The organism is Streptomyces sp. NPDC029041 (assembly GCF_040637515.1).
Taxonomy (GTDB): domain Bacteria; phylum Actinomycetota; class Actinomycetes; order Streptomycetales; family Streptomycetaceae; genus Streptomyces.
Genome location: NZ_JBEZWO010000001.1, coordinates 412,390 through 469,575, shown reverse-complemented (window position 1 = coordinate 469,575; position 57,186 = coordinate 412,390). Strand labels below are relative to the sequence as shown.

Annotated in this window: 49 protein-coding genes, 1 pseudogene and 1 riboswitch (1 of these 51 only partly in view); of the genes and pseudogenes, 33 read left to right on the top strand and 17 right to left on the bottom strand. The window is 71.3% G+C overall.

Going from position 1 to position 57,186, the window contains the following annotated elements:
• Both AB0F04_RS02000 and AB0F04_RS01995 read left to right on the top strand, forming a co-directional pair.
• Positions 1–789, top strand: partial view of an acetyl-CoA C-acetyltransferase gene (locus AB0F04_RS02000; RefSeq protein WP_362036705.1) — the 3' portion only. 426 nt of this gene lie to the left of the window's left edge; 789 of the gene's 1,215 nt are visible here — the last part of the coding sequence; the start codon falls outside the window, past its left edge; its stop codon occupies positions 787–789.
• 34 nt (positions 790–823) lie between these two features.
• The gene (locus AB0F04_RS01995; RefSeq protein ID WP_362036702.1) at positions 824–3,010 is read left to right on the top strand and encodes a 3-hydroxyacyl-CoA dehydrogenase NAD-binding domain-containing protein; all 2,187 of its coding nucleotides are present in this window, start codon (positions 824–826) and stop codon (positions 3,008–3,010) included.
• On the opposite strand, the gene AB0F04_RS01990 is transcribed toward AB0F04_RS01995, so the two are convergent.
• A complete protein-coding gene (locus AB0F04_RS01990; protein WP_362036700.1) occupies positions 2,996–3,718 on the bottom strand; it encodes a MerR family transcriptional regulator in 723 nt (240 codons plus the stop codon). The two genes, AB0F04_RS01995 and AB0F04_RS01990, sit on opposite strands and share 15 nt — an antisense overlap.
• Before the next feature lie 218 nt (positions 3,719–3,936).
• Between AB0F04_RS01990 and AB0F04_RS01985 the strand changes: the two genes are divergently transcribed.
• The gene (locus AB0F04_RS01985) at positions 3,937–5,403 is read left to right on the top strand and encodes an amino acid permease (protein ID WP_362036699.1); all 1,467 of its coding nucleotides are present in this window, start codon (positions 3,937–3,939) and stop codon (positions 5,401–5,403) included.
• Between the two features lie 26 nt (positions 5,404–5,429).
• Here the strand turns inward: AB0F04_RS01985 and AB0F04_RS01980 are convergent, their stop codons facing one another.
• On the bottom strand, positions 5,430–6,317 hold the full coding sequence (locus tag AB0F04_RS01980; protein ID WP_362036697.1) for an arginase family protein: 888 nt from the start codon (positions 6,315–6,317) through the stop codon (positions 5,430–5,432).
• A 287-nt stretch (positions 6,318–6,604) separates the two neighbouring features.
• Positions 6,605–8,098: a M1 family metallopeptidase gene (locus tag AB0F04_RS01975; protein WP_362036695.1), complete on the bottom strand. Its 1,494-nt coding sequence runs from the start codon at positions 8,096–8,098 to the stop codon at positions 6,605–6,607.
• Between the two features lie 211 nt (positions 8,099–8,309).
• Here AB0F04_RS01975 and AB0F04_RS01970 point away from each other — a divergent pair, with 211 nt between their 5' ends.
• From AB0F04_RS01970 to AB0F04_RS01960, 3 genes are all read left to right on the top strand, one after another.
• Positions 8,310–10,274 carry a Xaa-Pro dipeptidyl-peptidase gene (locus tag AB0F04_RS01970; RefSeq protein ID WP_362036693.1) on the top strand — a complete coding sequence of 655 codons (1,965 nt, stop codon included), beginning with the start codon at positions 8,310–8,312 and terminating at the stop codon, positions 10,272–10,274.
• Positions 10,271–11,545 (top strand): M14 family metallocarboxypeptidase, encoded by a 1,275-nt coding sequence (locus AB0F04_RS01965; protein ID WP_362036691.1) that lies wholly within the window; start codon positions 10,271–10,273, stop codon positions 11,543–11,545. Before AB0F04_RS01970 ends, AB0F04_RS01965 begins: the two co-directional genes overlap by 4 nt.
• A gap of 85 nt (positions 11,546–11,630) precedes the next feature.
• A complete protein-coding gene (locus AB0F04_RS01960; RefSeq protein WP_362036689.1) occupies positions 11,631–13,355 on the top strand; it encodes a BCCT family transporter in 1,725 nt (574 codons plus the stop codon).
• Between the two features lie 102 nt (positions 13,356–13,457).
• Here AB0F04_RS01960 and AB0F04_RS01955 read toward each other — a convergent pair whose 3' ends face one another.
• Positions 13,458–14,408, bottom strand: a complete 951-nt coding sequence (locus tag AB0F04_RS01955; protein WP_362036686.1) for an FAD-dependent oxidoreductase — start codon at positions 14,406–14,408, stop codon at positions 13,458–13,460.
• Between the two features lie 67 nt (positions 14,409–14,475).
• Between AB0F04_RS01955 and AB0F04_RS01950 the strand changes: the two genes are divergently transcribed.
• Positions 14,476–15,498 (top strand): oxidoreductase, encoded by a 1,023-nt coding sequence (locus tag AB0F04_RS01950; RefSeq protein ID WP_362036684.1) that lies wholly within the window; start codon positions 14,476–14,478, stop codon positions 15,496–15,498.
• A gap of 28 nt (positions 15,499–15,526) precedes the next feature.
• Complete coding sequence (locus AB0F04_RS01945) at positions 15,527–17,167, top strand: ABC-F family ATP-binding cassette domain-containing protein (protein WP_362036682.1); 1,641 nt, start codon at positions 15,527–15,529, stop codon at positions 17,165–17,167.
• Here AB0F04_RS01945 and AB0F04_RS01940 read toward each other — a convergent pair.
• The 7 genes from AB0F04_RS01940 to AB0F04_RS01910 all read right to left on the bottom strand — a co-directional run bounded on the left by AB0F04_RS01940 (position 17,164) and on the right by AB0F04_RS01910 (position 24,485).
• Complete coding sequence (locus AB0F04_RS01940) at positions 17,164–17,712, bottom strand: putative glycolipid-binding domain-containing protein (protein ID WP_362036680.1); 549 nt, start codon at positions 17,710–17,712, stop codon at positions 17,164–17,166. The genes AB0F04_RS01945 and AB0F04_RS01940 overlap by 4 nt on opposite strands.
• Positions 17,713–17,825: 113 nt before the next feature.
• Positions 17,826–20,225: a Tex family protein gene (locus AB0F04_RS01935; RefSeq protein WP_362036678.1), complete on the bottom strand. Its 2,400-nt coding sequence runs from the start codon at positions 20,223–20,225 to the stop codon at positions 17,826–17,828.
• Positions 20,226–20,324: 99 nt separating this feature from the next.
• Entirely contained in the window at positions 20,325–20,450 is a 126-nt protein-coding gene (locus AB0F04_RS01930) for an LPFR motif small protein (RefSeq protein WP_267889763.1), read from the bottom strand.
• Between the two features lie 74 nt (positions 20,451–20,524).
• Positions 20,525–21,394: a hypothetical protein gene (locus tag AB0F04_RS01925; protein WP_362036676.1), complete on the bottom strand. Its 870-nt coding sequence runs from the start codon at positions 21,392–21,394 to the stop codon at positions 20,525–20,527.
• A 192-nt stretch (positions 21,395–21,586) separates the two neighbouring features.
• Positions 21,587–22,501, bottom strand: a complete 915-nt coding sequence (locus AB0F04_RS01920) for an alpha/beta fold hydrolase (RefSeq protein ID WP_362036674.1) — start codon at positions 22,499–22,501, stop codon at positions 21,587–21,589.
• Positions 22,502–23,053: 552 nt separating this feature from the next.
• Positions 23,054–23,722 (bottom strand): lysophospholipid acyltransferase family protein, encoded by a 669-nt coding sequence (locus AB0F04_RS01915; RefSeq protein ID WP_362036672.1) that lies wholly within the window; start codon positions 23,720–23,722, stop codon positions 23,054–23,056.
• Between the two features lie 151 nt (positions 23,723–23,873).
• Entirely contained in the window at positions 23,874–24,485 is a 612-nt protein-coding gene (locus AB0F04_RS01910; RefSeq protein WP_362036671.1) for a TetR/AcrR family transcriptional regulator, read from the bottom strand.
• A 154-nt stretch (positions 24,486–24,639) separates the two neighbouring features.
• On the opposite strand from AB0F04_RS01910, the pseudogene AB0F04_RS01905 reads away from it, so the two are divergent.
• Positions 24,640–24,786 (top strand): annotated as a pseudogene (locus AB0F04_RS01905) (DJ-1/PfpI family protein); the annotation flags it as partial.
• On the opposite strand, the gene AB0F04_RS01900 reads toward AB0F04_RS01905, so the two are convergent.
• A complete protein-coding gene (locus AB0F04_RS01900; RefSeq protein WP_362036668.1) occupies positions 24,773–25,528 on the bottom strand; it encodes an enoyl-CoA hydratase-related protein in 756 nt (251 codons plus the stop codon). The pseudogene AB0F04_RS01905 and the gene AB0F04_RS01900 sit on opposite strands and share 14 nt — an antisense overlap.
• A 218-nt stretch (positions 25,529–25,746) precedes the next feature.
• Between AB0F04_RS01900 and AB0F04_RS01895 the strand changes: the two genes are divergently transcribed.
• Positions 25,747–26,253, top strand: a complete 507-nt coding sequence (locus tag AB0F04_RS01895; protein WP_362037315.1) for an ATP-binding protein — start codon at positions 25,747–25,749, stop codon at positions 26,251–26,253.
• Positions 26,254–26,274: 21 nt separating this feature from the next.
• On the opposite strand, the gene idi is transcribed toward AB0F04_RS01895, so the two are convergent.
• From idi to galE, 3 genes are all read right to left on the bottom strand, one after another.
• The gene (gene idi, locus AB0F04_RS01890; protein WP_362036666.1) at positions 26,275–26,868 is read right to left on the bottom strand and encodes an isopentenyl-diphosphate Delta-isomerase; all 594 of its coding nucleotides are present in this window, start codon (positions 26,866–26,868) and stop codon (positions 26,275–26,277) included.
• 318 nt (positions 26,869–27,186) lie between these two features.
• On the bottom strand, positions 27,187–28,125 hold the full coding sequence (locus AB0F04_RS01885) for a cation diffusion facilitator family transporter (RefSeq protein ID WP_362036664.1): 939 nt from the start codon (positions 28,123–28,125) through the stop codon (positions 27,187–27,189).
• Positions 28,126–28,271: 146 nt separating this feature from the next.
• The gene (galE, locus tag AB0F04_RS01880) at positions 28,272–29,243 is read right to left on the bottom strand and encodes a UDP-glucose 4-epimerase GalE (RefSeq protein ID WP_362036662.1); all 972 of its coding nucleotides are present in this window, start codon (positions 29,241–29,243) and stop codon (positions 28,272–28,274) included.
• A 276-nt stretch (positions 29,244–29,519) separates the two neighbouring features.
• Here galE and AB0F04_RS01875 point away from each other — a divergent pair, with 276 nt between their 5' ends.
• The 20 genes from AB0F04_RS01875 to AB0F04_RS01780 all read left to right on the top strand — a co-directional run bounded on the left by AB0F04_RS01875 (position 29,520) and on the right by AB0F04_RS01780 (position 50,714).
• Complete coding sequence (locus tag AB0F04_RS01875; protein WP_362036660.1) at positions 29,520–31,334, top strand: DUF5941 domain-containing protein; 1,815 nt, start codon at positions 29,520–29,522, stop codon at positions 31,332–31,334.
• Positions 31,331–32,083, top strand: a complete 753-nt coding sequence (locus AB0F04_RS01870) for a phosphocholine cytidylyltransferase family protein (protein ID WP_358322042.1) — start codon at positions 31,331–31,333, stop codon at positions 32,081–32,083. The genes AB0F04_RS01875 and AB0F04_RS01870 overlap by 4 nt, the downstream gene beginning before the upstream one ends.
• On the top strand, positions 32,071–33,132 hold the full coding sequence (locus AB0F04_RS01865) for an iron-containing alcohol dehydrogenase family protein (RefSeq protein WP_362036658.1): 1,062 nt from the start codon (positions 32,071–32,073) through the stop codon (positions 33,130–33,132). Before AB0F04_RS01870 ends, AB0F04_RS01865 begins: the two co-directional genes overlap by 13 nt.
• A complete protein-coding gene (locus tag AB0F04_RS01860) occupies positions 33,110–33,889 on the top strand; it encodes a CDP-alcohol phosphatidyltransferase family protein (protein WP_362036656.1) in 780 nt (259 codons plus the stop codon). Before AB0F04_RS01865 ends, AB0F04_RS01860 begins: the two co-directional genes overlap by 23 nt.
• A 5-nt stretch (positions 33,890–33,894) precedes the next feature.
• Entirely contained in the window at positions 33,895–34,767 is an 873-nt protein-coding gene (locus AB0F04_RS01855) for a glycosyltransferase (protein ID WP_362037313.1), read from the top strand.
• 106 nt (positions 34,768–34,873) lie between these two features.
• Entirely contained in the window at positions 34,874–35,803 is a 930-nt protein-coding gene (locus tag AB0F04_RS01850) for an ABC transporter permease (RefSeq protein ID WP_362036654.1), read from the top strand.
• Positions 35,796–36,575: an ABC transporter ATP-binding protein gene (locus AB0F04_RS01845; protein WP_362036653.1), complete on the top strand. Its 780-nt coding sequence runs from the start codon at positions 35,796–35,798 to the stop codon at positions 36,573–36,575. Before AB0F04_RS01850 ends, AB0F04_RS01845 begins: the two co-directional genes overlap by 8 nt.
• A 360-nt stretch (positions 36,576–36,935) precedes the next feature.
• Positions 36,936–37,838 (top strand): squalene synthase HpnC, encoded by a 903-nt coding sequence (hpnC, locus tag AB0F04_RS01840; protein ID WP_362036651.1) that lies wholly within the window; start codon positions 36,936–36,938, stop codon positions 37,836–37,838.
• Positions 37,835–38,785, top strand: coding sequence for a presqualene diphosphate synthase HpnD (gene hpnD, locus AB0F04_RS01835; protein ID WP_362036649.1), 951 nt, complete (start codon positions 37,835–37,837; stop codon positions 38,783–38,785). The genes hpnC and hpnD overlap by 4 nt, the downstream gene beginning before the upstream one ends.
• Entirely contained in the window at positions 38,782–38,916 is a 135-nt protein-coding gene (locus tag AB0F04_RS01830) for a DUF6380 family protein (protein WP_362036646.1), read from the top strand. Before hpnD ends, AB0F04_RS01830 begins: the two co-directional genes overlap by 4 nt.
• Positions 38,913–40,322, top strand: a complete 1,410-nt coding sequence (gene hpnE / locus AB0F04_RS01825) for a hydroxysqualene dehydroxylase HpnE (RefSeq protein WP_362036644.1) — start codon at positions 38,913–38,915, stop codon at positions 40,320–40,322. Before AB0F04_RS01830 ends, hpnE begins: the two co-directional genes overlap by 4 nt.
• Positions 40,322–41,455: a polyprenyl synthetase family protein gene (locus AB0F04_RS01820; protein ID WP_362036642.1), complete on the top strand. Its 1,134-nt coding sequence runs from the start codon at positions 40,322–40,324 to the stop codon at positions 41,453–41,455. The genes hpnE and AB0F04_RS01820 overlap by 1 nt, the downstream gene beginning before the upstream one ends.
• 122 nt (positions 41,456–41,577) lie before the next feature.
• Positions 41,578–43,722 (top strand): squalene--hopene cyclase, encoded by a 2,145-nt coding sequence (gene shc / locus AB0F04_RS01815; protein ID WP_362036640.1) that lies wholly within the window; start codon positions 41,578–41,580, stop codon positions 43,720–43,722.
• Positions 43,722–44,363 (top strand): 1-hydroxy-2-methyl-2-butenyl 4-diphosphate reductase, encoded by a 642-nt coding sequence (locus tag AB0F04_RS01810; protein ID WP_362036638.1) that lies wholly within the window; start codon positions 43,722–43,724, stop codon positions 44,361–44,363. The genes shc and AB0F04_RS01810 overlap by 1 nt, the downstream gene beginning before the upstream one ends.
• Positions 44,364–44,368: 5 nt before the next feature.
• Complete coding sequence (hpnH, locus tag AB0F04_RS01805) at positions 44,369–45,391, top strand: adenosyl-hopene transferase HpnH (RefSeq protein ID WP_362036636.1); 1,023 nt, start codon at positions 44,369–44,371, stop codon at positions 45,389–45,391.
• 4 nt (positions 45,392–45,395) lie between these two features.
• Entirely contained in the window at positions 45,396–46,553 is a 1,158-nt protein-coding gene (gene ispG, locus AB0F04_RS01800; protein ID WP_362036634.1) for a flavodoxin-dependent (E)-4-hydroxy-3-methylbut-2-enyl-diphosphate synthase, read from the top strand.
• 29 nt (positions 46,554–46,582) lie between these two features.
• The gene (gene dxs / locus AB0F04_RS01795) at positions 46,583–48,478 is read left to right on the top strand and encodes a 1-deoxy-D-xylulose-5-phosphate synthase (RefSeq protein ID WP_362036632.1); all 1,896 of its coding nucleotides are present in this window, start codon (positions 46,583–46,585) and stop codon (positions 48,476–48,478) included.
• The gene (locus AB0F04_RS01790) at positions 48,475–49,890 is read left to right on the top strand and encodes an aspartate aminotransferase family protein (protein ID WP_362036630.1); all 1,416 of its coding nucleotides are present in this window, start codon (positions 48,475–48,477) and stop codon (positions 49,888–49,890) included. Before dxs ends, AB0F04_RS01790 begins: the two co-directional genes overlap by 4 nt.
• A 60-nt stretch (positions 49,891–49,950) precedes the next feature.
• Positions 49,951–50,598 (top strand): XRE family transcriptional regulator, encoded by a 648-nt coding sequence (locus AB0F04_RS01785; protein WP_362036628.1) that lies wholly within the window; start codon positions 49,951–49,953, stop codon positions 50,596–50,598.
• Entirely contained in the window at positions 50,595–50,714 is a 120-nt protein-coding gene (locus tag AB0F04_RS01780; protein ID WP_362036626.1) for a DUF6126 family protein, read from the top strand. The genes AB0F04_RS01785 and AB0F04_RS01780 overlap by 4 nt, the downstream gene beginning before the upstream one ends.
• 15 nt (positions 50,715–50,729) lie before the next feature.
• Here AB0F04_RS01780 and AB0F04_RS01775 read toward each other — a convergent pair whose 3' ends face one another.
• On the bottom strand, positions 50,730–51,527 hold the full coding sequence (locus tag AB0F04_RS01775; RefSeq protein WP_362036623.1) for a tyrosine-protein phosphatase: 798 nt from the start codon (positions 51,525–51,527) through the stop codon (positions 50,730–50,732).
• Between the two features lie 179 nt (positions 51,528–51,706).
• Here AB0F04_RS01775 and AB0F04_RS01770 point away from each other — a divergent pair, with 179 nt between their 5' ends.
• The 3 genes from AB0F04_RS01770 to AB0F04_RS01760 all read left to right on the top strand — a co-directional run bounded on the left by AB0F04_RS01770 (position 51,707) and on the right by AB0F04_RS01760 (position 56,273).
• Complete coding sequence (locus tag AB0F04_RS01770) at positions 51,707–53,782, top strand: alpha-galactosidase (protein ID WP_362037311.1); 2,076 nt, start codon at positions 51,707–51,709, stop codon at positions 53,780–53,782.
• 310 nt (positions 53,783–54,092) lie between these two features.
• Positions 54,093–54,254, top strand: a riboswitch (cyclic di-AMP (ydaO/yuaA leader).
• A gap of 4 nt (positions 54,255–54,258) precedes the next feature.
• Positions 54,259–55,143, top strand: coding sequence for a LysM peptidoglycan-binding domain-containing M23 family metallopeptidase (locus AB0F04_RS01765; RefSeq protein ID WP_362036620.1), 885 nt, complete (start codon positions 54,259–54,261; stop codon positions 55,141–55,143).
• A gap of 344 nt (positions 55,144–55,487) precedes the next feature.
• Positions 55,488–56,273 carry an SGNH/GDSL hydrolase family protein gene (locus tag AB0F04_RS01760; protein ID WP_362037308.1) on the top strand — a complete coding sequence of 262 codons (786 nt, stop codon included), beginning with the start codon at positions 55,488–55,490 and terminating at the stop codon, positions 56,271–56,273.
• Positions 56,274–56,446: 173 nt separating this feature from the next.
• Here the strand turns inward: AB0F04_RS01760 and AB0F04_RS01755 are convergent, their stop codons facing one another.
• Complete coding sequence (locus AB0F04_RS01755) at positions 56,447–57,058, bottom strand: TetR/AcrR family transcriptional regulator (protein ID WP_362036618.1); 612 nt, start codon at positions 57,056–57,058, stop codon at positions 56,447–56,449.
• Positions 57,059–57,186 lie beyond the last annotated feature (128 nt).

The window sequence follows — 57,186 nt, the reverse complement described above, 5'->3', positions numbered from 1 at the left end:
CTCCAGGTCAACTTCGTGCCGCAGGGCATCGGCGCCGATCTCATCGCCACCATCGAGGGCTTCTCCCGGCGCGACGTCGACGAGTACGCGGCCCTCTCGCAGGAGCGGGCCGCCACCGCCATGAAGGACGGCCGCTTCGACAGGTCCGTCGTCCCGGTCAAGGACCGCAGCGGTCTCGTCGTCCTCGACCACGACGAATTCCCGCGCCCCGGCACGACGGCCGACTCCCTGGCCAAGCTGAAGCCGTCCTTCGCGGACATCGGCGAACTCGGCGGCTTCGACGCGGTGGCGCTCCAGCAGTACCACTGGGTGGAGAAGATCGACCACGTCCACCACGCGGGCAACTCCTCCGGCATCGTCGACGGCGCCTCGCTCGTGGCGATCGGCTCCAAGGAGGTCGGCGAGCGCTACGGCCTCACGCCCCGCGCCCGGATCGTCTCCGCCGCGGTCTCCGGGTCCGAGCCGACCATCATGCTCACCGGCCCCGCCCCGGTCACCCGCAAGGCCCTCGCCAAGGCGGGCCTCACCATCGACGACATCGACCTCGTCGAGATCAACGAGGCGTTCGCGGCGGTCGTGCTGCGCTTCGTCAAGGACATGGGCCTGTCCCTGGACAAGGTCAACGTCAACGGCGGCGCGATCGCGCTCGGCCACCCCCTCGGCGCCACCGGCGCGATGATCCTCGGCACCCTCGTCGACGAACTCGAGCGCCAGGACAAGCGCTACGGCCTCGCCACGCTGTGCGTCGGCGGCGGCATGGGCGTAGCGACCATCGTCGAGCGCATCTGACCCCCTCCCGACGGATCACACGGAGCACCTCCACATGAGCACTGAATCCACCACCATCCGCTGGGAACAGGACCGCACCGGCCTCGTCACCCTCGTCATCGACGACCCGAACCAGTCCGCGAACACCATGAACCAGGCGTTCCGCGACTCCCTCGCCGCCGTCACCGACCGGCTGGAGGCCGAGAAGGACACCATCCGGGGCGTCATCATCACCTCCGCCAAGAAGACCTTCTTCGCCGGCGGCGACCTGCGCGACCTGATCCGCGTCACCCCCGAGACGGCCCAGGAGCTGTTCGACGGCGGCATGGCGATCAAGCGGAACCTGCGCCGCATCGAGACCCTGGGCAAGCCGGTCGTCGCCGCGCTCAACGGCGCCGCTCTCGGCGGCGGTTACGAGATCGCCCTCGCCTGCCACCACCGCGTCGCCCTCGACGCGCCCGGGTCCAAGATCGGCTGCCCCGAGGTCACCCTCGGTCTGCTGCCCGGCGGTGGCGGCGTCGTCCGCACCGTCCGCCTGCTCGGCATCGCGGACGCGCTGCTGAAGGTGCTGCTCCAGGGCACGCAGTACAACCCCCGCCGCGCCCTGGAGAACGGCCTCGTCGACGAGGTGGCCGACAGCCCGGAGGACATGCTCGCCAAGGCCCGCGCCTTCATCGACGCCAACCCCGAGTCCCAGCAGCCCTGGGACAAGCCGGGCTACCGGATCCCGGGCGGCACACCGGCCAGCCCCAAGTTCGCCGCGAACCTGCCCGCCTTCCCGGCGAACCTGCGCAAGCAGACGGGCGGCGCCCCCTACCCGGCCCCGCGCAACATCCTGGCCGCCGCCGTCGAGGGCTCCCAGGTCGACTTCGAGACCGCCCAGGTCATCGAGGCCCGCTACTTCGTGGACCTCGCGGCCGGCCAGACCTCGAAGAACATGATCCAGGCGTTCTTCTTCGACCTCCAGGCCGTCAACTCCGGCGCGAACCGCCCCCAGGGCGTGGAGCCCCGCAAGGTCCGCAAGGCCGCCGTGCTCGGCGCCGGGATGATGGGCGCAGGCATCGCCTACTCCTGCGCCCGCGCCGGCATCGACGTCGTCCTGAAGGACGTCTCCCTGGAGGCCGCCCTCAAGGGCAAGGCCTACTCCGAGAAGCTGTGCGCCAAGGCCGTCGCCAAGGGCCGTACGACCCAGGAGAAGGCCGACGCGCTGCTCGCGCGCATCACCCCGACCGCCGAGGTCCAGGACCTGGCCGGCTGCGACGCCGTGATCGAGGCGGTCTTCGAGGACACCTCCCTCAAGCACAAGGTGTTCCAGGAGATCCAGAACGTCGTCGCCCCCGACGCGCTGCTGTGCTCCAACACCTCCACCCTGCCCATCACCGCCCTCGCCGAAGGCGTCGAGCGCCAGGCCGACTTCATCGGTCTGCACTTCTTCTCGCCCGTCGACAAGATGCCGCTCGTCGAGATCATCAAGGGCGAGCGCACCGGCGAGGAGGCCCTGGCCCGGGCCTTCGACCTGGTCCGGCAGATCAACAAGACGCCGATCGTCGTCAACGACTCGCGCGGCTTCTTCACCTCCCGCGTCATCGGCCACTTCATCAACGAGGGTGTCGCCATGGTCGGCGAGGGCATCGAGCCCGCCTCCGTCGAACAGGCCGCCGCGCAGGCCGGTTACCCCGCCAAGGTGCTGTCCCTCATGGACGAACTGACGCTGACCCTGCCGCGCAAGATCCGCGCCGAGTCGCAGCGGGCGGTCGAGGAGGCGGGCGGCACCTGGACGGCCCACCCCGCCGAGGCCGTCATCGACCGCATGGTCGACGAGTTCGGCCGCACCGGCCGCAGCGGCGGCGCCGGCTTCTACGACTACGGCGACGACGGCAAGCGCACCGGCCTGTGGCCCGGGCTGCGCGAGCACTTCACCAAGCCGGGGTATCGGATCCCGTTCCGGGACATGCAGGAACGCATGCTGTTCTCCGAGGCGCTGGACACCGTCCGGCTGCTGGAGGAAGGCGTGCTGACCTCCGTCGCCGACGCCAACATCGGCTCCGTCTTCGGCATCGGCTTCCCGGGCTGGACCGGTGGCGTGCTCCAGTACATCAACGGCTACGAGGGCGGCCTGCCCGGCTTCGTGGCCCGTGCGCGGGAACTCGCCGGGCAGTACGGCGAGCGCTTCACCCCGCCCGCGCTGCTGGTGGACAAGGCGGAGAAGGGGGAGCGGTTCGGCGACTCAGCCCGCGTCTGACCCGCCGGACTCCGACGGCCCGGTGAGCCACTCGCCCAGCTCTTCCTTCAGCGACCGCTGAAAAGCGGTGAGGAGCGCCTGCACCACCAGCGGGTGCATGTGCGCCGACAGGGACCGCACGTCCCGCGCGTCACGCTCCGCCACCTCTCCGCGGAAGAGCAGGGACAGCTCCCGGGCCGCGGCGCGGGCGTGCTCGATGAGTACGGTGCGCGCCGCGAAGATCGCCTGCTGGGACAGCGGTACGTCCAGCAGCCCCGCGCCCAGCCGGAGCAGACCGAGGTCGGCCTCGTACTCGCCGTCCGCGGGCCGGACCACCCCCATGGCGACCAGCCGCTCGACGTCCTCGTCGCCCAGCGGCCGGCCGGCCCGCCGCTCCAGCTCCGCCCGCGTGACCGTCTCCACGCTCTCCGGCGCCCAGGACGCCACCACGGCCCGGTGGATGGCGAGGTCGTGTGCGCCGAGGTCCGGCGGCAGTTGCCGCAGGTAGCGCTCGATGCCGGCCAGTGTCATGCCCTGCTGCTGCAACTCCTCGATCAGCGCCAGCCGGGCCAGGTGCCCGCGTCCGTAGTGACCCACCCGCCGCGGCCCGAGCACCGGCGGGGGCAGCAGCCCCTTCGTGCCGTAGAAGCGGACCGTGCGCACCGTGACTCCGGCCCGGGCCGCCAGCTCGTCGATCGTGAGGGTCGGCTCCTCGGTGTCGGTCGTCATGTGCAGCAGTATCGCTGTCTCACCAGTGCTGTGAAACCTCCGGTGTCCCAGGTGAAGGTGGTGTGAGGAGTCGCGCTCTGTGACGTATGCCATCGCGTGAGCCGCGAAGGGTGGGGGAAGGTGGCCCCTTGGTCTGTGCCTTTACCGAGGGCACGGACCTTATGTACGTCAGGAAGCCGAGCGCGACCCGCTCGGGAGCACCAGAGAGTGGATCCACCGTGAGCAAGGACGCCGTGAACACGGCAGCAGCCGCATCCCGCGGTGACGCGGCCCAGGTGCCCGCGGACGCGGGCGACGCCGGCTACAGCAAGGACCTCAAGCCCCGCCACGTCAACATGATCGCCATCGGCGGCGCGATCGGCACCGGCCTCTTCCTGGGGGCGGGCGGCCGCCTGCACAACGCGGGCCCGGCCCTGGCGATCGCCTACCTGGTCTGCGGCATCTTCGCCTTCTTCGTGGTCAAGGCCCTCGGGGAGCTCGTGCTCTACCGTCCCTCCTCGGGCTCCTTCGTGTCGTACGCGCGCGAGTTCCTCGGAGAGAAGGGCGCGTACGTCGCCGGCTGGATGTACTTCCTGAACTGGTCGACCACCGGCATCGCCGACATCACCGCGATCGCGCTCTACACGCACTACTGGAGCCTGTTCACCGACATTCCGCAGTGGGTGCTCGCGCTGGTCGCCCTCGCGGTGGTCCTGGTGGTGAACCTGATCTCGGTGAAGATCTTCGGCGAGATGGAGTTCTGGTTCTCGATCATCAAGGTCGCGACGCTCGTCGGCTTCATGTTCATCGGCATCTTCCTGATCGCCACGCAGCAGAACGTCGGCGGCGGTACGCCGGGCCTGAGCGTCATCACCGACAACGGCGGCGTCTTCCCGCACGGCATGATGCCGGTCGTTCTGGTCATGCAGGGCGTGATCTTCGCGTACGCCGCGCTGGAGCTGGTCGGTGTCGCCGCGGGCGAGACCGCGGAGCCGGAGAAGGTCGTCCCGCGCGCGGTGAACTCGATCATGTGGCGCGTGGGCCTCTTCTACGTCGGCTCGGTCGTCCTGCTCGCGCTGCTCCTGCCCGGCTCGGTCTACTCGGCCGACCAGAGTCCCTTCGTCACGGTGCTGTCGAAGATCGGCGTCCCGGCCGCCGGCGACGTGATGAACCTGGTGGTCCTCACGGCCGCCATGTCCTCCCTCAACTCCGGCCTGTACTCCACGGGCCGCATTCTGCGCTCCATGGCGATGGCCGGCTCCGCGCCCAGGTTCACCGCCCGCATGAACCGCAGCCAGGTGCCCTACGGCGGCATCCTGCTCACCTGCGCGGTGTGTGTCCTCGGCGTCGGCCTGAACTTCCTCGTGCCGGCCCAGGCCTTCGAGATCGTGCTGAACGTGGCCTCCCTCGGCATCATCAGCACCTGGGTGATCATCATGATCTGTCACCTGGTCTTCGTCCGCCGCGCCAAGGCGGGCCTGGTCAGCCGTCCCTCGTTCCGTCTCAAGGGCACCCCGGTCACGGAGATCGCCACGATCGTCTTCCTGCTGGCCTGCCTCGGCATGATGTGGAACGACCCCGAGGTCGGCCGCAAGACCCTCCTGCTCGTCCCGGTGATCGCGGCGATGCTGGTCGCCGGCTGGTTCGGCGTCCGCCGCCGGGTCTCTCAGACCGCGGACCAGGAGCTGTCGCAACTGACGAAGTAGCGGGCGGGGCCCCGGCAGCCGTCGGCTCAGCCCTGGCTGTCGAAGGCCCCCGCCAGGCAGTCGGTGAGGCGGTGGGCGAGGGTGCCGTCGGGGTCCAGCCGGGGGTTGAAGATCGTGACGGTGAGGCCGACGGCGCCGCCGCCGGACAGGGCCGTGCGCAGGACGGTCTCCAGTTCCTGCCAGGTCAGGCCGTCCGGCTGCCGGTAGTCGACGGCGGGCATGAGCGCGTCGTCCAGCACGTCGACGTCGAGATGGACCCAGTACCCGGCGTCCGCGCCGCCGCCGCTCAGCAGCACGACCGCGCGGCGGGCCGCCTCTGCCGCCCCCAGCGCACGCACGGTGTCCAGTTCCATCGCGTGCAGCGCGGGCGGCAGCGGCTGCATCCCGTACCCCGCGGATTCCGCCGCGTCCCGGAAACCCAGCGCGACGACGTCCTCGTCCCGCACGAGCGGACCCCGGCCCTCGAGGTCGGCCAGCACGCGCGGGCCGCGCCCGGTGGCGAGGGCGAGTTCCATGGAGGCCACCTCGCCGGCCGGCTCGGCCGAGGGCTGGTAGAAGTCGGTGTGACCGTCCAGGAAGAGCAGGCCGTGCCGGTCGAGGCGGCGCAGCGCGAGCAGGGTGCCGAGCAGCACGCTGCAGTCGCCGCCCAGCACGACGGGGAACCGGCTGCCGTGCAGGACCTCGCCCACCGCGTCGGCCAGCGAGACGGAGTACGCGGCGATGCCGCCGGGGTTGAGGAGACCCGTTCCCGGGTCCCGCTCCGAGTCGTACGGGGGCGGCTCGACCCGCCCCGCGTGCACCGCCCCGAGCGCCTCGGCCAGCCCCGCACCGAGGAGAGCCGCCGGCAGGTCCTCCACCCCGGTGGGGCGCAGCCCGAGCACGGACGGGGCCTCGATGATCGCCAGTTTCCGCAACGCCGGCTCCCTCGTCAGCGGCCGCGGCCCCACTCGTCACGGCGCATGAGCTCACCGTAGACGGCGGGGCCCGGCCCGGCAGGCCGGGTGCCTCCCCACGGAGTGGAGGCACCCACGCCCCGGTGCGGCCGAGCCGCCCCTCCCCGGCCGGTCGGTCCTGACTCCTGTGCACTGGACGAGGTCCCGCCGCGGGCCGCTCCCGGCCGGACACCTGTGCACCATGACGAGGTTTCGCCACGGGCCGCCCCGGCCGGATCGCGGCGCACCGCCCTTGCGCGACGACGACGTCAGTGCGCGTGCACTCCGTTCGTCGCCGCGATCCGCTTCCACGACCTGGGCTGGGAAACGCCCTCCGCAGCCGCGGCCACCGCGGCGGCCCGGGCAGCCGGCGCCCCCGGCTTCGACGGCTGGAACAGCCACGTGTCGAACAGCGCGGCCAGCGGTTTGCCCGACACCTCCTCGGCGTACCGCTGGAAGTCCGCCACCGACGCGTTGCCGTGGGCGTACTCCGACGGCCAGCCCTTGAGGATCGCGAAGAACGCCTCGTCGCCGATCCGGTTGCGCAGCGCCTGGACGGCCAGTGCGCCACGGTCGTAGACCGCGATGTCGAACTGGTTCTCCGGGCCGGGATCCCCGGGCTTCACCGTCCAGAACGGGTCGTCGGCGGGATGCGAGGCGTACACGTAGTCGGCGAGTTCCTGCGCCGTGCCCTCGCCCTCGTGCTCGGACCACAGCCACTGCGCGTACCGCGCGAACCCCTCGTTGATCCAGATGTCCTTCCAGCGCTTGAGCGACACCTCGTCGCCGTACCACTGGTGGGCCAGTTCGTGGACGACGACCGACACGTTCGACCCGTTCGCGAACTGCCGCGGGCTGTAGAACGGCCGGGTCTGGGTCTCCAGCGCGTACCCGGTGTCCGTGTTCGGCACGTACCCGCCGAGCGCGTTGTAGGGGTACGGCCCGAAGTACCCGGCGAGCCAGTCCGCGATCTCCCCGGTCCGTTCGATGCTCGCCCGCGCGGCCCCGGCGTTCGCTCCGAGATCCTTGCTGTAGGCGTTGAGGACCGGGATGCCGCCCTCGGTCGTGCCGGTCGTGATGTCGAACCTGCCGACCGCCAGTGTGGCGAGGTAGGTGGCCTGCGGCTTGTCGGACCGCCAGTTCCAGCGGGTCCAGCCGAGCTTCGAACTCCTCGACTGGAGCGTGCCGTTGGAGATGGCCTGGGTGCCGTCCGGGACCAGCACGGACACGTCGTAGGTCGCCTTGTCCAGGGGATGGTCGTTGCTCGGGAACCACCACGCCGCGGCCTCGGGCTCGTTCGCCGCGACACCCCCGTCGGGGGTGCGGTGCCAACTGGTGAAGCCGTAGGCCTGCTTCGACGAGGGCACCCCGCTGTAGCGGACGACGACGGTGACCGGCGCCCCCTTGGCCAGGGGGCTCTTCGGGGTGATCTCCAGCTCGTGCTCGCCCGAGGTCCGGAACGAGGCCTTCGCACCGTTGACCCGCACCTCGCCGACGTCCAGCAGGAAGTCCAGGTTGAAGCTCGACAGGTCCTGGGTGGTGCGGGCCACGAGGGTGGCCGTGCCCTCCAGCTCGTCCGTGGCCGGCCGGTACTTCAGGCGGAGGTCGTAGTGGGAGACGTCGTATCCGCCGTTGCCGTAGGCCGGGTAGTAGGGGTCGCCGATACCCGGCGCGCCGGGGGAGCGGGGAGCGGCCGATGCCGGGATCGCCAGCAGGAGAACGGTCGCCGCCAGGGCTCCCGGCGCGATGATTCTGCGGTGCACGCAAGGCTCCAAGTCGTAGGTTCCCGAGGTCTTCCGGGGTCTGTCCGGAGCCTATTGACTCCCTGCGCCCTCAATCATGTCCATGACCTCCGCTGTCACACGATCGCCATTCGGCCGACATGAGACAGCCGCCCCGAACGTCCGCCCAGGACACGCCGGTCCGTCAGCTGCCCTCTTCTGAACGGGAGTTCACCGATGTACCGTCCGGCGCATGCCGAAACGCACGCGCTTCACGACCTGGAGACCGCTCGCGACGGCGGCCACGGCCGCCCTCTTGGCCACCCTGATCACCCCCGCGGCCGTACAGGCCGCACCGGCCGCCCCGCGCGGGAGCGAACCCGTCCACTCCTACGAGAACGCCATCCGCGAGGCCGTCTGGGTGGACACCGGTCTCGACGGCGACCGCGACGGAAAGGCCGACCGGGTCGCCGTCGACATCGTCCGCCCCCGCGAAACCGCCCGGCAGGGCCGCAAGGTCCCCGTCATCATGGACGCCAGCCCGTACTACTCCTGCTGCGGGCGCGGCAACGAGAGCCAGAAGAAGACCTACGACGCGCAGGGCCGCGTCGACCGCATGCCGCTCTACTACGACAACTACTTCGTCCCGCGCGGCTACGCCTTCGTCGGCGTCGACCTGGCCGGAACCAATCGCTCCGACGGCTGCGTCGACGTGGGCGGCCGCTCCGACATCCAGTCCGCGAAGGCCGTCGTCGACTGGCTGAACGGCCGCGCCAGGGCCTACACGAGCCGTACCGGCACCACCCGCGCCCAGGCCGGCTGGACCAACGGCCGCACCGGCATGATCGGCAAGAGCTGGGACGGCACCATCGCCAACGGGGTGGCCGCCACCGGTGTCAAGGGCCTGAAGACCATCGTCCCGATCAGTGCCATCTCCTCCTGGTACGACTACTACTTCCAGCAGGGCGCCCCGCTCTACGACTCCGGCCCCGAGTGGCTGTCGGACTACGTCGACAGCCCCGACGCCCGTGCCAAGTGCCAGGCCGTCCAGCAGAAACTCGTCGACGGCGCCCCGCGCACCGGCGACCGGACCCCGCTGTGGGCCGAGCGCGACTACGTGAAGGCCGCGCGGAAGGTCAAGGCCAGCGTCTTCCTGGTGCACGGCATGCAGGACCTCAACGTCCGTATGAAGCACGTCGGCCAGTGGTGGGACGCCCTCGCGAAGAACGGCGTCGAGCGCAAGATCTGGCTCTCCCAGACCGGTCACGTCGACCCCTTCGACTTCCGCCGCGGCGCCTGGGTCGACACCCTGCACCGCTGGTTCGACCACGAGCTCATGGGCTACGACAACGGCATCGACCGCGAGCCCATGGCCGACATCGAACGCGCACCCGACCGGTGGGAGACCTCCAGGACCTGGCCGCCGAGCGGCACCCGGGCCACCACCCTGCGCCCCGACCGCGGCTCCCAGGCCGGCGTCGGCACCCTCGGCCTGCGCCGCGGCCACGGCACCGAGAGCTTCACCGACGACCCGAAGCTGAGCGAGACCGACTGGGCCGCCCGGATCGACCGGCCCACACCGGAGAAGGCCGGTTTCGTCACCGGACCGCTCACCCGCGGACTGCGCCTGTCCGGCTCCTCCGAGGTCACCGTCACCGCGACGCCCTCCACTCCCACGGCCCACCTCTCCGCCGTCCTGGTGGACCTCGGCCCCGCCGGCATCCGCGACTACGCCGACCCGGGCGAAGGCATCACCACCCTCACCGGCCGCACCTGCTGGGGTGCGAGCAGCACCGCGGACAGCGCCTGCTTCAAGGAGACGAAGGCGAAGACCGCCGACGTCGACTACACGGTCGTCAGCCGCGGCTGGGCCGACCTCGGCAACCACGCCTCCGACCACAAGGGCTCCCCGCTCACCCCGGGCAAGCGGTACACGATCACCCTCGACCTCGCGGCGACCGACCACGTCGTGCCGAAGGGCCACCGCCTGGCGCTGATCGTCGCGGGCACGGACAGGGACCTCATCGACCCTCCCGCCGACCGGCCGAAGCTCACCCTCGACCTGTCCCGCACCTCGGCGCGCGTCCCGTTCGTCGGCGGAACCACGGCCTTCGCCCGCGCCACCGCCGGGACCCCGCTCGCCACCCCCGCAGCCACGCTCCTGGACGGCGTCCGGGAGCCGCGCACCACGCACCGCGTCCCGGAGGGAACCCGATGACCCGGGCCGGCGCCCTCGTCCTGACCACCGCGGCCCTCGCGGCCTGCCTGGTCACCGCCCCGGCCCAGGCGGCCACCGGTTCCCCGCCGCGCACCGGTTTCGAGCAGTCGGACGGCGCCCGCTGGACCACCCGGTCCGAGGAGCAGGACTTCCTCCGGGCCGTCGACCGGTCGGGCAGCCGCGTCTCCGTGACCCGCTTCGGCACGACGAAGCAGGACCGCCCACTCCAGCTGGTAAGGATCGGCAACCGCCCGAGCACGAACAAGGTCCTGCTCGTCTGCAGCCAGCACGGCGACGAGCCCTCCGGCCGCGAGGCCTGTCTGACCACCGTCCGCGACCTCGCGTACGCCGACGACAGCCGCACCCGCCGCTTCCTGGACCGCACCACGGTCCTGGTCGTGCCCACCGCCAACCCGGACGGCCGGGCGGCGAACACCCGCGGCAACGGCGACGGCGTCGACATCAACCGCGACCACCTCGCCCTGAAGACCGCGGAGGGACGTGCCCTCGCCGCCCTCATCCGCGACCAGCGCCCCGACATCGTCTACGACCTGCACGAGTACGGCGCCACACCCCGGTTCTACGACAAGGACCTCTTCGACCTGTGGCCGCGCAACCTCAACACCCACGAGGCGGTCCACGACGAGGCCAGGACTCTGTCCGAGACGTACGTACGGCCCGCCGCCCGGCGGGCCGGCCACTCGACGGGCACCTACGGCATCTGGACCGACCCCGGGACCGGTGAGCCGGTCAAACAGGTCGCCGGAGACGGACAGGAGCGCATTCTGCGCAACATGTCCGGTGTGAAGCACTCCGTCGGGCTGCTCATCGAAAGCCGCGTCGACCCGCTCACCGAGGCGGAGAAGGCGGACGAGGCGCTCAACAACCGGCGCCGGGTCACCTCGCAACTGAACGCGCTGGGCGCCCTGTTCGACTACACCGGTCAGCGCCGCGCGCGCATCGAGGCGACGACGGCTCTGGCCCGTCTCGCGGGCTACACCGACACCGGCCCCGTCTACGTGGGTGGCGCCGACAACGACCCGCCCGAACCGGCTGAAACCATCTCGAACCCACCCTGCGGCTACCGGCTCACCGCCGCCCAGTACGCCGAGGTGGGCGACGAACTCGCCCTGCACGGCGTGCGGGTGCGCAAGGACGGCGAGGGCGTGCTCGTCCCGCTGCGTCAGCCCCTGCGGGCACTCGTGCCGCTGCTGCTCGACGACCGGGCCGAGTACCACCTGACCGGAGGTTCATACGAAACCGCATGTTGAGAGGGGTGAAATTCCGCCACACGTGGTAGCAGCGTTTACGGAGGGCCTACATCCTCCCCCGCTGTCCCGATGAAAGGTTCCGCCTGTGACGCAAGAACGACCAGCCGACAAGGACTCCCCGGAGGGAGCCGCGCTGCCGGGGTCGGAAGCGGGCCTGCCCGGTCAGGACCGGCCGCAGACCGACCGCATCGTCTTCGGCGTCACGGCGGCCCTCACCCTCGCCTTCGTGGTGTGGGGCGCGACGGCGACCGACTCGCTCGAGGACGTCTCCACCAGCATGCTCGGCGGGCTGATGCACAACGGCGGCTGGGCGTTCATGCTCGCCGCCTCCGGGTTCGTCGTCTTCGCCCTCTGGCTCGCGATCAGCCGCTACGGCCGTATCCACCTCGGTACGGAGGGTGAGGAGCCCGAGTTCCGCACGGTGTCCTGGGTCGCGATGATGTTCAGCGCCGGCATGGGCATCGGCCTGATGTTCTACGGCGTGAGCGAGCCGCTGTCGCACTACGGCACGCCCCCGCCGGGCACCGACCCGGCCGACTCCGGCGACCGCATGGAGACGGCCATGGCCACCACCCTCTTCCACTGGACGCTCCACCCGTGGGCGATCTACGCCGTGGTGGGTCTCGCCATCGCCTACAGCACCTTCCGCAGGCGCCGCCGCCAGACCATCAGCGCGGTCTTCACCCCGCTCATCGGCAGGAAGAACGCCAACGGCGGCGTCGGCCGGGCCATCGACGTCCTCGCGATCATCGCGACCGTCTTCGGCTCCGCCGCCTCCCTGGGCCTGGGCGCGCTCCAGATCGGCTCCGGTGTGCAGGAGCTGAAGTGGATGGACAAGGTGAGCACCGGGCTGCTCGTCACGATCATCGCGGTGCTGACCCTGGCCTTCGTCGCGTCCGCGATCTCCGGTGTGGAGAAGGGCATCCAGTGGCTGTCCAACACCAACATGGTGCTGGCGCTGATCCTCGCGCTGTTCGTGTTCGTGGCGGGCCCGACCATCATCGTCCTGGACCTGCTGCCCACCTCCGTCTTCGCCTACCTCGGCGACCTGCCCCAGCTGGCCGGCCGGACCGAGGCGAGCGGCGGCAAGGGCGTCGCCGACTGGCTGGGCAGCTGGACCGTCTTCTACTGGGCGTGGTGGATCTCCTGGACGCCGTTCGTCGGCATGTTCATCGCCCGCATCAGCCGGGGCCGTACGATCCGCCAGTTCGTCGGCGGCGTCATCCTCGTGCCCAGCACGGTCAGCCTGATCTGGTTCGCGATCTTCGGCGGCTCGGCGATGAAGATGCAGGAGGACGGGCAGCTCGGCAAGGAGGCAACCCCGGAGGGCCAGCTCTTCGACGTGCTCCAGCAGTTCCCCGTCGCCACGGTCACGAGCCTGCTCGTGATGATCCTCGTCGGCATCTTCTTCGTCTCGGGCGCCGACGCGGCCTCCATCGTCATGGGCACCCTGTCGCAGAAGGGCGCGCTCGAACCCGGACGCTTCGTGGTCGTGTTCTGGGGTGTGGTCACCGGAGCGGTGGCCGCGATCATGCTCCTGGTCGGCAGCGGCCAGGGCGACGCGCTGACCGGTCTGCAGAACCTCACGATCCTCGCGGCCGCGCCGTTCGTGATCGTGATGATCTTCATGTGTGTCGCCCTCATGCGCGACCTGCGCCGTGACCCGGTGATCGTGCGCGAGCAGATGGGCTCCGAGGCCGTCGAAATGGCCGTCATGGAAGGCCACAAGAAGTACGACGGCGAGTTCGAGCTCCGCGTCGGCCCGGGCCGCGGCCCGGACGTGGAGGGAGACCCGATCGGCAAGCACTGATCCGCACGGCGATCGGCAAGCACCGAACCGAACCGAACGGCAGCGGCGGCCCGGGGTCCGAGACCCCGGGCCGCCGTCGCGGTTCGGGCAGAGCCGCACGGCTCAGCCGGACACCAGTCGGGCCGCTTCCTCCGCACATCCCCAGGCCACGGTGACGCCCGCGCCGCCGTGGCCGTAGTTGTGCACCAGCAGCCGCCCGTCCGGCAGGGCGTCACGCTCCAGCCGGGCCGCCGGCCGGGTGGGCCTGAGGCCCACCCGGTGCCCCAGCACGCGGGCGCCGGCGATCTCCGGCCTGAGGGCCGCACAGCGGCGGACGATCGCCTCGGCCGTGGCGGGGTCGGGCTCCAGCGACCACACGTCCTCCTCGGAGGTACCGCCGAGGACGAGCCCGCCCGGCTGCGGGAACAGGTACGCGTGCTCACCGGCCGCGTCGGTGGATACCAGCCAGGTGTCGATCCCGGGGTTCTCCACGACGACCAACTGCCCGCGCACGGGCCGCACGGAGGGGTCCGGCACGAGCTCCCGCGCGGCGAGCCCCGTGCAGTTGACCACGACGGGCGCGTCCACCTCCGCGAAGGAGGACACCGTACGCGCCTCGACCACGCCGCCCGCAGCGACGAACCGCTCCCGCAGCCACGGAAGATGGGCGGGCATGTCGATCAGCGGCAGCCGTGCCCACAGGCCCGTCCCCGCGTACTCCTCGGGCGTGGCCGCCCGCAGCCCCGGCACCCGGCCCGCCAGCCACGCGTCGGCCTCGTCGAGGAGGACCTCGCCCTGCACCCCCTCGACCATCCGTACGCCGGCCGGTTCGGCCCCTGCCGCCAGCTCCTCGTACACCTCCAGCGACCGCAGCGCCCACACGTGCGCCGCCGCGACCGGCTCGATCCGGTACGGCCACCACAGCGCGCCCGCGACGGCGGAAGTGGTCGCCTCGGCCGCGTCCCGCGTCCACACCCGCACCCGCCGGCCCCGCTCCGCGAGAACCAGGGCGGTCGTCAGCCCGACGACCCCGCCGCCCACCACCACGATCTCGCCACTCGCTGCACGCGTCATGCCCCGGACCGTAGCGGAATCCCATAGGCCGTGCTCACATCACGCGCAGTGTGGGGATACTCACCGTATGTGTGCCGAGTACGCGACCTTCGGCCTGGCACCCGCGATGCGGGCCGGGGGAGTACGCAACGACGGTGGTTACCAGGTCCACCGGGACTTCGTGGACTTCATCGTCGACGGACGCCCACTGCTGTTCCGGCTCTCCGACCTCGACGCGGTCTCCCCGCTCGCCTCCGACGTCCCGCCCGCGATCTTCACCGCGCAGGTCCGCAGCCTGCTCCTGGAAAGCCCGGCCCCGCTGCCCGGCGGCCGCTACGTCGTCTACGGCTGTCCCGAGTGCGAGGACCTGGCCTGCGGCGCCGTCACCGCGGTGATCCGCGGCGACGGCGAGGACTTCGTCTGGCGGGACTTCGCCTGGCAGACCGACGAACACGCCGACCTGGAGCTCAACGGCTACCACGGCATCGGCCCGTTCCGCTTCCGCGGCGCCGAGTACCGGGCGGCGCTGAGCGCCCTGCTGGACGGCTCCGCGCCCGACCCCCGGCGCCGCGTCCTGCTGATCGGTGCCCGCGTCGCCGTCCTCGCCAAGCTGGCCGCCGCCTTGCGCACCATCGGCGTCGGCGCCGACATCGCCCAGGACGCCGACGGCGTACCCGCCGACGAACTGCGCGGTTACGGCGCCGTCGTCCTCGGTCACGCGGCCGGGGAGCGGGAACGCGCCGCCGTCCGCCGCGCCTTCGAGCGCGCCGGGGTCCCGGTCGCCCACGTCGACGGTCTCGCCCCGATCGTGCCGCTCCTCGTCGCCCAGACCGAACACGCCTTGGACCGCAGCCCGGCCGGGCAGCGCCGCCTCACCGGCCTCACCGCGACCGACGGCTCCGCGGACGTCGAGGTCACCTCCGCCTGCCGGGTGACCCTGACCGCGTACCGCCTCGACCGGCTCTCCCGCACCCACACCCACGAGATCTTCGACGGAGTCCTCGAAGCGGGCCGCCACCGCCTCGCCCTCGACCCCGGGACGGCCAGGGGCCGGTCGTTCGTCGTGGCGCGCACCGCCGGAAGCGTCCTGGTGGCGGCCGTGCGGCGGTGAGCGGGCGGCGACTAGGATCGGCGCCCTGATGACTGCCACCCTCGTCGCCAAGAACCTCGCCGCCGGCCACGGCGACCGCTCCCTGTTCACCGGACTCGACCTGGTCGTCCCGCCCGGCGACGTGATCGGGCTGGTCGGGGCCAACGGCGCGGGCAAGTCCACGCTGCTCAGGATGCTCGCCGGACTCACCGCACCCGAGCAGGGCGAACTGCGCCTGTCCCCGCCGACCGCCACCGTCGGGCACCTCCCGCAGGAGCCGGACCGCCGGCGCGGCGAGACCGTGCGGGCGTTCCTGGCCCGCCGCACCGGCGTGGCCGAGGCCCAGCGCACCATGGACGAGGCGACCCAGGCCCTGGTCGACGGGGCGCCCGGCGCCGACGACGCCTACGCCACCAGCCTGGAACGCTGGCTCGGCCTCGGCGGCGCCGACCTCGACGAACGCGCCGAGGAGGTCGCCGACACCCTCGGTCTCGCGGTCGGCCTGGACCAGCCGATGACGTCCCTGTCCGGCGGCCAGGCGGCCCGCGCCGGACTCGCCTCCCTGCTCCTGTCCCGCTATGACGTCTTCCTCCTCGACGAGCCGACCAACGACCTCGACCTGGACGGCCTGGAGCGCCTGGAACGCTTCGTGAGCGGCCTGCGCGCCGGCACGGTGGTCGTCAGCCACGACCGGGAGTTCCTCACCCGCACCGTCACCAAGGTCCTCGAACTCGACCTCGCCCAGCGGCAGATCAACCTCTACGGCGGCGGCTACGAGGCCTATCTGGAGGAGCGCGACGTCGCCCGCCGGCACGCCCGCGACGAGTTCGAGGAGTACGCCGACAAAAAGGCGGCGCTGCAGGACCGCGCACAGATGCAGCGGTCCTGGATGGACAAGGGTGTGAAGAACGCGCGCCGCAAGGCGGGCAGCGACAACGACAAGATCGGCCGCAAGTTCCGCAGCGAGGCCAGCGAGAAGCAGGCCGCGAAGGCCCGCCAGACCCAGCGCATGATCGAGCGCCTTGACGTGGTCGAGGAGCCCCGCAAGGAGTGGGAACTGCGGATGGAGATCGCGTCCGCCCCGCGCTCGGGCGCCGTCGTCGCGACCCTGCGGGACGCCGAGGTGCGCCGGGACGGCTTCGTCCTCGGCCCCGTCTCCCTGCAGATCGACTGGGCGGACCGGGTGGCGGTGACGGGCGCGAACGGCGCGGGCAAGTCCACCCTGCTCGGCGCCCTCCTAGGCCGGGTCCCGCTCGACGCCGGACACGCCGCGCTCGGCTCGGGCGTCCTGCTCGGCGAGGTCGACCAGGCCCGCAAACTGTTCCACGGCGAGGAGTCGCTGCTCGACGCTTTCCGTACGGCCGTCCCGGACACCGAACCGGTCGAGATCCGCACCCTGCTGGCCAAGTTCGGCCTCAAGACCGATCACGTCCTGCGCCCCGCGGCGAGCCTCTCCCCGGGCGAGCGCACGCGGGCCGCGCTGGCGCTGCTCCAGGGCCGGGGCGTCAACCTGCTGGTCCTCGACGAGCCGACCAACCACCTCGACCTGCCGGCCATCGAGCAACTGGAGTCCGCCCTCGACGCCTACGAGGGCACTCTCCTGCTGGTCACCCACGACCGCCGCATGCTGGACGCCGTGCACGTCACCCGCCGCCTGGAGGTGGCCGACGGCAAGGTGACGGAGCGCTAGCGGGCCGTCAGACGCCTGGCCAGCTGCGGATAGTCGACGACGTATCCCTCGTCGTCGAACTCGAGATCGCTGCGGAAGCCGCCGGAGGAGTACCGGGCCCGCCCGGGCCCGAGATGCGTGTAGGTCTGCCGCGACGGCCGCACCGTCAGGTCCGGCACCGACACCCAGGCCATCAGGAACTCCCGCTCGCCGGGCACCTGATGAAGCCCGTGGCGGAGCACCGGCATGGTGTTGGTGAGCGGACACAGCCCGAGATCGCAGTCGAGCGCACCGCCGACATCGGGCAGCGGCTCGCCGTTCGCGGTCCATCGGCCGTGACCGTCGTGGAGCAGATCGAGTGCGCGGGTCCCGGCCTCGGCCTCCGCCGTGACAGTCAACCGCCTGGTCACGAATCCTTCGGCGGTCTCCAGCTCGTACGAGATCCAGTACGGCTCCGGAACGGTACCGACAGCCCGCCCACGCGCCCGCAGCACGCCTTCTCCGAGCTGGACCCAGGCGGTCTCGAACCCCTGGCTTCCCGACACTTCCCAGGTGATGGCACGCATGCGGCAACCCTAGAACGGAAAGGGCGCGAAGCGCCTCTCTCCCAGGGGCGCGGGGAACTGCGCGACCAGCCACAACCGGCCCGCAGCTCCCCACGGCCTCGCCCAAGAAACAGTCAGCGCTTGCCGCCCTTGGGATCCGCCAGCCCCGCGCGGCGCAGCGCATCGGCCATCGCGCTGTTGGCAGGCGGCGGTGCCTGACGCGAACCGCCGCCACCGCCACGGCCGCCACCACGCCCACCCTGCCGCTGCTGCGGCGGACGCCCGCCCCGCTGCCGGCGCTCACCGGAGCCCCCGCCCTGGCCCTGCGAGGCAGCCGCCTCGTCCTCAAGGCGCAGCGTCAGCGAGATCCGCTTGCGCGGGATGTCGACGTCGAGCACCTTCACCTTGACGATGTCGCCGGGCTTCACCACGTCCCGCGGGTCCTTCACGAACGTCTTCGACATGGCGGAGACGTGCACCAGGCCGTCCTGGTGGACACCGACGTCGACGAACGCCCCGAACGCGGCGACGTTCGTGACGACACCCTCCAGGATCATCCCGGACGACAGGTCGGAGATCTTCTCCACGCCCTCCTTGAAGGCGGCCGTCCTGAAGGCCGGCCGCGGGTCGCGGCCGGGCTTCTCCAGCTCCTTCAGGATGTCCGTGACCGTGGGCAGACCGAACTTCTCGTCCACGAAGTCCTGCGGCTTCAGCGAGCGCAGCACGCCCGTGTTGCCGACCAGCGAGGCGACCTCCTGCCCGGCGGTCTTCACCATGCGACGGACCACCGGGTACGCCTCGGGGTGCACGCTCGACGCGTCCAGCGGGTCGTCGCCGCCGGGGATCCGCAGGAAGCCCGCGCACTGCTCGTACGCCTTCGGGCCGAGCCGCGCCACCTTCTTCAGCTCGCCGCGGGCCCTGAAGGGCCCGTTCTGGTCCCGGTGCGCCACGATGTTCTCGGCGAGCCCGGAGGTGATGCCGGAGACCCGGGCGAGCAGCGGGGCCGACGCCGTGTTGACGTCCACGCCGACTCCGTTCACACAGTCCTCCACCACCGCGTCCAGCGAACGCGACAGCTTCACCTCGGACAGGTCGTGCTGGTACTGGCCGACGCCGATCGACTTCGGGTCGATCTTCACCAGTTCGGCCAGCGGGTCCTGGAGCCTGCGGGCGATCGACACGGCGCCGCGCAGCGAAACGTCCATGTCGGGCAGCTCCTGCGAGGCGAAGGCGGACGCCGAGTACACCGAGGCGCCGGCCTCGGACACCATCACCTTCGTGAGGTTCAGCTCGGGGTGCTTGGTGATCAGCTCCCCGGCGAGCTTGTCGGTCTCGCGGGACGCCGTGCCGTTGCCGATGGCGACCAGCTCGACCGCGTGCTCCTTGGCGAGACGGGCGAGCTTGGCGATGGCCTCGTCCCACCGGTTGGCCGGGACATGGGGGTGGATGACGTCCGTGGCGACGACCTTGCCGGTCGCGTCGACCACGGCGACCTTCACGCCCGTACGGAAGCCGGGATCCAGGCCGAGCGTCGCGCGCGTGCCCGCCGGGGCGGCGAGCAGCAGGTCGCGCAGGTTCGCCGCGAAGACCCGCACCGCCTCGTCCTCGGCGGCCGTACGCAGCCGCAGCCGCAGGTCGATGCCGAGGTGGACCAGGATGCGGGTGCGCCACGCCCAGCGGACCGTGTCCTTCAGCCACTTGTCCCCGGGCCGGCCCCGGTCGGAGATCCCGAACTTGTGCGCGACGATCCCCTCGTACGAGGAGGGGCCGTCCGTCTGCTCCTCGGGCTCCAGGACGAGGTCCAGGACCTCCTCCTTCTCGCCGCGGAGCATCGCGAGGACGCGGTGCGAGGGCAGCTCGGTGAACGGCTCGGCGAAGTCGAAGTAGTCGGCGAACTTCGCGCCCGCCTCCTCCTTGCCCTCCCGCACCTTGGCGGCGAGCCGCCCGCGCACCCACATGCGCTCGCGCAGCTCGCCGATCAGGTCCGCGTCCTCGGAGAACCGCTCGGTGAGGATCGCGCGGGCGCCGTCGAGGGCTGCCTGCGGGTCGGCGACGCCCTTGCCGGCGTCGACGAAGGCGGCGGCCGCGGCGAGGGGGTCCACGGTGGGATCGCCGAGCAGCCCCTCCGCCAGCGGCTCGAGCCCGGCCTCGCGGGCGATCTGCGCCTTGGTGCGCCGCTTGGGCTTGTACGGGAGGTAGATGTCCTCCAGGCGCGCCTTCGTCTCGGCGCCCCGGATGCTCGCCTCCAGCTCCTCGGTGAGCTTGCCCTGCTCGCGCACCGACTCCAGGATCGCCGTCCGCCGCTCCTCGAGCTCCCGCAGATAGCGCAGTCGCTCCTCGACGGTGCGCAGCTGCGCGTCGTCGAGCATCTCGGTCGCTTCCTTGCGGTAGCGGGCGATGAAGGGCACCGTGGAACCGCCGTCGAGCAGTTCCACGGCGGCCCTGACCTGCCGCTCCCGTACGCCGAGTTCCCCGGCGATCCTGCCTTCGATGGACACTGCGTTGATGGACCCGTTGGACCCGGGTGTCGTCACGATCCCGTACCGCCTTCTCCGCTGAGGTTGCGCGGCAATTGTGGCAGGTGGCACCGGCACATGGGGATCAGGGCGGCACCCGGCAGGTCGGATTGCGGATCAGGCCCTGCGGGTGGAGGACGAGGCTCCGCCGAACAGCCGGGCCAGGGCCCGGAAGGGCAGGGTCACGACGGTGGCGATGGCGCCACCGATCTGGCGCAGCACGTCTGCGATAGCACGGAACACGAAATTCCCCTTTCTCCACTCCCGACCTCGTCGGCCGGTGGAGTGCGGGTACCTCGCAGACGCGTCACTATGCGTCACCCTTTGCCGATCAGATCCGCCGGGAACGCCCCCGCCCCCAAGGCCGCCTGCGCGAAGACCCCGCCCAGCTCGGTCAGCCGGGCCACTCCGTCCGGGCCGAGATGCTCGTACGGGGCGCGGTCCAGGCGGTCCGTCTCCTCCTCGATCTCCCGGCGCAGGGTTACGCCCCGCTCGGTGAGGTCGCCGGAGGCGTCCAGCAGCCCCCGCCCGCGCAGCCGGTCCGTCGCCGCGTTCCATTCGTCCCGGCTCCAGCCCCGGGTGGCGCACACCCACTTCGGAGCCATGCCCTTGCCCGTCGCCGTGTGGGTCACCATCGCCTCCAGGCCGTCGAGGTCCGCGGACATCAGCGCGGCCAGGTGCCCGTCGCCGCGGTGCTCCCGCAGCAGGGTCGCCGCGTGCCAGTAGGCGAGGTGCGGTTCCTCGGGGACGGGCAGGTCGGCGTGTGCCGAGTACAGCGGCCGTGCCGCGCGCGAACAGGCCTCGGCGGCGCGCAGCGCGAGCCGGGCGGCCTCCGCCATCTCCGCCGATGCCAGGGCCTCCTCGCCGATCAGGCGGCGCAGTGTCGCGTCGACGGCACGCGTGCGTGCGGCCAGGACCTGTCCCGGGGTGGCGGTCTCCCAGACCGCCGGCACGTACCGGGCCACGAGCTCGTGCTTGTAGTTGTAGAAGGCGGCCGTCACGACCCCGGCCCCGACCGGTCCGAAGGCGGCGGCCCGCACGGCGAAGTTCACGGCACGCGGGTCGGTCACCCCGACGGCGCCCAGCTCGCGCCCGAGGTCGGGGGAGAAGTAGTGCGTCGCGTGCAGGGAGTTGAGCACGGTGTGGCAGCGTCGGCCGGCGCGCGGCTCCAGAGCGGCAGTCGTCATGCCCGGCAGGTTACCAACCGCTTGGTATGTGCTCCATGGGTGGGCGCCGCATGGCAGGAAAGGGGCTGCCTGCTCGGCGAGATCGTCTTCCCGGTGGATCAGCGCGCTGAATCGAGCAAGGGGTGGATGAGGGAGGGCTTACTCCGGACGGTGAACAAACGGTGCGAGAGCGTGCCGGCGCCGGTGAACACCTCAGTCTCCTCCTCCGTCGGGGCGGCCTTCACCGGCCGGGTCCGGTTGCGGGCTTTGCCGTGCGGCGCCGTCCTGCCGCGTGGTGAGCGTGCCGGAGATCCAGGCCGTTATGTACGCGCTCATGCCGTCGCTGTGCCGGACCCACCGGAAGTGGTCCAACCGGTGGCTGCCGGCAAGGGCCTCGGAGTAGTGCCACCGGCTCACTGGAGCAGCCGGGATCTTCTGCAGCAGATGGTCCGTCGCGCCGGGCGGCGCCAGACTGTCGTTCTCCACGTCGACCGCGAGGACGGGAAGCTTCAGCCGCGCGAGCGCCGCCTCGTAGTCGGTGTCGCTCCCTCGCAGTGTGTAGCGGCCGGTGCGGCCCTGCCGCGCCCAGTCCCGCATCACTGCCGTGGCTTGGGTGCCACCGAAGCCGAGCCGTTCCCCGGGCCAGTAGCCGAGCGCCGTGGCGAGCGCCCCGAGCAGCTGGCTGCCGACCAGGTTGCGGAGCCCGCGTACCGAGCCGAACCCCCGCCAATAGACCGACCCGGCCGCCGTCAGCACGACGGCGTGCACCCCGGTGAGCCGGGTCGCGCTGCTGAGCAGCGCGAGCTGGCCGCCGAGGCTGTGCCCGATGAGCACCATCGGCGAACGCGGGAACGCGGCGGAGACCGCATGGGCGACCGCGGGTAGGTCGTCATCGACCATCTCCCGGTATCCGTATGCCACTCCGCGGCCCGCCACCGGGGTGCTCTCGCCCTGGCCACGGAGGTCCGTGACCGCCACGTGCAGGCCGCCTCGGAGCAGCCCGCGGGCGAAGGAAGCGTAGAACCGCGCCCGCGCCCCCATCGCCGGTACCACGAGCGCCACCGGGGCGTCTGGCCGCTCCGCACGCAGTAGCCGGACCACGAACTCCGCGCCTCCTGACGACTGCACCCGCACGGACTCCTCGGCAGACCCGTCCTGCTCCAGCCCCGACGACGGTCCCGCATCGTCCGTCTGCGCCTTCTCCGAGATCACCCTGCCCGGCGCAGTGTGTCGATCCTGATACGTCATCCCGGTGCTCGTCCTCTCATCGGTGCCGACTTCAGGCCCGGGTGAATCCAGACCCCAGGGGCCGCCGGGTGGGGACGCGGCGGCCCGCAAGGGCCAGCACGGCCGCCGGTCGTCACCGACGACATGCTCCACCCCGTGCTCCCCTGGGCCGAGCGGGCGGCGAATCCGTCGGCCTGAGCCAGCCCGGCCTGATCATCCCCACCGGCAGGCGCAAGGGACGGAACTCCTCCGTCGGTCGCATCCAGCGGGCGCTCGCCGAGCATGCCGAGCGCGAGGTGTACCCCGAAGCCGTCGAACGGGCCCGCGCCGACTTCGCTGTCCTCCGGGTCGGTGAGGCCCCCGGACCCGCCCCGCTCTCCCTGACCGCGCGCCACGATGATCACAGGGAGCTCCTTGTCACTTCGCCGCAGCTTCGGAGAGAACAGGGCCGGGTCAGCCCTGTTCCTTCGCCCTCGCCGCGTAGACGGGCACGTACTCCTGGCCGGAGACCTCTGCTATGGCCTGCACGATCAGGTCGGAGACGGCCCTTCGGGCACTGGCGTCAGCAGCGGAGCCCTCGTACAGGGAGAGGTCGACGGGCTTGCCGAAGGTGACCGTGACCTTGGCCGGACGCGGAAGCACGCGCCCGGGCGGCAGGACGCGGTCGGTGCCGCTCATGGCCACCGGCACCACGGGTGCGCCGGACTTGAGAGCCAGCCATGCCACACCCGTCTTGGCCCGGTAGAGCCGGCCGTCCGGGGAGCGTGTGCCCTCGGGGTAGATACAGAAGACGCCGCCCTCCTTCACCACCCGAAGACACGCGTCAAGCGAGGCTACCGCCGCCCGTTGGTTCTCGCGGTCGACTGGAACCTGCCCACTTCCCCGCATGAAGGACGAGACGATCCGCGTCGGCCAGGAGCCTCCCTCAAAGTACTCCGCCTTCGCCATGAAGGTCACCTGTCGGTCCAGCACCAGCGGCAGGAAGGTGGAGTCCACGATGGACAGGTGGTTGGACGCGAGAATGACGCCGTTCGACTGCGGCACATTCTCCCGGCCCAAGGCCTCAAGCCGCGCCGCGGTACGCAGCACCGGTCCGGTCAGCCGCTTTAAGTGCTCGTACATCAATTCGTTCCTCTCTTGGATATGTGCCGGGCTCGCGGCGAGCGAACGCTGCAGGCTGGGCTGCGCCCCAGCAGAACGGTGCCGTCCAGTGCGACGATCACCGCCCCGGCCACGCTGACGAGAAGAGGGACCGGGCGTCGCGGCCGCCCGGTCACGAGGCCATCGGCCCGAGATGGGCGTCGAGCGCGGCTTCGATCAACCGGTCGTGACTGTCGGAACCCTCGCCGCCGAGGGCGAGTTGCAGGCTTCCCCAGGACCACAGTTGGGCGATGCCGTGCAGGTTCGCCCACAGGGCAGCCGCGGTGACTGCCGCCGAAGGCTCCAGCGTCTGTGCCCGGCACCGAGCAACGAGCTCGGTGACGCGCTGGAACAGCGGGAGCGTCGCCTCCCTCAGCCGAGGCCCGTCCGGAGTTCCACTCTGCTCACCGCTGTCGAGCAGGTCGTGACGGAACATCAACTCGAACATGCCGCGCCGTTCCAGTGCGTAGGTGACGTACACCCGCGCCAGTGTCGCCAACTCATCACGGGGCACGGCAGTCCTTGCCTTGGCTGCGGCGGACCGCGCGCCCAGCTCCTCGAAGCCTCTGCGCGCGATGGCCGACAACAGTGCCCGGTGTGTCGGAAAGTAGCGCCGCGGCGCACCGTGCGACACACCTGCCCGGCGGGCGATCTCCCGAAGACCGACCGAAGCGGTGCCCTCAGACAGCACCAGCTCCACGCCGATATCGACCAGTCGTTCCCGCAGAGGCCTTTCACCATCCATAGACAGTGTCTACCAGACACCAATAGACAATGTCTACGGCAACTCATCGTCCGAGGGCAGGCGAGAGCGGGTGTGGTGAGGTTGAGGCAGTTGTCGATGTCGAGGTCCTGGCCTGGCCGGCTGCTTCACTTCAGCGAGCTGAACCTGACAGAGAAAACTCGCGGGCGACGACCACGCGCAGCTCGTCCAGCTCGCCACCGAGTACGACCCGCAGCCGCCCTACGACGCCGGTTCACCCGAGAAGGCCCCCGCCCGCCTCGTCGACCTGTTCCGCACCCACTCCGGCGTCATCCTGACGTAGGCACGCTCCAGCCGAACCGCGGCTGCCGGCGCTCCAGGAAAGCGGCGACACCCTCCGCGGTGTCGCCGCTCGCGCGCGCCTGCCCGGCCCAGTGCACGTCCCGGTCCGTACGCCCGTCCGCGAACTCCTTGGCCGCCGCCTGTGTCAGCTGCGAACGGGACGCGAGGACCCGGGTGAACTCCGCGACCCGCTTGCCGAGTTCGCCCTCGGGCAGCACCTCGTCCACCAGCCCGGTGCGCAGCGCCCGCTGCGCGTCGATCAACTCCCCGGAGAACAGCAGGTACTTGGCGGTGGCCGGCCCCACCAGGGACACCAGCCGCCGGGTCGAGGAGGCCGGATACACGATGCCGAGCTTCGCGGGCGTCACACCGAACAGCGCCCCCTCCTCGGCGAACCGCAGATCACAGGCCGCCGCCAGTTGCGACCCGCCGCCCACGCAATGGCCCCGGATCGCCGCCAGCGTCGGCTTCGGGAACGCGGCCAGCGCCTCCTCGGCCCGCACGGCCAGCCCCTGCGCCTCCTCGGGCGAGCCCCGCAGCGTGGAGATGTCGGCCCCGGCGCAGAACGTGCCGCCCTCACCGGTCAGCACCAGCACCCGCACGGCGGGATCGCCCGCGAACTCCTCCAGCAGCGGGGGGAGGGAGCGCCACATCGCGGCCGTCATGGCGTTGCGCTTCTCGGGATGACGTATGACGACCGTCGCGACCGAGTCGGTCACGCGGTGCTGCAGCTGCGGCTCCATGCGCCGGATGCTATCCGGATGCCAAACCCGTACAACCCGAATAGTTCGCCGAGACGGCACAACAGGGACAGGACCAGTCCCACAACTGACCGTGTCATACGCCAACGGTCAGAAGCGTTCGATACGTGCTGACTTCTGTTCAGTCCCGGGGCGCGAGGCGCATCGTTCCCAACACTCGGGGTGTGGCGACAATCGAGCGCGAGGGTGGCGACCGGACTATGGACGACGACGGGCGTGGGTTCGGTCCACGCCCAGAGGGCGGCGCGGCGCCCCTCGGCCCGGGGCCCGCGGATCCGCTGCCCTACGAAGGGGTCTGGAGGTTCACCGCACCGGCGGTCGACGCCTCCGTCCCCCAGGCACGGCACGCCGTGCGGGACCTGCTGCTGCGTCAGGGAGTGCCGGTCTCCGACGATCTGGCGCAGGGGCTGCTGCTGATCGTCTCCGAGCTGGTGACGAACGCCGTGAAGCACGCGGCCGTACTGTCCCCGACGATCGCCGTCGAGCTGGCCGTCGGTGCCGAGTGGCTCCGGGTGTCCGTCGAGGACAACCATCCGTACCGGCCCACCGCCCTGGAGACCGACCACGGCCGCACCGGGGGGCGCGGACTGCTCCTGGTGCGCGAGGTCACCCGGGAGGCGGGCGGTGTCTGCGAGGTCGAGCACACCGCGAGCGGCGGCAAGGTGATCTGGGCCGCCCTGCCGCTCAAATGCGCGCGCTCGGCGTGAGGGCCCGTCGCCGGGCCCCGGTCACCAGCCGGCCGACGGGCCCGTCAGTTCCCTGATCGCCGGCCGGGCCGCGTCCAGGACGGTCATGAACCACGACGAGAAGGTGTCCTTGGCGTGCCGCTCCGCCAGCTCCGGCGGGGTCACGAACACCGTCGACGCCACCTCCTCCGAATCCGGCCGCACCACGGCCTGCACCATGCCGACGAAGAGGTGGTTGTACTCCTGCTCCACCAGGCCGGACTCCGGGTCCGGGTGGTTGTAGCGGACCGTGCCCGCCTCGGCCAGCAGGGACGGGGACGCGCCGAGCTCCTCGAACGTGCGCCGTGCCGCCGCCGCGAAGGGCGCCTCACCGGGGTAGGGGTGGCCGCAGCACGTGTTGGACCACACACCGGGGGAGTGGTACTTGCCCAGCGCGCGCTGCTGGAGCAGCAGCCGGCCGTACTCGTCGAAGAGGAACACCGAGAACGCGCGGTGGAGCTGTCCGGGCGGCTGGTGGGCGGCGAGCTTCTCCGCGGTGCCGATCGTCACGCCGTCCTCGTCGACCAGTTCCAGCAAAATCGCGTCTGCGGTGCCGCTCGACGGGTTGTGCGTCGCGGTGGCAGGTGTGATCGGCATACCCATCCTTCACATCGGTCTTCGCGCCCCAAGTCTGCCGTACGAATCCGGCACTCCCGGCACTTCGCGGCACGCCCGCATGTCCCGCGCGGCGGCGCGGACCGCGGCCGGCACCGGTCGGACGCCGGGAAAGGGACCCGGTAGATGATCGTGCCCGGCCGGGCAGGCGGAAATTCGCCGCTCCCCGGATTGCGGGGCTCAGGGCGCGGGTGTCGGGCGGAGGGTTGCGTCTGCCGGCGCACACGTCGCCCAGTGCGCCCCACCTGTCGCACCTGCCCCCTGCCCCGCCTGTCTCGCACAGCTCCGCGAGCCGCCGGGTCAGTGGCAGAGCCGCGCCTCGTGCTCCGCGTGCCCGCTCGGCTCCAGCTGGAAGGTGCAGTGCTCCACGTCGAAGTGGTCACCGAGGCAGCCCTGGAGCTCGTGGAGCATCTTCTCGTGGCCCATGGCGTTCAGCACCTCCGAACTGACGACGACGTGCGCCGACAGCACCGGCATGCCGGAGGTGATCGTCCAGGCGTGCAGGTCGTGCACGTCCTCCACACCGTCCGTGGCGAGAATGTGCGACCGCACCTCCGCCATGTCGACACCCTTCGGAGCGGCCTCCAGCAGCACGGAGAGCGTCTCGCTCAGCAGCTTCCACGTCCGGGGCGCGATCATCAGCGCGATGACGAGCGAGGCGATCGGGTCCGCGGCCTGCCAGCCCGTGAGCATGATCACCACGGACGAGACGATCACCGCGACCGAACCCAGGGCGTCGGCCGCCACCTCCAGGAAAGCGCCGCGCACGTTCAGGCTCTCCTTCTGCCCGCGCATCAGCAGCGACAGCGAGACCAGGTTCGCCACCAGGCCGATCCCGCCGAACAGCAGAGCCAGCCGGCCCTCGGTCTGCGCAGGGTCGATGAAGCGCTGCACCGACTCGTACACGACGTACCCGCCGGCCCCGAGCAGCAGCAGACAGTTGGCCAGGGCGGCGAGGATCTCGGCCCGGGCGTAGCCGAAGGTGGCCCGCTCGCTGGGCGGCCGGTTCGCGAAGTGGATCGCGAGCAGCGCCATGCCGAGGCCGAGGGCGTCCGTCGCCATGTGCGCGGAGTCCGCGACGAGTGCCAGGGAGTCGGCCAGGGCACCCCCGACGATCTGCACGACCACGATGCCGAGCGTGATCGCCAGCGCGACACGCAGCCTGCCGCGGTACGCCGAGGTCGCCGTACCGCCGGCCGCCGCGCCGTGCGCGTGCCCGTGATCGTGCCCAGCCCCCATGAGAAGTCAGCCTCCCTGTGTCCGCCTGCTCGTGCTCGGGGCCCCAGTGAACTACGGGGAGGGGGTATGTGCAAAGCGGCACTGAACACCGTTGTCATGTGCCCTGACCTGCGGAAACGATATGCAGGTCAGGGCGCCGCCGGGCTTCAGGAGCCGTGGTGCAGCTGCCAGCCCCGCCACGCTGACTCGGTCATCTCGCGCACCCCGCGCCGGGCGGTCCAGCTGAGCTCGGCGGCCGCCCGGGCGGCCGAGGCCACCGCACGGGGGGCGTCCCCGGGGCGGCGCTCCTCGACGAGCGCAGGCCGGCGGTCGCCGGTGACCTCGCCGATGACCGTGACGAGTTCACGGACCGACACACCCTCGCCGCGGCCGATGTTGACCGTCAGATCACCCTTGCCGCCGCCCCCGGCCAGTCGCCGGGCCGCCGCGAGATGGGCCTCGGCGAGGTCGGCGACGTGAATGTAGTCACGGACGCAGGTGCCGTCCGGGGTCGGGTAGTCGTCGCCGAAGATCCGGGGCGCCTCGTCGCGCGTCAGACGGTCGAAGACCATCGGGACGATGTTGAAGACGCCCGTGTCGGCCAGCTCCGGCGCGGCGGCGCCCGCCACGTTGAAATAGCGCAGGCATACGGTGGAGATCCCGTGCGCCTTTCCCGCCGCCCGCACCAGCCACTCCCCGGCCAGCTTGGTCTCCCCGTACGGGTTCACCGGCGCGCAGGGGGTGTCCTCCGTGATGAGGTCCACACCCGGGTCGCCGTACACGGCGGCCGACGAGGAGAACACGAAACGCTCGATCCCGGCCTCGGCGACCGCGTCCAGCAGGGTCGTCAGGCCGCCCACGTTCTCCCGGTAGTAGCGCGTGGGCTGCGCGACGGACTCGGCGACCTGCTTACGCGCCGCGAGATGCACCACACCCGTGACGCCGTGCTCGGCGAAGACCCGCTTCAGCAGCGCCCCGTCCAGCGAGGAGCCCCGCACGAGCGGAACCTCGGCAGGGAGGCGCGCGGGCACCCCGGCCGACAGATCGTCCAGGGCGAGAACGCGTTCCCCGGCCTCGGTCATGGCCCTGGCCACATGTGCTCCGATATAGCCGGCACCGCCGGTGATCAGCCACGTCATGGTCGCCCACCCTATGCGGCCACGGCCACCGCCTGCCCCATGTCCCCGATGTCCGCTTACGGGTCACGGTTTGTGGGGCGGGCCCCGGATCCACGATGATGATCGCGGCAAAGGCTCGTGCGAACCGCGTCGATCCATCCGCCGAACGGGCGGTGAACGTGGCCCTCCCGGCATCCGATAGCCTCTGCCGACACGCCGCCCGGCAGCCACCGGAGAAGGCGCCCCATCATGTACGTCACCGGCGTCGATGCGCCGGTACCCAGGGAGTGAATTCGGTTGTCGACCGCCATCCTCACCGGCCAGCCGGTCCCCGGATCGTCGATCGAGGCCGACCTGCGGTCCCTCGGGTTCGACCTCCGGACCGCGAGCGACGCCGCCGAGGCCGAGACCCTCCTCGCCGAGGTGCCGGGCGACGAGCGGGTCGCCCTGGTCGACGCCCGCTTCGTGGGCCACGTGCACGCGCTGCGCCTCGGCCTCACCGACCCCCGCTTCCCGCTCGCCGCGATCCCCGGCGCCGTCACCGCCCAGCCCGCCGGCCGCCAGGCGCTGACCCGGGCGATGGCCCGTGAGAACTCCGCCGGCGTCGGCACCACCCTCGTCGACAGCCTCGCCGACCGCATCCTCACCGCCCTGGACGCCGACGGCACCGCCGTGCACCGCCCCGAACTGGGCAGCCTCGTCGCCGCCGTCCCCACCGACCCGCAGGCCCGCAACGAGGCACGGCAGGCGGTGACCGAGGTCGACGACGAGGCCGTACGCCTGAAGTCGGCCGTGAAGGCCCGCGACGGCTTCTTCACCACCTACTGCATCAGCCCGTACTCCCGCTACATCGCCCGCTGGTGCGCCCGCCGCGGCCTGACCCCCAACCAGGTCACCACCGCCTCACTGATCACCGCCCTCATAGCGGCGGCCTGCGCGGCCACCGGCACCCGCGGCGGCTTCGTCGCGGCCGGCGTCCTGCTGATCGCGTCCTTCGTGCTGGACTGCACCGACGGCCAGCTCGCCCGCTACTCCCTGCAGTACTCCACGCTCGGCGCCTGGCTGGACGCCACCTTCGACCGGGCCAAGGAGTACGCCTACTACGCCGGCCTCGCACTCGGAGCCGCCCGCGGCGGTGACGACGTGTGGGCCCTGGCCCTCGGCGCCATGGTCCTGCAGACCTGCCGGCACGTCGTGGACTTCTCCTTCAACGAGGCCAACCACGACGCCACCGCCAACACCAGCCCCACCGCCGCCCTCTCCGACAAGCTGGACAGCGTCGGCTGGACGGTGTGGATCCGCCGGATGATCGTGCTGCCGATCGGCGAGCGCTGGGCGATGATCGCGGTGCTGACGGCGCTGACCACGCCCCGCATCACCTTCTACGCGCTGCTCATCGGCTGCGCCTTCGCCGCGACGTACACCACGGCGGGGCGGGTGCTGCGCTCCCTGACCCGCAAGGCCAGGCGGACCGACCGGGCGGCGCGGGCACTGGCGGACCTGGCGGACAGCGGGCCCGTCGCCGGCGCACTCACGCGCGGGCTGCGCAAGCTGCCCGCCAAGCCGCCGTTCGGCGCCCGGTTCTTCGTCGCGCTGCCCGGTGCGGCCCTGCTGGTCCTCGCGGCGGTGCTCGAGCCCTACGGCAGCGTGTTGCCCGTCGTCGCCGCGGTCGTGTACGCGCTCACCTCGGCCGCCGCTGTCGCGATGCCCCTCAAGGGCGCCCTCGACTGGCTGGTCCCCCCGTTCTTCCGGGCGGCCGAGTACTGCACCGTCCTGATCCTCGCGGCCAAGGCGGACGTGAACGGGGCCCTCCCCGCGGCCTTCGGGCTGGTGGCCGCGGTCGCCTACCATCACTACGACACGGTCTACCGCATCCGCGGCGACGCCGGAGCGCCCCCGGCCTGGCTGGTGCGCTCCATCGGAGGGCACGAAGGGCGGACGCTGCTCGTCGCCGTCCTCGCCGCGCTGCTCACCGCCTCGCAGTTCAAGGTCGCGCTCACGGCACTGGCCGTGGCTGTGGCCCTCGTGGTGCTCGTCGAGAGCATCCGCTTCTGGGTCGGCGCCCACCAGGGCGGCGCACCCGCCGTACACGATGAAGGAGAAACCGCATGATCGGCCTCGTGCTCGCGGCCGGCGCCGGACGGCGTCTGCGCCCCTACACCGACAGCCTCCCCAAGGCACTGGTGCCGGTGGGCCCCGCGGGCATAGAAGGCGAACCCACGGTTCTCGACCTGACCCTCGGCAACTTCGCCGAGATCGGTCTCACCGAGGTCGCGATCATCGTCGGCTACCGCAAGGAGGCCGTGTACGCGCGCAAGGAAGCCCTTGAGCAGAAGTACGGCCTCAAGCTCACCCTGATCGACAACGACAAGGCCGAGGAGTGGAACAACGCCTACTCCCTGTGGTGCGGGCGCGACGCCCTCAAGGACGGGGTGATCCTCGCCAACGGAGACACCGTCCACCCGGTCTCCGTCGAGAAGACGCTGCTCGCCGCCCGCGGCGACGGCAAGAAGATCATCCTCGCCCTGGACACGGTCAAGGACCTCGCGGACGAGGAGATGAAGGTCGTCGTCGACGCCGAGAAGGGCATGACGAAGATCACCAAGCTGATGGACCCCGCCGAGGCCACCGGCGAGTACATCGGCGTCACCCTCATCGAGGGCGACGCCGCCCCCGAGCTGGCCGATGCGCTGAAGGCCGTGTGGGAGACCGACCCGCAGCAGTTCTACGAGCACGGTTACCAGGAGCTGGTGAACCGCGGCTTCCGCATCGACGTCGCGCCGATCGGCGACGTCAAGTGGGTGGAGATCGACAACCACGACGATCTCGCCCGGGGACGGGAGATCGCATGCCAGTACTGACCCGGCTCATCCCCTCCCCGCTCGTCGTCGACATCCGCGCGGGTGCCCTCGACGACCTGGCATGCGTCCTCGCCGACGAGCGCATCTCGCACTCCGGCCGCCTCGCCGTCGCGGTCAGCGGCGGCTCCGGCGCCCGCTTGCGCGAACGCATCTCGCCGAGCATGCCCGGCGCCACCTGGTACGAGGTCGGCGGCGGCACCCTCGACGACGCGGTCCGGCTGGCGAGCGACATAAAGGCCGGCCACTTCGACGCGGTCGTCGGCCTCGGCGGCGGCAAGATCATCGACTGCGCCAAGTTCGCCGCGGCACGCGTCGGCCTGCCCCTGGTCGCCGTGCCGACGAACCTCGCGCACGACGGCCTGTGCTCGCCGGTCGCCACCCTCGACAACGACGCGGGCCGCGGCTCCTACGGTGTGCCGAACCCGATCGCGGTCGTCATCGACCTGGACGTCATCCACGAGGCCCCGGTCCGCTTCGTCCGCGCCGGCATCGGCGACGCCGTCTCCAACATCTCGGCGATCGCCGACTGGGAGCTCGCCAACCGCGTCAAGGGCGAACGGATCGACGGCCTCGCCGCGGCCATGGCCCGCCAGGCCGGCGAGGCCGTGCTGCGGCACCCGGGCGGCATCGGCGACAACGACTTCCTCCAGGTGCTCGCCGAGGCGCTGGTCCTCAGCGGCATCGCCATGTCGGTGTCGGGCGACTCGCGGCCGTCCTCCGGGGCGTGCCACGAGATCAACCACGCCTTCGACCTGCTCTACCCGAAGCGTGCCGCCGCCCACGGCGAGCAGTGCGGTCTCGGCGCGGCCTTCGCGATGTGGCTGCGCGGGGCGCAGGAGGAGTCGGCGTACATGGCCGAGGTCCTGCGCCGGCACGGCCTGCCCGTACTGCCGGACGAGATCGGCTTCACGACGGACGAGTTCGTCAAGGCCGTCGAATTCGCCCCGGAGACCCGGCCCGGCCGCTACACCATCCTCGAACACCTCGACCTGAACACCGAACAGATCAAGGACACATACGCCGACTATGTCAAGGCCATCGGTAGCTGAACTCCGCCCCGTCGTTCACCCCGCGGGGGTGAAGGACCGGCGCAGCGGTGAGCACTGGATGGGACGCCTCTACATGCGTGAGGTGTCCCTGCGGGTCGACCGTTACCTGGTCAACACCAGGGTCACGCCCAACCAGCTCACGTACCTGATGACCGTCTTCGGTGTGCTCGCGGCCCCGGCACTGCTCGTGCCGGGGATCGCGGGCGCCGTGCTCGGTGTGGTGTGCGTCCAGATGTACCTGCTGCTGGACTGCGTCGACGGCGAGATCGCGCGCTGGAAGAAGCAGTACTCGCTCAACGGTGTCTACCTGGACCGCGTCGGCGCCTACCTGACCGACGCCGCCGTGCTCACCGGCTTCGGTCTGCGCGCCGCCGACCTGTGGGGCAGCGGCCGCATCGACTGGCTGTGGGCCTTCCTCGGCACCCTGGCCGCCCTCGGTGCCATCCTGATCAAGGCCGAGACGGACCTCGTCGGCGTCGCCCGGCACCAGGCCGGCAAGCCGCCGGTCCAGGAGGCCGCCGCGGAGATGCGCTCCTCCGGCATGGCGCTGGCCCGCAAGGCCGCCGCCGCCTTCAAGTTCCACCGGCTGATCCTCGGCATCGAGGCGTCCCTGCTGATCCTGGTCCTCGCGATCGTGGACCAGATGCGCGGCGACCTGTTCTTTACCCGGCTCGGCGTCGCCGTGCTGGCCGGCATCGCGCTGCTGCAGACGCTGCTGCACCTCGTGTCCATCCTCGCCTCCAGCAGGCTGAAGTGAGCGGCATGAAGGTCGGCGCCGTCATCATCACCATGGGCAACCGGCCCGAGGAGCTGCGCGCCCTGCTCGACTCCGTCGCCAAGCAGGACGGCGACCCGGTCGAGGTGGTCGTCGTCGGCAACGGCTCACCGGTCCCGGACGTCCCCGAAGGCGTCCGCACCATCGAGCTGCCCGAGAACCTCGGCATCCCCGGCGGCCGCAACGTCGGCATCGAGGCCTTCGGCGCCTCCGGCCGGGACGTCGACGTCCTGCTGTTCCTCGACGACGACGGACTGCTCGCGAGCCACGACACCGCCGAGCTGTGCCGCAAGGCGTTCGAAGCCGACCCGAGGCTCGGCATCGTGAGCTTCCGCATAGCCGACCCGGAGACCGGCGTCACCCAGCGCCGTCACGTGCCCCGGCTGCGTGCCTCCGACCCGATGCGCTCCTCGCGCGTTACCACCTTCCTCGGCGGCGCCAACGCCGTGCGCACCCGCGTCTTCGCCGACGTCGGCGGTCTTCCGGACGAGTTCTTCTACGCCCACGAGGAGACCGACCTGGCCTGGCGGGCCCTCGACGCGGGCTGGATGATCGACTACCGGTCCGACATGGTGCTGTACCACCCGACGACCGCCCCCTCCCGGCACGCGGTCTACCACCGCATGGTCGCCCGCAACCGCGTCTGGCTGGCCCGCCGCAACCTCCCCGCGCCGCTCGTGCCGGTCTACCTCGGCGTGTGGCTGCTGCTCACTCTGCTGCGCCGCCCCTCCCGCAGCGCGCTGCGGGCCTGGTTCGGTGGATTCCGCGAAGGCTGGACCACCTCGTGCGGTCCCCGCCGGCCCATGAAGTGGCGTACGGTGTGGCGGCTGACCCGGCTGGGCCGGCCCCCCGTCATCTGACAAGCTCGTATCCGGGAAACGCCCGGGAGCCCCCGGGCCGTACCCTGGCCCCGGCGCGTGCCGGACCGGCACAGGCCGAGCATCTCGAAGACGAAAGTTTCCACTAGTGAGTGAGACAACGCACGACGCCACGGTCGCGGTGACCCCGCCCGCGGCGCCCGACGAGGGCCTCACGGCGAGGGAACTCGCCGCCAAGCACGGGCTGACCGTGAGCGGCGCCCGTCCGTCCCTCATCGAGTACGTCCGTCAGCTCTGGGACCGGCGGCACTTCATCCTCGCCTTCTCCCGGGCGAAGCTGACCGCCCAGTACAGCCAGGCCAAGCTGGGCCAGCTGTGGCAGGTGGCCACGCCGCTGCTGAACGCGGCCGTGTACTTCTTCATCTTCGGCCTGCTCCTGGAGGCCGACCGGGGCATGTCCCGGGAGGTGTACATCCCCTTCCTGGTCACGGGCGTGTTCGTGTTCACCTTCACGCAGAGCTCGGTGATGGCGGGCGTGCGCGCGATCTCCGGCAACCTCGGCCTGGTCCGTGCCCTGCACTTCCCGCGCGCCTCGCTGCCGATCTCCTTCGCGCTGCAGCAGCTCCAGCAGCTGCTGTTCTCGATGATCGTGCTGTTCGCCATCACGATCGGCTTCGGCCACTACCCGGATCTGTCCTGGCTGCTGATCGTGCCGGTGCTGGTCCTGCAGTTCTGCTTCAACACCGGCCTCGCGCTGATCATGGCCCGGGCGGGCGCCAAGACCCCGGACCTCGCCCAGCTGATGCCGTTCGTGATGCGGACGTGGATGTACGCCTCCGGCGTGATGTTCTCCATCCCGATCTTCCTGGCGGACAAGCCGGCCTGGATCGCGAACGTCCTGCAGTGGAACCCGGCCGCGATCTACATGGACCTGATGCGCTTCGCCCTCATCGACGACTACGGCTCGAAGTTCCTCCCCGACCACGTGTGGGCGGCCGCGGGCGTCTGGGCCGTGCTGTTCGCCGCCGGTGGCTTCGTGTACTTCTGGAAGGCGGAGGAGAGGTACGGCCGTGGCTGAGCAGCAGCGGGACGCACGCGTCCCCACCGTCGTCGCGGACGATCTGCACATCGTCTACCGCGTCAACGGCGCCAAGACCGGCAAGGGCAGCGCCACCGCCGCCCTCAGCCGCATCATCAAGCGGGGCGAGGAGCGGGGCGTGCGCAAGGTGCACGCCGTGCGTGGCGTCTCCTTCGTGGCGTACCGCGGCGAGGCGATCGGCCTGATCGGCTCCAACGGCTCCGGCAAGTCGACCCTGCTGCGCGCCATCGCCGGTCTGCTCCCCGCCGAGCAGGGCAAGGTCTACACCGACGGCCAGCCCTCGCTGCTGGGCGTCAACGCGGCCCTGATGAACGACCTGACCGGCGAACGCAACGTCATATTGGGCGGCCTCGCCATGGGCATGTCCCGCGAGGAGATCAAGGAGCGCTACCAGGACATCGTCGACTTCTCCGGCATCAACGAGAAGGGCGACTTCATCACCCTGCCCATGCGCACCTACTCCTCCGGCATGGCGGCCCGGCTCCGCTTCTCCATCGCGGCGGCCAAGGACCACGACGTCCTCATGATCGACGAGGCCCTGGCGACCGGCGACCGCAAGTTCCAGAAGCGCTCCGAGGACCGCATCAGGGAGCTGCGCAAGGAAGCCGGGACGGTGTTTCTGGTCAGCCACAACAACAAGTCCATCCGCGACACCTGCAACCGCGTCCTGTGGCTGGAGCGCGGTGAGCTGCGCATGGACGGCCCCACCGACGAGGTGCTCAAGGAGTACGAGAAGTTCACGGGCAAGTAGCCCACTTTCGGACAGGGCCCCGACGGAACTGCTCCGGCGGGGCCCGGCGTCTGCAAAGGAAACGTCAACTCCGGCCCATCTCAGGAATCTTGGGGCCAATCGGTGTGTTCTGGTGATGTGCGGGACACCCTGACGAACCGTGTCGCGTTGTACAACGTAAGCTGTACCGGTCCCGAAACACGGCAATCAGGGCGATAATGCGCGACACCGCCCGTCGGGCCACCGTGCGGACGGCGAGGCGGCGTGTCCGAAATAGTGCGTATTGGGTCGGCAGTGTAGAACGGGAGATGTGACGGCGATGGCTACGGAAACTCCCCAGCTCCACGCAGCACGTGCCGTCCCCGCGCCGGGCAGCCGGCGGTGACGGGAACCGGCACGGCGCGCTCCCTCGATCCGGAGCGCGGCACGCTCGACAAGGCCGCCGGCGAGAACTTCCCGGTGGCCCCCTTCTTCCTGCCCCGGGCCTGGCGCACCGACCTCATGGCCGTTTACGGCTTCGCCCGCCTGGTCGACGACATCGGCGACGGCGATCTGGCCCCCGGCGGCGCCGACGCCCGGCTGCTCGGTGTCCGCCCGCAGGAGGCCGAGGACCGGTTGGTGCTGCTCGACGCCTTCGAGGCGGACCTGCGCAGGGTCTTCGACTCGACGCCGCGCCACCCCCTGCTGCGCCGCCTCCAGCCGACGGTGCGCCGCTGCTCCCTGACGCCCGGCCCGTTCCTCGGCCTGATCGCCGCCAACCGCCAGGACCAGCTGGTCAGCCGCTACGAGACCTATGACGACCTGCTCGCCTACTGCGAGCTGTCGGCCAACCCCGTCGGGCGTCTCGTCCTCGCCGTCACCGGCACCTCGACGCCCGAGCGGATCCGCCGTTCCGACATGATCTGCACGGCCCTCCAGATCGTCGAGCACCTCCAGGACGTCTCCGAGGACCTCGCCCGCGACCGGGTCTACCTGCCGGCGGCCGACATGAAACGCTTCCACGTCCAGGAAGCGGATCTCGCCACGACATCCGCCGGAGCGTCGGTCCGTGCATTGATTGCGTACGAAGCGCAAAGGGCCCGGGATCTTTTGAATGAAGGCGCCCCCCTGGTGGGTAGCGTCCACGGCAGGCTGAAGCTGCTGCTCGCAGGGTTCGTGGCAGGGGGGAGGGCGGCCGTCCGCGCGATCGCCGCCGCCGGATACGACGTACTTCCCGGCCCGCCCAAGCCCGGCAAGGTCCGGCTGCTGCGTGAGGTCGGCGTGACTCTGCGAGGAGAGGGGTGATCCGGACCGTGGAGCCGGAACCGCACACGTCCCCGCCGGTACTCGCCGCCTACAGCTACTGCGAGGCCGTCACCGGACGGCAGGCCCGCAACTTCGCCTACGGCATCCGGCTGCTGCCGACGCCTCAGCGCCGGGCGATGTCGGCGCTGTACGCGTTCTCGCGGCGGGTCGACGACATCGGTGACGGCGCGCTCGCCGACGACGTCAAGGTGGCCAGGCTGGAGGAGACCCGGGCGCTGCTCACCCGGATCCGCGAGGACCGCGTCGACGAGGACGACACCGATCCGGTCGCGGTCGCCCTCGCGCACGCCGCCGGGGCCTTCCCGATCCCGCTCGGCGGCCTGGACGAGCTCATCGACGGCGTCCTGATGGACGTCCGCGGCGAGACGTACGAGACCTGGGACGACCTGAAGGTCTACTGCCGCTGCGTCGCGGGCGCGATCGGGCGTCTCTCGCTCGGCGTGTTCGGGACGGAACCCGGGGCGCGCGGAGTCGACCGCGCGCCGGAGTACGCCGACACGCTCGGGCTCGCGCTGCAGCTCACCAACATCCTCAGAGACGTCCGTGAGGACGCCGTGGGCGGGCGGACGTACCTGCCCGCCGACGATCTCGCCAAGTTCGGCTGTTCGGCCGGCTTCAGCGGACCGCGGCCACCGGAGGGCTCCGACTTCGCGGGCCTCGTGCACTTCGAAGTGCGACGGGCCCGCGCCCTGTTCGCCGAGGGCTACCGGCTGCTCCCCATGCTCGACCGGCGCAGCGGCGCCTGCGTCGCCGCCATGGCCGGCATCTACCGCCGCCTTCTCGACCGCATCGAGCGCGACCCGCAGGCCGTGCTGCGCGGCCGGGTCTCCCTGCCCGGCCGGGAGAAGGCGTACGTCGCCGTGCGCGGCCTGTCCGGTCTCGACGCCCGGCACGTGACCCGGCGGACCGTCAGGAGGCGTGCGTGAGGGACAAGAGCGCCGTCGTCGGCGAGAAGCGCCGGGCAACCCTCCGGCCCGGGGACGCGTCCCTGACGGAGAGGTCCGGTCGTGCACCGTCCGAGCAGCCGGCCCGGGCCGCGGGGGAGGGTGCGCGATGACCCATGACACACAGTCCGCAGCGGTCGCACCACGGCGGCACGCCGTCGTGGTCGGCGGCGGGCTCGCCGGTGTCACCTCGGCGCTCGCGCTCGCCGACGCCGGGGTGCGGGTCACGCTGCTGGAGGGCAGGCCGCGGCTCGGCGGGCTCGCCTTCTCCTTCCGGCGCGGCGACCTCACCGTCGACAACGGCCAGCACGTCTACTTGCGTTGCTGCACCGCCTACCGCTGGTTCCTCGACCGCATCGGGGGCGCGGCGCTGGCCCCGCTGCAGGACCGGCTCGACGTTCCCGTCCTGGACCTCGCCCGCCCCGAGGGGCGGCGGCTCGGACGGCTCCGGCGGGACGCCCTGCCCGTGCCGCTGCACCTGGGCCGCAGTCTCGCCGCCTATCCGCATCTGTCGCTCGCCGACCGCGCCAGGGTCGGCCGGGCCGCGCTCGCGCTCAAGGGACTCGACCTGACCGACCCGGCGCTGGACACGCAGGACTTCGGCACGTGGCTCGCGGCGCACGGCCAGTCGGCGCGCGCCGTGGAGGCCCTGTGGGACCTGGTCGGGGTGGCCACCCTCAACGCGGTCGCCTCCGACGCCTCGCTGGCGCTGGCCGCGATGGTGTTCAAGACCGGTCTGCTGTCCGACCCGGGCGCGGCCGACATCGGCTGGGCGCGGGTCCCGCTGGGCGACCTGCACGACCGGCTGGCCCGCAAGGCGCTCGACTCGGCGGGCGTGCGCACCGAAATCCGTACCCGCGTCACCTCCGTCTCCTCCCACGACACCGGGCAGTGGAGCGTCGAGGTCCCCGGCGAGACGCTTCAGGCCGACGCCGTCGTCCTCGCCGTACCGCAGCGCGAGGCGCACGACCTGCTGCCCGCGGGCGCCCTGGACGCACCCCAGCGGCTCCTGGAGATCGGCACCGCGCCCATCCTCAACGTCCATGTGGTCTACGACCGCAAGGTCCTCGGTCGGCCCTTCTTCACCGCCCTCGGCAGCCCCGTGCAGTGGGTCTTCGACCGGACCGAGTCGTCCGGGCTGCGCGAGGGGCAGTACCTCGCCGTGTCCCAGTCGGCCGCCCAGGACGAGATCGACGCGCCCGTGGCCGTGCTGCGCGAGCGGTACCTGCCCGAGCTGGAGCGGCTGCTGCCGCCGGCCCGTGGCGCCGAAGTGAAGGACTTCTTCGTCACCCGGGAGCGCACCGCGACGTTCGCTCCCACTCCCGGCGTCGGCCGCCTCAGGCCCGGCGCCCGCACCAAGGCATCCGGCCTCTACCTGGCCGGAGCGTGGACCGCCACCGGGTGGCCCGCGACCATGGAGAGTGCGGTCCGCAGTGGTGTGAGCGCGGCGGACGCCGTGCTGGGCGCCCTGGGCCGGCCCCGCCCCCGCCACCTCTTCGACTTCGAGGAGGCGGCGTGATGCCGGCCCAGGCCGGCGCGGCGGGCGTCCCCCGCACCCCCGGTACCGCAACAAGAGGAGAGACTGTGCCCACTGTGCCCCCGGCCTCGAAGACTGCCGAGGCGGTGGACGTGACCGCGCTGCTGGAGCGCGGCCGGACCCTGGCCACTCCGGTACTGCGGGCGGCCGTCGACCGCCTGGCACCTCCCATGGACACTGTTGCCGCCTACCACTTCGGCTGGATCGACGCCCAGGGCAGGCCCGCGGAGGGGGACGGCGGCAAGGCCGTGCGCCCGGCCCTCGCGGTGCTGTCCGCCGAGGTCATGTCGGCCGCCCCCGAGACGGGTGTCCCCGGCGCAGTCGCCGTGGAACTCGTCCACAACTTCTCCCTCCTCCACGACGACCTCATGGACGGCGACGAGCAGCGCCGTCACCGCGACACCGTGTGGAAGGTGCACGGGCCCGCCCAGGCCATCCTGGTCGGCGACGCCCTGTTCGCCCTGGCCAACGAGGTGCTCCTGGAACTCGGCACCGTCGAGGCCGGCCGCGCTACCCGCCGCCTGACCACCGCCAGCCGCGCCCTGATCGACGGCCAGGCCCAGGACATCTCCTACGAGCACCGCGACCGCGTCAGCGTCGAGGAGTGCCTGGAGATGGAGGGCAACAAGACCGGCGCCCTGCTCGCCTGCGCCAGCTCCATCGGCGCGGTCCTCGGCGGTGCCGACGACCACACCGCCGACACCCTCGAGAAGTACGGCTACCACCTGGGCCTCGCCTTCCAGGCTGTCGACGACCTGCTCGGCATCTGGGGCGACCCGGTCTCCACCGGCAAGCAGACCTGGAGCGACCTGCGCCAGCGCAAGAAGTCCCTGCCGGTCGTGGCCGCCCTCGCGGCGGGCGGCCCGGCCTCGGAGCGGCTCGGAGAGATCCTCGCCGCCGACGCCAAGGCCCACGACTTCGAGAACTTCTCCGAGGAGGAGTTCGCGGCCCGGGCCGCCCTCATCGAGGAGGCCGGCGGCCGCGAGTGGACCGCCGACGAGGCACGCCGTCAGCACACCATCGCCATCGAAGCGCTCGACGCCGTCGAGATGCCCGACCGGGTGCGGGACCAGTTCACGGCCCTCGCGGACTTCGTCGTCGTACGAAAGAGATGATCACTATCGGCCGAATAGCCCTCGCGTAGTCGCCGGCCGGTGCCGTGAGTCATCACGGAGCACCGGCCGACGGCGGACCCACAGCAGATGCACGCCATGCAGGACTGCACGAAGGGGAAGCCATGACAGCGACGACCGACGGAAGCACGGGGGCCCTGCCACCCCGAGCCGCCGCGGCCAGCGACACCGACACGCACACCCCCGGGGCGGCCGGGGTACCGGAAGCCGCCGCACGCGCCACCCGGCGCGCCACCGACTTCCTGCTCTCCCTCCAGGACGCCGAGGGCTGGTGGAAGGGCGACCTCGAGACCAACGTCACGATGGACGCCGAGGACCTGCTGCTCCGTCAGTTCCTCGGTATCCGCGACGAGAAGACCACGCGGGCCGCCGCCCTCTTCATCCGCGGCGAGCAGGGCGAGGACGGCACCTGGGCCACCTTCTACGGCGGACCGGGCGAACTGTCCGCCACCATCGAGGCGTACGTCGCCCTCCGGCTGGCCGGTGACGCGCCCGACGCCCCGCACATGGCGAAGGCGTCCGCCTGGATCCGCGCGCAGGGCGGCATCGCCGCCGCCCGGGTCTTCACCCGGATCTGGCTGGCCCTGTTCGGCTGGTGGAAGTGGGAGGACCTGCCCGAACTCCCGCCGGAGCTCGTCTTCTTCCCGCCGTGGGTGCCGCTCAACATCTACGACTTCGGCTGCTGGGCGCGGCAGACCATCGTCCCGCTGACGATCGTCTCCGCGAAGCGGCCGGTACGCCCCGCACCTTTCCCGCTCGACGAGCTGCACACCGACCCGGCGCGGCCCAACCCGCCGAAGCCCCCTGCATCGCCGTTCAGTTGGGACGGCGCGTTCCAGCGGATGGACAAGGCCCTGCACGCCCTGCGGAAGGTCGCCCCGCGCAGACTGCGCAGAGCCGCGATGAACAGCGCCGCCCGCTGGATCATCGAGCGGCAGGAGAACGACGGCTGCTGGGGCGGCATCCAGCCCCCGGCCGTGTACTCGATCATCGCCCTGCACCTGCTCGGCTACGACCTCGAACACCCCGTGATGCGCGAGGGGCTGGCGTCCCTGGACCGATTCGCCGTGTGGCGCGAGGACGGGGCCCGGATGATCGAGGCCTGCCAGTCACCCGTGTGGGACACCTGCCTGGCCGCCATCGCCCTCGCCGACGCCGGACTGCCCGGCGACCACCCGCAGTTGGTGAAGGCGGCCGACTGGATGCTGGGGGAGGAGATCGTCCGGCCCGGCGACTGGTCCGTGAAGCGGCCCCGACTGCGGCCCGGAGGCTGGGCGTTCGAGTTCCACAACGACAACTACCCCGACATCGACGACACCGCCGAGGTGATCCTCGCGCTGCGCCGGGTCACCCACCACGACCCCGAGCGGCTGGACCGGGCCGTCGTGCGCGGCCTGCGCTGGACGCTCGGCATGCAGTCGAAGAACGGGGCCTGGGCCGCCTTCGACGTCGACAACACCAGCCCCTTCCCGAACCGGCTGCCGTTCTGCGACTTCGGCGAGGTCATCGACCCGCCCTCCGCCGACGTCACCGCGCACGTCGTGGAGATGCTCGCGGTGGAAGGCCTCGCCCACGACCCGCGCACCCGGCGCGGCATCGAGTGGCTGCTCGCCGAGCAGGAACCGGACGGCTCGTGGTTCGGGCGCTGGGGCGTCAACTACGTCTACGGCACCGGGTCCGTCGTGCCCGCGCTGACCGCCGCCGGTATCCCCGCCGCACACCCGGCGATCCGGCGGGCCGTGGCCTGGCTGGAGTCCGTCCAGAACGACGACGGCGGCTGGGGCGAGGACCTGCGCTCCTACAAGTACTCCAGGGAGTGGAGCGGCAAGGGCGCCTCGACCGCCTCGCAGACGGCGTGGGCGCTGATGGCCCTGCTCGCGGCGGGGGAGCGCGAGTCCAAGGCCGTCGAACGCGGCGTCGAGTGGCTCTGCGCCACACAGCGCAAGGACGGCTCCTGGGACGAGCCGTACTTCACGGGGACGGGCTTCCCGTGGGACTTCTCGATCAACTACCACCTCTACCGGCAGGTGTTCCCGCTCACCGCGCTCGGCCGCTATCTGCGCGGTGAGCCCTTCACCGGGAAACTCCGGGGGAGCGGTCAGGCCGGGGAGCACGGCGGGAGCGGGGGCGGCACGGCGCTCACCGAGGCCGGACGGCGCAGCGAGAGCGCGACCGGCAAGCCGCTCGCAGAAGCCGGACGCCGCGAGAGCGCGACCGGCAAGCCGTTCACCGAGGCCGAGGGGAGCTGATGAGCGCACAGCCCGCCCCGGTCCCGCTGCTGATCGCCTGTGCGCTCGGCATCGAGCAGTTCGCCCTGCGCGCGGGCGGCCGGGGCGGGGCCGGCGGGCCGGTCACGGTGCTGCGGACGGGCATGGGGCCGGCGGCCGCCGAGCGGGCCGTCACCCGTGTGCTGGCCGATCCGGCCCTGCGCGACGCCGCCGTGCTCGCCACCGGCTTCTGTGCGGGCCTCGCGCCGGGGATGCATCCCGGTGATCTGGTCGTCGCCGAGGAGACCCGCGACGCGCGCGGCACGACACCCTGCGTCGGGACCGAGCTGCTGGTCAAGGAGCTGGCCCGCGCGCTGCCCGGCCGGGCCGTGCACACCGGGCCGCTGACCGGCTCCGACCACGTCGTACGCGGCCCCGAACGGTCCGCTCTGCGCGCCACCGGCGCCATCGCGGTCGACATGGAGTCCGCCGTCACGCTCCTGAGCGCCGTGCGCGCGGGCGAGCGCCCGGTTGCGGCCGTCCGGGTGGTCGTGGACGCTCCTGAACATGAACTCGTCCGGATCGGCACGGTGCGCGGTGGAATATCAGCTTTCCGTGTCCTGCGCTCCGTTCTTCCCGCATTCTTCGAATGGCACCGTTCCTTGCTGCTCCCCAGGAGGTGAGCCAGATGGCCATGCCGCTCCGACAGTCCATCAAGGTCGCTACATACTTGGCTGAACAGAAGATCCGCCGCCGGGACAAGTTTCCGCTGATCGTCGAGCTGGAGCCGCTGTTCGCCTGCAATCTCAAATGCGAGGGATGCGGCAAGATCCAGCATCCGGCCGGGGTGCTCAAGCAGCGGATGCCCGTCGCCCAGGCCGTGGGGGCGGTCGTGGAGTCCGGCGCCCCGATGGTGTCCATCGCCGGCGGCGAACCGCTGATGCACCCGCAGATCGACGAGATCGTGCGTCAGCTGGTGGCCAAGCGGAAGTATGTCTTCCTCTGCACCAACGCGATGCTGCTGCGCAAGAAGATGGACCAGTTCACGCCGTCGCCCTACTTCGCCTTCGCGGTGCACGTCGACGGACTGCGGGAGCGGCACGACGAGTCGGTCGCCAAGGAGGGCGTCTTCGACGAGGCGGTGGAGGCGATCAAGGAGGCCAAACGGCGTGGCTTCCGGGTCACCACCAACTCGACCTTCTTCAACACGGACACCCCGCAGACCATCATCGAGGTGCTGAACTTCCTCAACGACGACCTCAAGGTCGACGAGATGATGATCTCGCCCGCCTACGCCTACGAGAAGGCCCCCGACCAAGAGCACTTCCTCGGCGTGGAGCAGACCCGCGAACTCTTCAAGAAGGCCTTCTCGGGCGGCAACCGGCGGCGCTGGCGGCTCAACCACTCCCCGCTCTTCCTGGACTTCCTGGAGGGCAAGGTCGATTTCCCGTGCACCGCGTGGGCGATCCCGAACTACTCGCTCTTCGGCTGGCAGCGCCCCTGCTACCTGATGAGCGACGGGTACGTGCCGACGTACCGGGAGCTCGTCGAGGACACCGACTGGGACAAGTACGGCCGGGGCAAGGACCCGCGCTGCGCCAACTGCATGGCGCACTGCGGCTACGAACCCACCGCCGTGCTCGCCACCATGGGATCGCTGAAGGAGTCCCTGCGCGCCCTGCGCGAGACGGTCTCCGGGAACCGGGAGTGACGTCATGACCGCTGTCCAGTTGGGCGTCCCCGAGGTGCCGGCCCGGCCGGTCGCCGAGCGGCGCGTCTCGCGCCGGATCCAGGTCGGGCCTGTCGCGGTCGGGGGCGGGGCCCCGGTGTCGGTGCAGTCGATGACGACGACCCGTACGTCGGACGTCGGCGCCACGTTGCAGCAGATCGCGGAGCTGACCGCGTCCGGCTGCCAGATCGTCCGGGTCGCCTGCCCCACGCAGGACGACGCGGACGCGCTGGCGGCCATCGCGCGCAAGTCGCAGATCCCGGTGATCGCGGACATCCACTTCCAGCCGAAGTACGTCTTCGCGGCCATCGAGGCGGGCTGCGCGGCCGTCCGGGTCAACCCCGGCAACATCAAGCAGTTCGACGACCGGGTCAAGGAGATCGCCCAGGCGGCGCAGGACCACAGCACCCCGATCCGGATCGGCGTCAACGCCGGGTCGCTGGACCGGCGCCTGCTCCAGAAGTACGGCAGGGCCACCCCGGAGGCGCTCGTGGAGAGCGCGCTGTGGGAGGCGTCCCTGTTCGAGGAGCACGGCTTCCGGGACATCAAGATCTCCGTCAAGCACAACGACCCGGTCGTGATGATCGAGGCGTACCGCCAGCTGGCCGAACAGTGCGACTACCCGCTGCACCTCGGCGTCACGGAGGCGGGCCCGGCCTTCCAGGGCACGATCAAGTCGGCGGTGGCGTTCGGGGCGCTGCTGTCCCGGGGCATCGGCGACACGATCCGGGTGTCGCTGTCCGCGCCCCCGGCCGAGGAGGTCAAGGTCGGGATCCAGATCCTGCAGTCCCTCGGGCTCAAGGAGCGGCGGCTGGAGATCGTGTCGTGCCCGTCCTGCGGGCGCGCCCAGGTCGACGTCTACAAGCTCGCCGAGGAGGTCACGGCCGGGCTCGACGGCATGGAGGTGCCGCTGCGCGTCGCCGTCATGGGGTGTGTGGTCAACGGCCCCGGCGAGGCGCGGGAGGCCGACCTCGGTGTCGCCTCCGGCAACGGCAAGGGGCAGATCTTCGTCAAGGGCGAGGTCATCAAGACCGTCCCCGAGTCGAAGATCGTCGAGACGCTGATCGAAGAGGCGATGAAGATCGCCGAGCAGATGGAGCAGGACGGCGCGGGGCCGGGGGAGCCGGCCGTCACCGTGAGCTGAGCGGCACGGAATCCGAAGGGGGCCCGAGCGTGACGATTCTGGAGAACATCCGGGGACCACACGACCTGAAGGCGCTGACCGGGGCGGAACTGGGGGAACTGGCCGAAGAAATCCGGGAGTTCCTGGTGCACGCGGTCGCCAGGACCGGCGGCCATCTGGGACCCAACCTGGGCGTGGTGGAACTGACCATCGCCCTGCACCGGGTCTTCGAATCACCGGCCGACCGCATCCTGTGGGACACCGGCCACCAGTCCTACGTCCACAAGCTGCTGACCGGACGTCAGGACTTCTCCAAACTGCGCGGCAAGGGCGGCCTGTCCGGCTACCCCTCGCGCGAGGAGTCAGAGCACGACGTCATCGAGAACAGCCACGCCTCCACCGCGCTCGGCTGGGCCGACGGGCTCGCCAAGGCCCGCCAGGTGCAGGGCGGGAAGGGCCATGTCGTCGCGGTCATCGGCGACGGCGCCCTCACCGGAGGCATGGCCTGGGAGGCGCTGAACAACATCGCCGCCGCCAAGGACCGCCCGCTGATCATCGTCGTCAACGACAACGAACGCTCCTACGCCCCCACCATCGGCGGCCTCGCCAACCACCTCGCCACACTGCGCACGACCGACGGCTACGAGCGGGTCCTGGCCTGGGGCAAGGACCTGCTCCAGGGCACCCCCCTGGTCGGCAACACCCTCTACGAAGCCCTGCACGGCGCGAAGAAGGGCTTCAAGGACGCGTTCGCACCGCAAGGCCTCTTCGAGGACCTGGGCCTGAAGTACCTGGGGCCGATCGACGGGCACGACACCGGGGCGGTGGAGTCCGCACTGCGGCGCGCGAAGCGCTTCCACGGCCCGGTGCTCGTCCACTGCCTGACGGAGAAGGGCCGCGGCTACGAACCCGCCCTCGCCCACGAGGAGGACCACTTCCACACCGTCGGGGTGATGGATCCACTGACCTGCGCACCGCTGACCCCCTCGGGCGGCCCCTCCTGGACCTCCGTGTTCGGAGAGGAGATCGTCCGGATCGGAGAGGAGCGCCAGGACGTGGTGGCGATCACCGCCGCCATGCTGCACCCGGTCGGTCTCGGTGCCTTCGCCGAACGGTTCCCGGACCGGGTGTGGGACGTCGGCATCGCCGAGCAGCACGCGGCCGTGTCCGCGGCGGGCCTGGCGACGGGCGGTCTGCATCCCGTCGTCGCCGTCTACGCCACCTTCCTCAACCGCGCCTTCGACCAGCTCCTGATGGACGTGGCCCTGCACCGCTGCGGGGTGACCTTCGTCCTCGACCGGGCCGGGGTCACCGGCGTCGACGGGGCTTCCCACAACGGCATGTGGGACATGTCCGTCCTCCAGGTCGTGCCCGGACTGCGCATCGCCGCGCCGCGCGACGCCGACCAGCTGCGCGCCCAGCTGCGCGAAGCCGTCGCCGTGGACGACGCGCCGACCCTCGTGCGCTTCCCGAAGGAGTCCGTCGGCCCGTCTCTCCCGGCGGTCGACCGGGTGGGCGGACTGGACGTGCTGCACCGATCCTCCGAGCCGCGGGTCCTCCTGGTGGCCGTCGGCGTCATGGCGCCGGTCTGCCTCCAGGCCGCCGAGCTGCTCGAAGCACGCGGCATCGGCTGCACCGTCGTCGACCCCCGCTGGGTCAAGCCCGTCGACCCGGCACTCCCGGGCCTGGCCGCCGAGCACCGTCTGGTCGCCGTCGTCGAGGACAACAGCCGCGCCGCCGGGGTGGGCTCGGCCGTCGCGCTCGCCCTGGGCGACGCCGAAGTCGACGTACCGGTACGGCGGTTCGGCATCCCCGAGCAGTTCCTCGCGCACGCCAAGCGCGGCGAGGTGCTCGCCGACATCGGCCTGACCCCTGTCGAGGTCGCCGGACGGATCGGCGCGAGCCTGGCCGTCAAGGAAGAGCTGTCCAAGGAGCCACAGGAATGACCACCGCCGAATCCGCGTCGGAGTCGTCGCAGGCCGGGGAGTTCGACCTCGGCAAGCTGCTGGCCGAACGCGGAGCCGAGCGCTACGAGCTGCACACCCGGTACCTCAACCACCAGCTCCCGCGCATGCTGCACACCATCGGCTTCGACAAGGTCTACGAGCGCGCCGAGGGCGCCTACTTCTACGACGCGGACGGCAACGACTACCTGGACATGCTCGCCGGGTTCGGGGTGATGGGCCTCGGCCGCCACCACCCGGTCGTACGCAAGGCGCTGCACGACGTCCTGGACGCGCAGCTCGCCGATCTCACCCGGTTCGACTGCCAGCCGCTGCCGGGCCTGCTCGCCGAGAAGCTGCTCGCGCACAGCCCGCACCTGGACCGGGTGTTCTTCGGCAACAGCGGCACCGAGGCCGTCGAGGGCGCGCTGAAGTTCGCCCGGTTCGCCACCGGCAGGCCGAGGGTCCTGTACTGCGCGCACGCCTTCCACGGGCTGACCACCGGCTCGCTGTCCGTCAACGGCGAATCCGGTTTCCGCGACGGTTTCGCCCCGTTGCTGCCCGACACGGCCGTTCCGCTCGGCGACCTCGACGCACTGGAGAGGGAGCTGAGGAAGGGCGACGTCGCCGCGCTGATCGTCGAGCCGATCCAGGGCAAGGGCGTGCTCACGGGCCCGCCCGGCTGGCTGCGGGCCGCGCAGGAACTGCTGCACCGGCACAAGGCGCTGCTCATCGCCGACGAGGTCCAGACGGGCCTCGGCCGGACCGGCGACTTCTACGCCTACCAGCACGAGGACGGCGTGGAGCCCGACCTGGTGTGCGTGGCCAAGGCACTCTCCGGCGGCTATGTGCCGGTCGGCGCCACGATCGGCAAGGACTGGATCTTCAAGAAGGTCTACTCGTCGATGGACCGGGTGCTGGTCCACTCGGCGAGCTTCGGGTCCAACGCCCAGGCCATGGCGGCGGGGCTCGCGGTGCTGTCGGTGATGGAGAACGAGCAGATCGTCGCCGGCGTCCGGGCCACCGGAGAGCGGCTGCGGGCCCGGCTGGCCGCGCTCACGGACAGCTACGAGATGCTCGCCGAGGTCCGCGGCCGGGGCCTGATGATCGGCATCGAGTTCGGCCGGCCGCAGTCGCTGAAACTGCGCAGCCGCTGGACCATGCTCCAGGCCGCCCGCAAGGGACTGTTCGCGCAGATGGTCGTCGTGCCGCTGCTGCAGAAGCACCGGATCCTCACGCAGGTCTCCGGCGACCACATGGAGGTGATCAAGCTGATCCCGCCGCTGATCATCGGCGAGCGCGAGGTGGACCGGTTCGTCGACGCCTTCACGGCCGTGATGGACGACGCGCACAACGGCGGGCTGGTGTGGGACTTCGGCAAGACGCTCGTCAAACAGGCCGTGGCCAACCGCTGAGTCTTTTGCCTGAGAGGCAAGAAACTTGCCGCTGAGGCAACGCTCCGGCTGAATGGAGGCATGAGCTCCTCCGAGACCGAGCGGCCCCCAGGGGCCGACTCGCCGGCCGGCCAGGCCACCGGCGCGCTGCCCGCTGTGGTGGCGCCGCAACTGCGGGCCTTGCGGCGCCAGGCCTCCCTGACGCTGGAGGCCGCGGCCCGCGCCGCCGGGCTGTCGCCCGCCCACCTCTCCCGGCTGGAGACCGGGCAGCGTCAGCCGTCGCTGCCGATGCTGCTCGCACTCGCCCGCGTCTACGGTACGACCGTCTCCGAGCTCCTCGGTGAGACGGTCGCCGACCGGGACGCCGTCATCCGCGCGGCCGACATGGAACCCACCGCCGCGGGCGGCTGGACCTACTGGCAGGCCGGCGCCCCCGGCCGCGGGATGCAGGCCCTGCGCGTCCACGTCCCCCACGGCTCCCAGGGCGACATCGTGCGCGTCCACCCCGGCGAGGAATGGCTCCACGTGCTGCGCGGCCGGCTCCGGCTGCGCCTCGGGGACACCACGCACCGGCTGGCGGCCGGCGACAGCGCCCACTTCGACTCGCTCACCCCGCACCGGATCGCCGCCGAGGACCACGACGGCGTCGACCTGCTCTTCGTCCACACCCTGCTGCAGAGCCCCACGGCCGCCCTGTGCCTGGGCCCCACCCCCGGAGACATGTCATGAGCGACATGGAGGAGAAGTTCCCCCGCGCCCTGTGGGTGAGGCTGTTCGTCTACCTCATCGCCGGCCATGTCTTCGCCGCCTTCGTGTACCTGCTGTTCCAGGTCGGGGCGAAGTAGCCCCACCCGCGAAGCTCAGTCGAGGAGCCGCTCGCGCAGCCGCTCCCGGGTCGGAGCGGACAGCCCCAGCCCCTTCTCCAGGTAGGTGTCGACGCCGCCCCACGTCTCCTCGATCGTGTCGAAGGCCGCCGTCAGGTACTCGGCGCGCGCGTCGAAGAGGGGGCTGAGCAGCTCCATGACCTCGGGGGAGTAGGCCGAGGCGGCGGAGCTGGAGCGGTGCACCTTGTAGCGGCGGTGCTTGGCGTTCGACTTCAGGTAGTCCTCGACGATCGCCTCGCGCTCGACGCCCACGGCGAGCAGCGTCACCGCGACGGACAGCCCCGCGCGGTCCTTGCCCGCCGCGCAGTGCATCAGCGCGGGGACACTGTCCTCGGCGAGCGCGTGCAGCACCCGGGAGTGCTCGTCGGTGCGGTGCTTGATGATCGTGCGGTACGAGGCGATCATGCGGCCCGCGCCCTTGCCGTCCGAGAGGATCTCGCGCAGCTGTTCGAGTTCGCCGTCGCGGACCATCTTCCAGAACTCGGCGCCGTCGGCGGGGTCGCTCAGCGGCAGGTTCACATTGCGCACGCCGGGGAGCTCGACGTCCGGCCCCTCGAGCTTCTGATCGGCCGCGTTGCGGAAGTCGAAGATCGTGTGCAGGCCCAGACCGGTCAGGAAGGCGGCGTCCTCCCCGGTCGCGTGGGCGAGGTGGCCACTGCGGAACAGCACGCCCTGGCGCACCCGCCGCCCGTCCACGGTCGGAAGCCCGCCCACGTCACGGAAGTTGCGCACTCCGGCCAGCTCGGGCTCGGTCGACGGGACCTGCTGTGTCACGAGGGCTCCTCCCCTTCGACGCCGCCGACGCGGCTCGTCGACGGGCGTCTCTCGACGATACGACATGCCTGCCTGGGGCAATGAGTTGTCCACAGGCGTTGCCCGGAAGCCCCACGGCCCCTGATGATGTTGCCGCCTGGTCGCACCTGGTCGGGCTTGTTCGAATATGTGAGGGCATGATGCTGGAGATCTCCGAAGACGGTCGTACATGGGTGCTCTCCGGGCCGGCCAGCAGCTATGCCGTCCATGTCACCGGCCGGGACGAACTGCTGCACCTGCACTGGGGCCCCCGGATCGGCCTGGCCGACGCCGAGGCCCTGGCCGTCCGGCCCCTGCCGGACTACTGGCCCTTCGAGTCCCCGCTCGACGGACGCGAGGAGTACCCGGTCGAGGGCGGCCCCCGCTTCGTGCGCCCCGCCCTGTCCGTACGGACGGCCGAGCGGCGCGGCACCGAGTGGACGTACGAGGGGCACGACACCGAGGACGGCGAGCTGCGGCTCCGGTTCCGCGACGGCGACCTGGCCGTCACCCTGCACTACCGGATGCGCCCCTCGGCGGATGTCGTCGAACGCCGGGTGACCCTGCACAACCACGGGCCGGCCGTCGAGCTGCTGCGCGCGGACTCCGCCACCTGGACCCTGCCCGACCGCGACAGCTGGCGCCTGTCCCAGCTGCACGGCCGCTGGGGCGCCGAGTCCCGGCTGACCCGCTCAGGCCTCACCCACGGTGAGAAGGTCATCGGCAGCCGCCGAGGCCACACCTCCCACCAGCACCTGCCGTGGGTCGCCCTCGACACCGACGCGACCGAGGAACACGGCGAGGTCTACAGCTGCGCGCTGGGCTGGTCCGGGTCCTGGCGCATCGCCGTGGCCCAGCTCCCGGACGCGCGCGTGCAGATCACCGGCGGCGCCGGCCACGACGACAGTGGCCTGCTGACGCTCGGCCCGGGGGAGTCGTACACGACCCCCGTCTTCGCCGGGCTCTTCAGTGACGGCGGCTTCGGCGGGGCGAGCCGTGCCTGGCACGCCTACCAGCGGGCGTACGTGATCCCGGACGCCGGCCGGGACCGGCCCGTGCTGTTCAACTCCTGGGAGGCCACCGAGTTCGACATCTCCGAGGAGCAGCAGCGGGAGCTCGCCGGGCGGGCCGCCGCCATGGGCGTCGAGCTGTTCGTGGTCGACGACGGCTGGTTCGGGGCACGCACCAGCGACCGCGCCGGGCTCGGCGACTGGACGCCCAACCCCGACCGCTTCCCGGGCGGCCTGAAGCCGCTCGCCGACCATGTGCACGGCCTCGGCATGCAGTTCGGGATCTGGGTCGAGCCCGAGATGGTCAACCCGGACAGCGACCTGTACCGCGCGCACCCCGACTGGGTGCAGTACCAACCGGGACGAAAGCGGACGGAGTTCCGCAATCAGCTGGTGCTCAACCTCGCCCGCGAGGACGTCCGGGAGTATCTGTGGGAGCAGCTCGACGGACTCCTCTCCGGTGCGCCGATCGACTACGTGAAGTGGGACTTCAACCGCTGCTTCACGGACGCCGGCTGGCCGGACGACGGCTACCCGCAGCGGCTCTGGGTCGACCACGTGCAGGGCCTGTACGCCCTGCTGGACCGCCTGAGGGCGGCTCACCCGGGGGTGGCCTTCGAGTCCTGCTCGGGCGGCGGCGGACGGATCGACCTCGGTGTGCTGAGCCGCACGGACCAGGTGTGGACCTCCGACAACACCGACCCCCTCGACCGGCTCGCCATCCAGCACGGCTTCAGCCAGATCCATCCGGCCCGGGTCATGGCCGCCTGGGTCACCGACAGTCCGAACGCCATGCTCAACCACCGGGCCAGCTCGCTGCGGTTCCGGTTCGTCAGCGCCATGGCCGGGGTGCTCGGGGTCGGGGGTGACCTCACGAAGTGGACGCCGGAGGAGCTCGCCGAGGCGGCGGAGTGGGTGAGGCTCTACAAGGAGATCCGGCCCGTGGTGCAGCGGGGCGACCAGTACCGGCTGCGGCCTCCGGAGGGCGGGCTGAGCGCCGTGCAGTACGTCCTCGGCGAGGAGGCCGTCGTCTTCGCCTGGCTCCAGGCGCAGCGCTACGGCGAGCCCGTTCCGGCGCTCCGGCTGCGCGGCTTGGACCCGACGGAATCGTATGAATGCCTCGAAACGGGCGAAGTTCACCAAGGGGCCGTGCTGCTTCATCACGGACTGCGGGTCGGTTTGCGCGGGGATCTGGACGCCGCGATCGTCCGCCTTAAGCGGAAGTAGTCATTGTGTCCGAATAGGGAATTTTAGCCGCTTAGGGATAACGTGCCCCGATCGTAAAGGAGATGAGGTCGGGGTGCGTGACCATCGTCATATTCGTGACGATGTGCTGTCGCCATGTTCACGTAATCCCCGCAATTTTCCAGGGCCATTGAGTGGAGCGGGGGATCGGCAATCCACGCTCGGTGACGGCACATGTGGCGACGCGTCAAGAAAAACACCGTCACGGGCAACCGCAAGCTTGTCCTATTGCGTCGTGGTCGCTTACGTTCCACACCAATCCGGACGGACGCCTAATCCTGCCGCCGCCCGGAGCCCGCACACACTGACCCGACGTACGGCAGGAGCGGGGGACCCACAGGTAAGACGCCTGTTCCGGTTCCCGGAACGGCTTGGGGTTAAGCCGCGCCACGGCGCGGCCGGGCATCTCCAGCCCGCACCCGACAGCTCACCTCGCAGGCGACGGAGAGGAATGCGCCATGCCCGCGAAGGGTAAGCACCGCCGCCCCAAGACCCAGCGTTTCACCCGCTCCATCGCCGTCGCCGGAACCGGCGGGGCCGCCCTCGCCCTGCCGCTCATGGGGGCCGCCGGCGCTCACGCCGCCACCCCGCAGTCGGCTCCGGAAAAGGCCGTCCAGTCCGCTCCGGCCGCCGGGGAAAAGGCCGCGGAAGAGGCCAACGGTTCCCGCACGTACACCGTGAAGGCCGGTGACTACCTCGCGAAGATCGCCGAGGATCAGCATGTCAGCGGTGGCTGGAAGAAGCTCTACGCGGACAACCGTGACGCCGTCGGCTCCGACCCGTCGCTGATCCACCCGGGCCTGAAGCTGTCGATCGGCAAGAAGGCGGCGAGCGCCCCGAAGGCCTCGGCCCCGAAGCCGTCAGCCGCCGATACGGCCCCGAAGGCGGAGGCGGAGACCGCCGCCAAGCCGGCGGCCGCCGAGAACAACTCCAGCGGCTTCACCCTCCCGGTGGCCGGCGCCACCGTCGGCACCCCGTACCACATGTCCGGCAGCATGTGGTCCAGCGGCTACCACACCGGCGTCGACTTCGTCGTCCCGACCGGCACCTCCCTCAAGGCCGTCGGCGCGGGCACGGTCGTGTCCGCCGGCTGGGGCGGCGCGTACGGCAACCAGGTCGTCATCAAGCTCGCCGACGGCTACTACGCCCAGTACGCCCACCTGTCCCAGCTCTCCGTCTCGGCCGGCCAGACCGTGACCGCCGGGCAGCAGGTCGGCCTGTCGGGCGCGACCGGCAACGTGACCGGACCGCACCTGCACTTCGAGATCCGCACCACGCCGGACTACGGCTCGGACGTGGACCCGGTCGCCTTCCTGCGCTCGCACGGCGTCTCCGTCGGCTGACCCACCGCAGACCACCTGCCTGGCACGCGACCAGACACGCGACCGAAGGCCGGACCCCGACCCCGGGTCCGGCCTTCGGCGTGTGGGCGTGACCTCGTTCGACCCCAAGAAATCGACGGGCGGCGGCAGTTGGGACCACCACGGGCCATTTCCGGATCAGTGCATTCCGGGTCTGGCGGCCCATTCGAAACATCCTTGACAAGCGGGGTGTTCCGAATTTGGCGAACACTTGAGGAGTGGCTTATCTCACCGCCCGTCAACCCTTTCCTACGGTCGCGTAGGTCACATTCGAAGGTGAATCATGGGCTGCTGTGGCAGACGATTCGAAGAGTGACAGCAAAGCAGTGATCGGGTCGTACGTGGCGGTGGGGGACAGCTTCACCGAGGGCGTCGGCGATCCCGGCCCCGACGGGGCGTTCGTCGGGTGGGCCGACCGGTTCGCCGTCCTGCTCGCCGACCGCAGGCCCGAGGGCGACTTCCGGTACACCAACCTCGCCGTACGCGGAAAGCTCCTCGACCAGATCGTGGCGGACCAGGTTCCGCGGGCCGTCGGCATGGCCCCGGACCTCGTCTCGTTCTGCGCCGGGGGCAACGACATCATCCGGCCCGGCACCGACCCGGACGAGGTGGCCGAGCGCTTCGAGCGGGCGCTGGCCCAACTCACCGCGGTGTCCGGCATCGTGATGGTGACGACCGGTTTCGACACCCGTGGCGTGCCCGTGCTCAGGCATCTGCGCGGGAAGATCGCCACGTACAACGGACACGTCCGGGCCATCGCCGACCGGTACGGCTGTCCGGTGCTCGACCTGTGGTCCCTGCGCAGTGTGCAGGACCGCCGGGCCTGGGACGCCGACCGGTTGCACCTGTCGCCCGAAGGGCACACACGCGTGGCGCTGCGCGCGGGCCAGGTGCTCGGCCTCGACGTGCCGGCCGACCCCGAGCAGGCGTGGCCTCCGCTGCCCCCGCGCGGCGCTCTCGACGTGCGGCGTGACAACGTCGCCTGGGCACGCGAGTTCCTCGTGCCGTGGATCGGGCGCCGGCTGCGCGGGGAGTCCTCGGGTGACCATGTGACGGCCAAGGGGGCGCTGTCGCCGGACGACATCAGGATGTGGATCACCTCGGTGGCGTGAGCGAGGCTCCTGCACGTGCGGCCCGCGCCGGTCGGGGACACCGACGCGGCCCGCACGCACGGGAGTCGTGGCTTCGAGGGCCGGTCCTCCTGCCCGGCCCGGCGCGCCTCGGGTGACCGTGCCGGACCGGGCCGGTGCGCCCCGTCGCCCCGGCGTGATCCGAAGGACACCGGCTAAGGCGCCAGCCGCTCTGCCGTCAGGTCGAGTTCGCGGGTCAAGGCCTCCTCGACCCACTCCTGGGCGCGCGCACGCGGCACCGCGCCGGCGTAGGACGTCAGCTGGACGGCGAGTCCGTCGAGGAGGGCGGTCAGACGCAGGGCCGTGCCGACCGGGTCGGGGCACCGGAACTCGCCCGCGGCCACGCCCTCCGCGATGACCGCGGCGAGGGCCGCCTTCCACTGCCGGTCGAGATCCTGGGCGACCTCCCGCAACGCCGGGTCGCGCAGCGCCGCCGCCCAGCCCTCGATCCACAGCCGCCAGCCCTTTGCCTGCCCGGTCGGGGCGTACCACCGTACGGCCGACCGCAGCCGGCGCAGCGCCGGTGAACGGCGGCCGAGCAGCTTGCGCAGATGCGCCAGGTCGCCCTCCGCCGCGTGCCGGAACGCGGCGGCGACCAGCTGCTCCTTCGAGGAGAAGTGGTAGAGGACCAGCGCGTTGCTCACGCCGAGCGCCGAGGCCACGTCGGCGATCCTGACCGCCGCCACACCCCTCGCCTCGATCTGCTCGATGGCGGCCCGCAACAGGTCCCCGCGCCGCTGAGCCACACTCAACCGGACTCTCGTCACACCGTCACCCTACCCACGGCCGGGCGGCCCCTCGACGGGGCGTTTCGGCCTGGCCGGCAGGGCTCGCGACGACGGCCGCCGGGGAGAGGGCTGGCGCCTCCCCGGAACCGGCCGGGTCGGGGAGACGG

Bases quoted from the DNA above. Each gene is read 5' to 3' on its own strand.
- AB0F04_RS01995 (WP_362036702.1), top strand. From the start codon at position 824: ATGAGCACTGAATCCACCACCATCCGCTGGGAACAGGACCGCACCGGC.
- AB0F04_RS01990 (WP_362036700.1), bottom strand. From the start codon at position 3,718: ATGACGACCGACACCGAGGAGCCGACCCTCACGATCGACGAGCTGGCG.
- AB0F04_RS01970 (WP_362036693.1), top strand. From the start codon at position 8,310: ATGCCGAAACGCACGCGCTTCACGACCTGGAGACCGCTCGCGACGGCG.
- AB0F04_RS01965 (WP_362036691.1), top strand. From the start codon at position 10,271: ATGACCCGGGCCGGCGCCCTCGTCCTGACCACCGCGGCCCTCGCGGCC.
- AB0F04_RS01955 (WP_362036686.1), bottom strand. From the start codon at position 14,408: ATGACGCGTGCAGCGAGTGGCGAGATCGTGGTGGTGGGCGGCGGGGTC.
- AB0F04_RS01950 (WP_362036684.1), top strand. From the start codon at position 14,476: ATGTGTGCCGAGTACGCGACCTTCGGCCTGGCACCCGCGATGCGGGCC.
- AB0F04_RS01945 (WP_362036682.1), top strand. From the start codon at position 15,527: ATGACTGCCACCCTCGTCGCCAAGAACCTCGCCGCCGGCCACGGCGAC.
- AB0F04_RS01940 (WP_362036680.1), bottom strand. From the start codon at position 17,712: ATGCGTGCCATCACCTGGGAAGTGTCGGGAAGCCAGGGGTTCGAGACC.
- AB0F04_RS01925 (WP_362036676.1), bottom strand. From the start codon at position 21,394: ATGACGACTGCCGCTCTGGAGCCGCGCGCCGGCCGACGCTGCCACACC.
- AB0F04_RS01915 (WP_362036672.1), bottom strand. From the start codon at position 23,722: ATGTACGAGCACTTAAAGCGGCTGACCGGACCGGTGCTGCGTACCGCG.
- AB0F04_RS01910 (WP_362036671.1), bottom strand. From the start codon at position 24,485: ATGGATGGTGAAAGGCCTCTGCGGGAACGACTGGTCGATATCGGCGTG.
- AB0F04_RS01900 (WP_362036668.1), bottom strand. From the start codon at position 25,528: ATGGAGCCGCAGCTGCAGCACCGCGTGACCGACTCGGTCGCGACGGTC.
- AB0F04_RS01895 (WP_362037315.1), top strand. From the start codon at position 25,747: ATGGACGACGACGGGCGTGGGTTCGGTCCACGCCCAGAGGGCGGCGCG.
- idi (WP_362036666.1), bottom strand. From the start codon at position 26,868: ATGCCGATCACACCTGCCACCGCGACGCACAACCCGTCGAGCGGCACC.
- AB0F04_RS01885 (WP_362036664.1), bottom strand. From the start codon at position 28,125: ATGGGGGCTGGGCACGATCACGGGCACGCGCACGGCGCGGCGGCCGGC.
- galE (WP_362036662.1), bottom strand. From the start codon at position 29,243: ATGACGTGGCTGATCACCGGCGGTGCCGGCTATATCGGAGCACATGTG.
- AB0F04_RS01870 (WP_358322042.1), top strand. From the start codon at position 31,331: ATGATCGGCCTCGTGCTCGCGGCCGGCGCCGGACGGCGTCTGCGCCCC.
- AB0F04_RS01865 (WP_362036658.1), top strand. From the start codon at position 32,071: ATGCCAGTACTGACCCGGCTCATCCCCTCCCCGCTCGTCGTCGACATC.
- AB0F04_RS01860 (WP_362036656.1), top strand. From the start codon at position 33,110: ATGTCAAGGCCATCGGTAGCTGAACTCCGCCCCGTCGTTCACCCCGCG.
- AB0F04_RS01855 (WP_362037313.1), top strand. From the start codon at position 33,895: ATGAAGGTCGGCGCCGTCATCATCACCATGGGCAACCGGCCCGAGGAG.
- hpnE (WP_362036644.1), top strand. From the start codon at position 38,913: ATGACCCATGACACACAGTCCGCAGCGGTCGCACCACGGCGGCACGCC.
- AB0F04_RS01820 (WP_362036642.1), top strand. From the start codon at position 40,322: ATGCCGGCCCAGGCCGGCGCGGCGGGCGTCCCCCGCACCCCCGGTACC.
- shc (WP_362036640.1), top strand. From the start codon at position 41,578: ATGACAGCGACGACCGACGGAAGCACGGGGGCCCTGCCACCCCGAGCC.
- AB0F04_RS01810 (WP_362036638.1), top strand. From the start codon at position 43,722: ATGAGCGCACAGCCCGCCCCGGTCCCGCTGCTGATCGCCTGTGCGCTC.
- hpnH (WP_362036636.1), top strand. From the start codon at position 44,369: ATGGCCATGCCGCTCCGACAGTCCATCAAGGTCGCTACATACTTGGCT.
- ispG (WP_362036634.1), top strand. From the start codon at position 45,396: ATGACCGCTGTCCAGTTGGGCGTCCCCGAGGTGCCGGCCCGGCCGGTC.
- AB0F04_RS01790 (WP_362036630.1), top strand. From the start codon at position 48,475: ATGACCACCGCCGAATCCGCGTCGGAGTCGTCGCAGGCCGGGGAGTTC.
- AB0F04_RS01785 (WP_362036628.1), top strand. From the start codon at position 49,951: ATGAGCTCCTCCGAGACCGAGCGGCCCCCAGGGGCCGACTCGCCGGCC.
- AB0F04_RS01780 (WP_362036626.1), top strand. From the start codon at position 50,595: ATGAGCGACATGGAGGAGAAGTTCCCCCGCGCCCTGTGGGTGAGGCTG.
- AB0F04_RS01770 (WP_362037311.1), top strand. From the start codon at position 51,707: ATGCTGGAGATCTCCGAAGACGGTCGTACATGGGTGCTCTCCGGGCCG.
- AB0F04_RS01765 (WP_362036620.1), top strand. From the start codon at position 54,259: ATGCCCGCGAAGGGTAAGCACCGCCGCCCCAAGACCCAGCGTTTCACC.